The following is a 56599-nucleotide window of genomic DNA, read 5'->3' as shown; positions in this document are numbered from 1 at the left end:
CGCGGGGCAAGGCTCCCAGCCCGGCATAGAACCAGGGCTGCTGTGCCAGCCAGCCCAGCAGGGCGAAGAAGACCAGCGCCAGCACGAAGCTCATGACGATGCGGCGGGCGATGTGTCCGTGCGCGAAATGCCCCAGCTCGTGGGCCAGCACAGCCTCGATTTCATCTGCGTTCAGGCGCGCAATCAGGGTGTCGAAGAACACAATGCGGCGCGCCTTGCCGAACCCCGTGAAATAGGCGTTGCCGTGCCCCGAACGGCGCGAGCCGTCCATGACGAACAAGCCGCCGAGCGCGAAGCCACAGCGCAGCGCCAGCTGGCGGATGCGAACCGCCAGTGTTGCGTCGGCCAGCGGCGTGAACTTGTTGAACAGCGGCGCGATGAACATGGGATAGATAAAGAGCAGCAGCAGGTTGAAGGCTACCCACAGGCCCCAGGCCCATAGCCACCAGGCGGCGCCGGCCTGTCCCATCAGCCACAGCACGGCCGCGGCCAGGGGCAGGCCCAGCACCAATCCCAGTGCGATGCCCTTGACCGTGTCGGCCACGAATAGGGCCGGTGTCATGCGGTTAAAACCGAAGCGTGCTTCCAGGCGGAACTGCCGCCACAAGGCGAAAGGCAGCCCCAGCACGCCCATCACGGCTGCCACGGCCACCAGCAGCAACAATTGACGCGGCAAGGAGTGATCGGTGATGTGGCCCACGACCCGGTCCAGCCATTGCAGGCCGCCCAACAGCGTCATGGCCAGCAGGATCGCGGCGTCGTACACCTGCTCGACCCAGCCCAGCCGTAAGCGCGCCCGCGTGTAGTCGGCCGCGCGCTGATGGCTCGCCAGATTGATGCGATCGGCGAATTCGTCCGGCACCCGGTCGCGGTGGTCGGCCACGTGGCGCATCTGCCTGGCGGACAGCCACATGCGCACGGCCAGGTCGGCCAGCAGCAGAACGACGAAAATCAGGGAGAAGAGGGCGGCAGGGGACACGGCGGGGTATGAGAAAATCGGCTTTTGATAAGGCAAATTATAGGGCGATGAGCAAATGACCAACGATGCAAACAAGCAAGCAGGTGTAGCGCAGCCGGGTGTGGCGCGACACGAGAGCCGTCTGGTCTGGCTCGACATGGAAATGACTGGGCTCGAACCGGAAACCGACCGCATCATCGAGGTGGCCGTGGTGGTCACCGAACCCGATCTGACCGTGGTGGCCGAAGGTCCGGTGTTGGTGATTCATCAGCCCGACAGCGCGCTTGATGCCATGGATAGCTGGAACAAGAATACGCACGGCAAGAGCGGCCTGATCGACAAGGTCAAGGCATCGACGCTCAACGAAGCCGATGCCGAGCAGCGGCTCATTGCTTTCCTGTCGCAGCATGTGCCGGCCGGCAAGTCGCCGCTGTGCGGCAACAGTATCAGCCAGGACCGGCGCTTCATGTTCCGCTACATGCCGACTTTCGAGCGTTTCTTTCACTACCGCAACCTGGACGTGAGCACGCTCAAGGAGCTGGCGCGCCGCTGGGCGCCCAAGGTGTACAAGGGCTTCGAGAAAAAGAGCCGTCACGAAGCCCTGGCCGACATCTACGAGTCGATCGACGAACTCAAGTACTACCGCGAGCACTTGCTCAAGCTGTAAGGCGCGGGCCGCATGGCGCGGCGGTTTTTCTATCCGCGCTGGGCGGCCAGTTCCTTGGCCACCGCGTGGAAGTCGGGCCGCTCCAGCAGCCACGATACGGCAAAGCCCGCCACCAGGCCCCAGAAGGCCGCGCCGATGTTGGCAATGCTCAGGTTGGCCACCGTCACCAGAAAAGCCACCATCGCGCCCAGCGTAAAACGGGTGCGAAAAGCCGTGACGAAGGAAGCCTGAAGCACCCGCAGCATGGCCAGACCGCCCAGGGCCATGATGAAGGCGCCCGGCGTATGCAGCAGCAGTCGGGTGAACAGCGGCGAGAACAGGCCGAACACGATGGCCAGCAGCGCGCAGAAAATGGCGCCGGCGTAGTGGCTCTCGCGCCTGCCCGACGAGGTGATGATGGCGTTGGTCGGACCCGTCAGGCAGGTGCAGGCGCAGCCCACGGCGGCGGTGATCAGGCTGCCGATGCCGCAGGCTACGGCCACCGCGTTGGTCGGGGTGTCGTGGCCCGCCGCTTTCAAGGCGGCAATGCCTTGGCCGTTCTGCACAACCAGCACGGCAATGGTCAGGGGAATCACCAGCTCGACCATGGCCCGCCAAGACCAGACCGGCGGCTCGAAGACGGGCCGGGCCAGCACGGCCCCCGCGCCTCCCAGGTTCAGGTCGTGGCCCTGGCCCGACAGATAAATGGCCAGCACACCGACAATAAGCGCGCCCAAGATCGGCGGCATGCGTCTACCCAGGGCGGGGACAGCGCCTAGTACCAGCCAGGTCACGACCATGGGAACTGCGATGGCCACGTTGCTGTGCATCGCGCGCACCAGGTTCAGTCCGAAGTTCAGGAACACGCCGGCGACCATGCCCATGACCACGGGCATGGGGATGGCATTCATTACCCGCCGCACCCAGCCGGACAGACCCAGCAGCAGCATCAGCAACCCGGTGACATAACAGGCGCCCATCACCTGGGCAAAGCTCAGGTGGCCCAGGGCAGGGCCGATCAGCACCGTGCCCGGTATGGTCCAGAAGCACACCAGCGGCTTGCGGTAGAACCAGCACAGAAACAGGCTGAGCAGGCCGTTGAGGGTGAATGCGCCGAACAGCCAGGACGCCATCTGCGCCTCGGTCAGGCCTGCATGGGTGCCGACCGCGAGCACGATGGCAACCGGCCCGGTCGCGCTGAAAATCATGCCTATCAGGCCGTTGGCGGCGGCGGTGGGAGTGAGATCGGCGAGGATCTGGCGCCAGCCGGGCGGTGCGGATAGGGGGCGTTCGAGCATGGTCCGGTATCGTGTTTTGTCAGGCTTGCGTGTCTCGTCCGCCGAAGCGTTTGAAGGCGGCGTTGCCCAATGCCTGATAGTGGGCGTTGTCCTGGCCGGCGATGCGATCGAGATGGGCTTCCGAACCATCGAAAAGCTGCCAGTACAGGCGGGCGCAGAGCGCGCGGGCCTGATGGCCGGGCCACGCTGCGGGCAGCAGGGCGGCGGGCAACCTGGGGTCGTGCAGCACGGTGCGGCGCCAGTGGTGCAGCAATAGCACGCGGGCGGCAAAGGCCTGCGCGGGTTCGGGACTGTCGTCCTGCAGCAGTCGGGCCAGCGGCTCGAAGTTACGGATATAGAGCCGGTATTGTCCGGCTACTTCTTCCAGATTCCAGCACTGCGCGGCGAGACTGGCTATGGGCAGGCCGCCTGCGCCAGCCAAATCCTGCGCCGCCAGTACCAGCGCCTTGTCGGGAATGCCGAGCTTTTGCAGGATGTCGTGCGCCGTGCCCGCTTCGATCTGGGGGTGGGCGAACAGGCCCGGCGCCATCATGCCGAAGCCCTCCCAGAGCAGTTCGCGGCGCAGTTCGGCGCGCTCGGCCATGGCGTTGTTGCCGATGCGAGGCAGAGCCACCAGCGTCCATGTGCCGTCCCAGGCAGATTTGGCGCCCTCGTAGATGCGCGGCGAAGCGTGCGCCGTGTCGCGCTGACCATGTTCGGCCAGTCGGTACAGGCTGCGTCGGCCATGGCGTTCTGCGCGTAGCCAGCCCCGGGCTACCAGGCGGAATACGCTGGTGCGCAGCTGCCGCTCGTTGATGCCCAGCGGCTCCAGCAATTCGATTAGGCTGCCCAGCCAGATGGCCCCACCGTGCGGGGCCAGCGCGTCACCCAGCAGGCTCACGCACAGCGACTGCGCGCGCGGCGGATCGTCCTCGAGCAGGCGTTGCAAAAAGCGGTCCAGCGGGGTGGGGGCAGCAGCCATGGCGCCGGCTCCGGCAGAGGATCGGGGACAGTTCCGACATGATACATAATTCAAATGTGATACGGTTTTTTGATTGACAATGAAAAATCTGTATTTAATAATCTTGTTTATCGACAGGTCGCGCCTGCGGGCGTAAGTTCAAGTCCGTCAGGGCAAGCGAAGCGGCCTTCCCGTGGGTGTGCAAGGAGACAAATCATGTACGCGCAATTGGTCGAAACCGGCGTGGCCCGCGTTCGCGGCGTCGACGAACTCTCCGGCGACGAGCAGACTTTTCAGCGGCGCCTTGAAGAAGGCGTGCGCATCGAGTCCAAGGACTGGATGCCCGAGGCCTACCGCAAGACCTTGGTACGCCAGATTTCACAGCACGCCCATTCCGAAATCGTCGGCATGCTGCCCGAGGGCAACTGGATCACCCGCGCGCCCAGTCTGAAGCGCAAGGCCATCCTCATGGCCAAAGTGCAGGACGAGGGCGGCCACGGCCTCTATCTCTACAGCGCCGCCGAAACCCTGGGCGTCTCGCGCGACGAACTCATATCCGACCTGCATTCGGGCAAGGCCAAGTACTCCAGCATCTTCAACTACCCCACGCTTACCTGGGCCGATGTGGGCATGATCGGCTGGCTGGTCGACGGCTCGGCCATCATCAACCAGATCCCGCTGTGCCGTTGCTCCTACGGCCCCTATGCGCGCGCCATGGTGCGCGTCTGCAAGGAAGAGTCCTTCCACCAGCGACAGGGCTACGACCTGCTGGTGCAGATGTGCCTGCATGGCACCGCCGAACAAAAAGCCATGTGCCAGGACGCCTTCAATCGCTGGTGGTGGCCCGCCCTGATGATGTTCGGCCCGCCCGACGCCGACTCGCCCAACAGCGTGCAGTCCATGCAATGGAAGATCAAGCTCTTTTCCAATGATGAACTGCGCCAGAAGATGATCGACCAGACCGTGCCGCAGGCTGAATACCTGGGCCTGACCATCCCTGATCCCGATCTGAAATGGAATGCCGATCGCGGCCACTACGATTTCGGCGAAATCGACTGGTCCGAGTTCTATGCCGTCCTCAAGGGGCACGGCCCCTGCAACCGCGAGCGCCTGGCCGCTCGCGCCAAGGCGCATGAAGAAGGCGCCTGGGTGCGCGAGGCCCTGGTGGCCCATGCGGAAAAGAAATCGCGCCGCAAGGCCGCCTGACCCCAAGGACAAGACATCATGAGCAAAGAATGGCCCCTGTGGGAAGTCTTCATCCGCAGCCAGCACGGCCTGGCCCACAAGCATGTGGGCAGCCTGCATGCGCCCGACGCGGAAATGGCCATCAACAACGCGCGCGACGTCTACACCCGCCGCAATGAAGGCCTGAGCATTTGGGTTGTGCGCGCATTCGACATCGTCGCCAGCAGTCCGTCGGACAAGGAGCCGCTCTTTGAGCCGGCCAACGACAAAGTCTATCGGCATCCGACCTTCTTTCCCATGCCCGATGAAATCCATATGTGAGGCGGGAGCGGCAGACCATGGACAAGACACTATTCCAATATCTGCTGCGCCTGGGCGATGGCGATCTCATCCTCGCCCAGCGCCTGGGCGCGCTCATCGGCCACGGTCCCATCCTCGAAGAGGACATGGCCCTGACCAACACCGCGCTCGATCTTCTGGGGCAGGCGCGCATGTGGTTGACCCTGGCCGGAGAAGTCGAAGCTGCCGGGCGCGACGAAGACGCGCTGGCCTACCATCGCGACGCGCCCCAGTTCCTCAACCCGCTGCTGGTTGAACGACCCAACGGCGACTACGCCCAGACCATGGTGCGCCAGTTCTTCTACGATGTCTGGCACTACTACCTGCTGCAAGGCTTGGCCCACTCCGGGGACGAGCGCGTGGCCGCTATCGCCGCCAAGGGCATCAAGGAAGTCGCCTATCACGTGCGCCGCTCCAGCGACCTGGTGGTGCGCCTGGGCGACGGCACAGACGAAAGCCATGCGCGCATGCAGGCGGCGGTGGACGAACTGTGGCGCTATACCGGCGAGCTCTTCACCGACGACGAGATCGACCGCGATGTCGCCGTTCGAGGTCTGGGCTGCGAACTGGCCGGCCTGCATGGGCCTTGGCTGGCGCATGTGCGCGAGGTCCTGCAGGAGGCCACGCTTGTCGTGCCCGATGAGGGGCAGGCCTATCACGCGCTGCTGCGCGGCGGGCGCCAGGGCCGCCACACCGAAGACCTGGGCTTTGTGCTGGCCCAGATGCAGCACCTGCAGCGCGCCTATCCCGGAGCCGTATGGTGAGCGCCGCCTCCGTTGTCCCATGCGAGCAGGTCATGCAATGGCTGCAGGCGGTGCCCGACCCCGAGATCCCCGTGCTGTCGGTGCTGGATCTGGGCGTGGTGCGCGAGGTGCAGTGGGAAGGCCAGACCTGCGTGGTCACCATCACCCCTACTTATTCGGGCTGCCCGGCCATGCGCGAAATCGCGCAGGACATCGAACGCGTCCTGCGCGAGCACGGCGTGTTCAGCACGCGCGTGCAGACGCGCCTGGCGCCCGCCTGGACCACCGACTGGATGAGCGAGCGCGGCCGCCGCGCGCTGACCGACTACGGCATCGCACCGCCGGCCGAGCGGGCCGTCGACGTCTCCGGCATCCTGCGCCGCGCCGATATGCCGGCCGTGGCCTGCCCCCTGTGCGGTTCGCGCGATACGCGCCTGGTAAGCGGCTTCGGCTCGACATCCTGCAAGGCCCTGTACCGCTGCGGCGCCTGCCGCGAGCCTTTCGACTATTTCAAGACCCATTGATTCAGGGGCGGCGCGATGAGCAGTTCCTTCCATAAACTGAAAGTCGCCGGCGTCGAGCGCAACACGCGAGACGCGGTGGTGGTTACCTTTGATTTGCCCGAGGCCCTGGCGTCCGAGTTCGCCTTTCGCCCAGGCCAATACCTGACGCTGCGCACCCAGATCGAGGGCCAAGAGGTGCGGCGTTCGTATTCGATCTGCTCGGCGCCCGACGAGGGCCGGCTGCGGGTGGCCATCAAAAAGATCGACGAGGGTGTGTTCTCGACCTGGGCCAACCACGCGCTGCAGCCCGGGCAGAGTCTGGACGTGATGCCGCCGGCGGGCAACTTCACCATCGACTTCGACCCCGACCGATCACGCCATTACGCCGCCTTCGTGGTGGGCAGCGGCATCACGCCGGTGTTGTCGCTGGTGAAGACGGCGCTGTCCGCCGAGCCAAACAGCCGCTTCACGCTGTTCTTCGGCAACCGGGCCTCGTCCTCGGTACTGTTTCGCGAAGAGATCGAGGACATCAAGAACCGCTATATGACGCGTTTCTCGCTGGTCTACATCATGAGCCGCGAGGCGCAGGACATCGAACTGTTCAACGGCCGTCTCGACGGGGACAAGGTGGCCCAGCTGACGCGCACCTGGATGCCGGTCGATTCCATCGACTATGCCTTCATCTGCGGCCCGCAGGACATGATCGAAAGCGTGAACCAGCGCCTGCAGGCGCTGGGCATGCCCGGCGACCGCATCAAGTTCGAGCTTTTCGGCGCGCCCAAGGGGCCGCGCTCGCTGCGCACCGGCCGCGATGCCGCCGCCGCGCCGGGCAAGGGCCAATGCGAAGTCACCGTCGTCAAGGACGGCCACAGCCGCAGCTTCTTCATCGACAAGAACCGCGACAGCGTGCTCGACTCGGCGCTGGCGCAGGGCGTAGATTTGCCATACTCGTGCAAGGGCGGCGTGTGTTCCACCTGCCGCTGCAAGGTCGTACAGGGCGAGGTGGATATGGACGCCAACTTCGCACTCGAAGACTATGAAGTGGCTCGCGGCTTCGTGCTCAGTTGCCAGAGTTTTCCGGTCAGCGACAAGCTGGTGCTGGATTTCGACCAGGAAACCTGAGCGATGCACGCGCCCGGACTTGCGTCCGGGCTTTTATTTATTTCAGACAGATAATTCGATTCATCGAACCCACCGCGGAGAGACCAAGTGCCCATCGATTTCTTTGAACGCCACCAGGCCGTGCTGGAACAGGCCCAGCGCGTTGCCGCCGAGCGCGGCTACTGGAGTCCGCATCCCGAATCGCCCAGCCCGCGCAATTACGGCGAAGGCGCCGCCGAGGCGGGCGCGTCGGCGTTCGAGGCGCTGCGCGGCAAGCCTTTCCCCTTGGACCTGCCGCTGGCCCAGGGTAGCGTGGGCGGCGAGGTTTCTCCTTTCGGCTTTGCGCTGGGCATTACCTATCCGCGCGTCAAGCCCGATGCGCTGATCGGCGCTGCCACCAAGGCCTTGGTGCAATGGCGCCGCGCCGGTCCGCGCGCCTGGGTGGGGGTGTGCCTGGAAATTCTGCATCGGATCAACAAGCGCTCGTTCGAGATCGCCAATGCCGTGCAGCACACCACGGGTCAGGCCTTCGTCATGGCCTTCCAGGCCGGCGGCCCGCACGCGCAGGACCGCGGCTTGGAGGCGGTCGCCTATGCCTGGCAGGAGATGGCGCGCATCCCCGCCCGCGCGCTGTGGGAAAAGCCGCAGGGCAAGAACGACCCCATCCGCATGGAAAAGCAGTTCACTGTCACGCCGCGCGGCGTGGCGTTGGTGATCGGGTGCTGCACCTTCCCCACCTGGAACGGTTATCCGGGGCTTTTCGCCAGCCTGGCTACGGGCAATACTGTCATCGTCAAGCCGCATCCGGCTGCCATCCTGCCCCTGGCACTCACGGTCAAGATCGCGCGCGAGGTGCTGGTCGAGGCTGGCTTGGATCCCGACGTGGTGCAGTTGGCCGCGCACGAGGCGGGCGACGACACCGCGCAGGACCTGGCCTTGCGTCCCGAGGTCAAGATCATCGACTTCACGGGCAGCACGCAGAACGGCAATTGGCTCGAGACCCATGCGCGCCAGGCCCTGGTCTATACCGAGAAGGCCGGCGTCAACCAGGTCGTCATCGATTCGGCCGAGGACTTCAAGGCCGTGGCGCGCAACCTGGCCTTTTCGCTGGTTCTGTATTCGGGCCAAATGTGCACTGCGCCGCAGAACATCTACGTGCCGCGCGGCGGCATCCGTACGGCCCAAGGCTCGATGAGCTTTGACGAAGTGGCTGCCGCGCTGGGCGCGGCCCTGGAAAAACTGACGGCCGATCCGGCCAAGGCCGTGGAATTTCTCGGCGCCATCCAGAATGAGGCCACCGTGGCCCGCATCGAAAAGGCGTCTGCCCTGGGCCTGACGGTGGTGGCCGAAAGCCGCGTGCTGGAACACCCGCAATACCCTCAGGCCCGCGTGCGCACGCCGCTGCTGCTGCGCGCCGAAGCGGGCCACGCGGCGCTAACGCAGGAATGGTTCGGTCCGGTGGCTTTTATAGTGGCCACCGATTCCACCGCGCACAGCATCGAGCTGACCCGGCGCAGTGTGCAGGAGCATGGCGCGCTGAGCCTGTCGGTCTACACCACCGACCCGAAGGTCGCCGAGCAGGCCCGCGAAGCGGCCGAGGAATCCGGCGTGGCGCTCTCGCTCAACCTGACCGGTGCCGTCTTCGTCAACCAGACCGCGGCCTTCAGCGATTTCCACGGCACCGGCGCCAACCCGGCGGCCAACGCAGCCCTGTCGGATTCGGCTTTCGTGTCCAATCGCTTCCGCGTTGTGCAGACGCGCTGGCATGTGTGAGGCGGGCATGGCGTATCAAAACATTCTTTTCGACCTGAATGAGGGCATCGCGCGCCTGACCTTCAACCGGCCCGACAAGCTCAACAGTTTCACGGCGGCCATGCACGGCGAAGTGGCTGATGCGATTGGCCGCGTCGAAACCGAAGGCGCCCGCGTGCTGCTCATCACCGGTGCGGGCCGCGGTTTCTGTGCCGGGCAGGACCTGAGCGAGCGCAAGCCTTCGGACCAGCCCATAGACCTGGGCGAGACGGTCGACACCTACTACAACCCGCTGGTCAGGCGCCTGCATGCGTTGCCCATGCCGGTTATCGTGGGCGTGAACGGCGTGGCCGCGGGCGCCGGGGCCAACCTGGCTTTCGCCGGCGATATCGTCATCGCCAAGGAGTCGGCCAGTTTCATCGAGTCTTTCTCCCGGCTGGGCCTCATTCCCGATACCGGCGGCACCTACGCGCTGCCGCGTCTGGTGGGCCGCGCGCGCGCGTTGGGCCTGGCCCTGCTGGGCGACAAGTTGCCGGCGCGCCAGGCCGAGGCCTGGGGGCTGATCTGGCAATGCGTGCCCGACGAGCAGTTCGACGCCGAGCTCGATAGGCTGGCGCTGCACTTTGCGCAGGCGCCCACCAAGGGCCTGGCTGCCACCAAACGGGCTCTGGCGGCCAGCCTGGGCAACGATCTGGCGACCCAGCTCGACCTGGAGCGCGATCTGATGCGCGAAATGGGCAGGAGCCGCGACTACGCCGAGGGCGTGGCCGCCTTCCTGGAAAAGCGCGCACCGCAATTCAGGGGGGAGTGATGGACAGCACTGTCGTGAATGTTCCGACCGATCCCCAGGCCCTGGCCCAGGCCGTGGCCGAGGGCATGTACGCCAAGGACCCGGCCACGCAGGGGCTGGGCATGCGCGTGGTCGAAGTCGCGCCGGGCTATGCCAAGCTGACGATGACGGTGCGCGGCGACATGCTCAACGGCCATCGTACTTGCCATGGCGGTTTCATCTTCTCCTTGGCAGACAGCGCTTTCGCCTTCTCGTGCAATTCGCGCAACGTCGCCACCGTGGCCTCGGGCTGCACCATCGACTACCTGGCGCCCGGTTTCGAGGGCGACATGCTCACGGCCCTGGCCCAGGAGCGTTCGCTGGCCGGCCGCACGGGCATCTACGACATCACCATCACCAACCAGGAAGGCAAAACCATCGCCATCTTCCGCGGCCGCTCCTACCGCATCAAGGGGCAGGTCATCGGCGACTCGCACCAGGCCTAGCGCCCCAGTGAAACATGCGTGGAAATAAAAGCAGGAGACAATCATGAATACCCTCAGCAAGCCCGGCCTGGATCCCATCGAACACGCCAGCCGTGATGAGATTGAGGCGCTGCAGCTGCAGCGCCTGAAATGGACGCTGGCCCATGCCTACAACAATGTGCCGCACTACAGGCAGGCCTTCGATAATGCCGGCGTGCATCCGGACGACCTCAAACAGCTGTCAGACATCGCCAGGTTTCCCTTCACCACCAAGAAGGAGCTGCGCGAGAACTATCCCTTCGGCATGTTCGCCGTCCCGCGCGAGCAGGTGTCGCGGGTGCACGCCTCCAGCGGCACTACCGGCAAGCCGACCGTGGTGGGCTACACCAAACAGGACCTGGACAACTGGGCTGGCCTGGTTGCGCGTTCGATCCGCGCTGCCGGCGGCAAACCGGGCGACGTGGTGCACGTGGCCTACGGCTACGGCCTTTTCACCGGAGGCCTGGGCGCACACTACGGCGCCGAGAGGCTGGGCTGCACCGTGATCCCGATGTCCGGCGGGCAGACCGAGAAGCAGGTGCAGTTGATCCAGGATTTCAAGCCCGACATCATCATGGTCACGCCCTCGTACTTCTGCAACATCCTCGAAGAGCAGCGCAGGCAGGGCGTTGACCCGCACGCCAGTTCGCTGCGCATCGGCATCTTCGGCGCCGAACCCTGGACGGGCCAGATGCGCAAGGACATCGAATCCGAGGCCGGCATCGATGCGGTCGACATCTACGGTTTGTCCGAAGTGATGGGGCCCGGCGTTGCCAGCGAATGCGTCGAGACCAAGGACGGTCCGGTGGTGTGGGAAGACCACTTCTATGCCGAGATCATCGATCCGCAGACCGGCCTGCCCGTGGCCGATGGCGAGGAGGGCGAGCTGGTCTTCACCTCGCTTACCAAGGAGGCCATGCCGGTCATCCGCTACCGCACGCGCGACCTCACGCGCCTGCTGCCTCCCACCGCGCGCAGCATGCGCCGCATCGGCAAGATCACCGGCCGCAGCGACGACATGCTGATCATCCGCGGGGTCAATGTGTTTCCCACCCAGGTCGAGGAGCAAGTGCTCAAGATCGCCCAACTGGCGCCGCACTACCAACTGGTGCTCACGCGCGAGGGCAATCTGGACGCGCTGGAGATCCTGGCCGAAGTGCGCGCCGAGTTCGAGCACCTCTGCGAAGCCGAACGCGATGCCCTGGGCAAGCAGCTACAGCACGCGGTCAAGTCCTACATCGGCGTGACCGCGCGCGTGCGCGTCGCCGAAGGCGGTTTCGTCGAACGCACGCTGACCGGAAAGGCCCGCCGCGTGGTCGACAAGCGGCCGCGCTGATTTTTCCAGCCCGAGTTCTCGGGATTGGCTACCATGGCAGGCATGGCCGATCCCGGATTTCCCCAATTTTCCGCCTGGCGCCTTGGCCTGGCACTGATGCGGCGCGACGCGCGCGCAGGTGAATTGCGGCTGCTCATCCTGGCCCTGGTGGTGGCCGTGGCCTCGATTACCAGCGTGGGCTTTCTGTCCAGCCGAGTGTCACAGGCGCTGGTGCGCGATTCGGCCCAGATGCTGGGCGCCGACCTGGTGTTGCAGGCCGATGCGCCCATTCCCACGGATTTTTCCGTCCAGGCGCGCAGACTAGGCCTGAACCTGTCCGCGGTCGAACAGTTTCCATCCATGGCCAGTTCGGCCTCCCGCGCCCAGCTGGTCTCGCTCAAGGCCGTCGAGCCGGGTTACCCCTTGCGTGGCGTACTGCGCGTGGCCGGCCAACCCTATGGCCCGGACGCGGCCACCCGCGATGTGCCCGCGCCCGGTACGGTCTGGGTCGATGCGCAGCTCCCCGCGCTGCTTGGCATCAAGATGGGCGATAGCATTGCCCTGGGCGATGCGCATTTGCGTGTGGCCAAGGTGCTGTCCTACGAACCCGACCGCGGCATGCAGTTCATCGATCTGGCGCCGCGCGTGCTCATGAATCTGTCTGACCTGCCGGCTACCGATCTGGTGGTGACCGGCAGCCGGGTCGATTATTTCCTTCTGGCAGCGGGCCCGCCTGATGCCGTGGCAGGATATCGCGCCTGGCTCGAGTCCAGGCTGGGGCGCGGACAAAAGCTTGCCAGCCTGGGATCGGGCCGCCCCGAAGTGCGCCGCACGCTGGACCGCGCCCAGCGCTTTCTCGCCCTGGTGGCCTTGCTGGCCGTGATGATTGCCGCGGTGGCTGTGGCGCTGGCCGCCGGCCGGTTCATGCAGCGCCACCGAGACGGCATTGCCGTCATGCGCTGCCTGGGCGCGCAGCAGGCGCAGGTCACGCGTTTGTTGCGGGTCGAATTCGGCGCGGTGGGCCTTTTTTCCTGTGCGGCGGGATGCGCGTTGGGCTATGGCGTGCATCAGGTACTGGTCTGGCTGCTTTCCGGGCTCATCAATACGCATTTGCCCGCGCCGTCCTTTCTGCCTGCCTTGCAGGGCATGCTGACCGGCATGCTGCTGCTCCTGGGTTTTGCCATGCCGTCGCTGTCGCGACTGCGCCGGGTGCCTCCGGCCCGCGTATTGCGCCGCGATCTCGATGCCGCGCCGCTCCGCGATCTGGCGGGGTACGCCCTCGGGGCGCTGGGCATGGCCCTGATGATCTGGTGGTTCGCGGGCGATGCCAGGCTGGCCGTCATCGTGGCAGGTGGCTTTCTCGGGGCCTTTCTGGCGTTCGCATTGGCTGCCTGGCTGTGCGTGCTGGCCCTGGGCAGGCTGCGCAATGTCTTGCAAGGCGCGCCGGCTCTGCGTTTCGCCCTGGCTGGCGTGGTGCGCCGCCGTCTGGCCACCATCACGCAGGTGTGCGCCTTGGCGGTGGGCCTGATGGCGCTGCTGCTGCTCACATTGACCCGCACCGACCTGATCGCAGGCTGGCAGCGCTCCTTGCCGCTGGAGGCGCCCAACCGCTTTCTCATTAACGTGCAGGACGACCAGCGCGACGCCGTGTCCCGGCAGCTCGCAGACGCCGGGCTGGTACAAGCGAAGCTCCTGCCCATGGTGCGCGGCCGCCTGATCGCGGTGAACGGCAAGCCCGTCGGGCCGGACGATTACGACGATCCGCGCGCTAAGCGCCTGGTCGATCGCGAGTTCAACCTGTCCTACGATGCCAGCCTGCCCAAGGGCAACCGCATTGCGCAGGGCAGATGGCTGCGGCCGCACGGGCAAGGCGAGGTGTCGCTGGAAACGGGTCTGGCCCAGCGGCTGCGCCTGCACCTAGGCGACAGGCTGGTGTTCGAAGTGGGCGGACAGGACGTCGATGCCAGGGTGACCAGCTTGCGCACGGTTGACTGGGATTCGATGCGGGTCAATTTTTTCGCCATCCTTTCGCCGGCCACGCTCTCGGGGCTGCCGCGCAGCTGGATCACCTCGTTTTACCTGCCCCCGGGCCGAGGCGCGGTGCTGCGCGTGCTGGTTGCCCGATTCCCCAACCTGACGGTCTTCGATGTGGCCGCCATCTTGCAGCAACTGCAGGTCGTGCTGGCCGAAGTGAGCCGCGCGGTGCAACTGCTCTTTGCCTTCACGCTGCTGGCGGGCATGCTGGTCCTGGCCGCCGCACTGGCATCTACGCGCGATGAGCGCGTGCGCGAAGCGGCGGTGCTGCGCGCCCTGGGCGCCACCCGCGTGCAATTGGCCCGCACTCAGCGCATTGAATTGTTGGCGGTCGGGGCGCTGGCGGGCCTGCTGGCTGCGTTCGGAGCCGTCGCCCTGGCCTGGTTGCTGGCCGAGCAGGTGTTTCGCTTTACCATGGCTCCCAGCCTCTGGCCCTGGCTGGCAGGACCGGCGGCCGGCATGCTGGTGGCCTGGACCGGCGGTGCCCTGGCCCTGCGCGGCGTCTTGCGCGCGCCGCCCTTGGTAAGCTTGCGAGAAACCTGAACCCTGTTTCGATGAGCTTTCCATGACAGCGATCACCCGAGTCGAGCCGATTTTCGAGCCCCTGGATTCCAGCAAGACTTTCTTCGAACTGCTGGGCGGCGAGCCTGCCGTGCGCACCTTGGTCGATCATTTCTACGACCTCATGGACATGGAGTCCGACTTCGCCGTCCTGCGCGGCGTGCACGGCCCCAGCCTGGACCAGGCGCGCGACAGGCTCTTCTGGTTCCTGTGCGGCTATTTCGGCGGTCCCGATCACTACATTGAGCGCTTCGGCCATCCGCGCCTGCGGGCGCGCCATCTGCCGTTTTCCATCGGCGAAAGCGAACGCGACCAATGGGTGGCCTGTATGGGGCGCGCGATGCAGGACCAAGGCGTTCCCCAGCCGCTGCAGGACCGGATCCTGCATTCATTCTTCGGCGTGGCCGATTGGATGCGGAATCGGGCGGGCTGATCCGAGAGGGCCTCGCCGGATACCCCGCAGACGGCGCAATAACCCAATAAACGCCAGCAAAGAACCCAACAAACAACAACCAGAATTTCCCCAATTTTCCCTGGAGGAAAAGGCTTTATCATTCCGCTTTTTGGCAAACCCTGGACGCAAGATCCAGACTAAGGGAAAACGATGAAGCTCGCAAAACACGCAGCGACAATACTCGCGGCAACCCTGGCGCTGGCTGCCTTTAGCGCGACAGCGGCGGAAGAAAAAATTCTCAACGTCTACAACTGGTCCGACTACACCGCGCCCGATACGATTCCGGGTTTCGAGCGGCTGACCGGGATCAAGGTCCGGTATGACGTCTACGACAGCAACGACGTCCTGCAGGCCAAGCTCCTGACGGGGCATACCGGCTACGACGTGGTGGTGCCGTCCACCAACTACGTCGCGCGCCAGATCCAGGCCGGCCTGTTCCAGAAGCTGGACAAGGCCCACATGCCCAACCTGAACTACGAGGATCCCGCCATCATGGCCTTGGTGGCCTCGGTCGATCCCGGCAACCAGTACGCCGTGCCCTGGGGCATGGGGACGGACGGCTTAGGCTACAACGTTACCGCGGTCAGGAAGCGCCTGGGTGACAAGGCCGATCTGGCCAGCTGGGACATGCTTTTCAACCCCGCAAACGCCGCCAAACTCAAGGACTGCGGTATCTCCGTGCTCGATGAGGCTGCCCAGGTGTTCCCGGCCGTGCTGCACTATCTGGGCAAGGATCCCAACAGCACCAATCCCGACGACTACAAGGCGGCGATGCAGGTGCTCATGAAAATCCGCCCCTATATCCGCGAATTCAATTCCTCGGGCTATATCGACGAAATGGCCTCCGGCGACCTGTGCATGGTCTACGGCTATTCGGGCGACGTGATGATCGCCCGCCACCGCGCCCGCCAGGCCAAAAAGCCCTACGACATCAACTACTTCATTCCCAAGGGCGGAGCGCCGGCCTGGTTCGACGTGATGGCCGTCCCCAAGGATGCGCCGCATCCCCAGAATGCGATGGCCTTCATCAACTATATCGAGACCCCTCAAGTGCATGCGGCCATCACCAACACCATGTTCTATCCCAACGCCAACAAAGAGGCGCGCAAATACGTGATCAAGGAGGTTGCCGACAATCCGGAGATATATCCCACACCGGAAGTGGCCAAGACGCTCTTTGTCATCAAGGCGCTGCCTTTGAGCATCCTGCGCCTGCAGACTCGCCTGTGGTCCGAGCTCAAGTCCGGGCGATAGGCGCATGAGTGCCTCCATCCCGGGTCCCGACGAATTCGTCAAGATCGAGCAGGTCGTCAAGATCTTCGGCGACACGGTCGCCGTCAGTTCGGTCGATCTCTCGGTCGCCCGCAACGAGATATTCGCGCTCCTGGGCAGCTCGGGCAGCGGCAAGTCGACGCTCCTGCGCATGCTTGCCGGTTTCGAGCAGCCCACCTCCGGTCGCATCCTGCTTGATGGCCAGGACATCACCCGTGTGCCGCCCTACCAGCGGCCGGTCAACATGATGTTCCAGTCCTATGCGCTCTTTCCGCACATGACGGTCGAGGCCAACGTGGCCTTTGGCTTGAAGCAGGAGGGGGTGCCCAAGGCCGAAATCCACGACCGTGTTTTCGAGGCGCTGACCTTGGTTCAGATGGCTGGCTATACACGCCGCAAGCCGCACCAGCTTTCGGGCGGTCAGCAGCAGCGCGTGGCCCTGGCGCGCAGCCTGGTCAAGCGGCCCAAGCTGCTGCTGCTCGACGAACCCATGTCGGCGCTGGACAAACAGATCCGCCAGAAGACGCAGATCGAACTGGTCAAGATCGTCGAGCAGGTTGGGGTGACCTGCATTCTGGTCACCCACGACCAGGAGGAAGCCATGACGATGGCGCGCCGCCTGGCCGTCATGACCGAAGGCCAGATCGTGCAGTGCGGCACGCCGCAAGATGTCTACAATTTTCCCAATTCGCGGTTCGTGGCCGGGTTCATCGGCACGACCAATCTGTTTGAGGGCTCGATCGTCATCGACGAGCCCGATCATGTCGCCATCGAGTCCACGGATCTGTCGCGGCGCCTTTATGTCAGCCATGGCGTGAGCGAGCCGCTGGGCATGGAGGTGGCCGTATCGATAAGGCCCGAGCGCGTGGTGGTTGCACGCGGGCATCCCCCGGGCGACTACAACTGGTCGCGCGGCATCGTCAGCCACATGGCATGGATGGGGGGCTACGCGCTCTATCAGGTACGCCTGGATTCGGGCAAGATGGTCCAGGCCAGCGTGCCCAGCCTGACGCTCGTCCGCATGGATGCGCCCGGAATCGGCGACGAGGCCTATGTCAGCTGGGATGCCGATAGCGCCACGGTGCTGGCAGCATGAAGACCGCGCTCTCGCGCTTGAAGCCGTCGGGACGCACGCTGGCCATCCTGCCGCCCTATGCGTGGATGGTGGCTTTCCTGCTGGTGCCATTCCTGCTGGTACTCAAGATCAGTTTCGCTGATCTGAGGTTCGGCATTCCGCCCTACACGCCGCTCATACATCTTGAAGACGGCATCGCCAAGCTCGATCTGCATTGGCGCGGCTATGCCATGCTGTTCTCCGACAGCCTATACGCCGCCACCTATCTCAATTCGATCAAGATGGCTGCGGTCACCACGATCTGGTGCATCCTGATAGGCTATCCGGTGGCGTATTACGTGGCGAGGTCATCCCCCAGGACGCGCAAGCTGCTGCTGCTGGGCGTGATCCTGCCATTCTGGACGTCCCAGCTGCTGCGCGTCTATGCCTGGGTGGGCATCCTGCGCAACGACGGACTGCTCAATCAGCTGTTGATGACACTGGGCCTGACCCATTCGCCCATCGAAATCTATCGTACCGATCTTGCCGTTTACATCGGCATGATCTACGCCTATCTTCCGTTCTTCATACTGCCACTCTATGCCAACCTGGTGAAGATGGACCTGCGCTTGCTGGAAGCGGCCTATGACCTGGGCGCTCGGCCCTGGAACGCTTTCTGGCGCATCACGTTGCCCCTGTCCATGCCCGGGGTGATCTCGGGGGCCATGCTGGTGTTCATACCTTGCGTGGGCGAGTACGTCATTCCCGAAATGCTGGGGGGCGCCAACACGCTGATGATGGGCCGCGTGATGTGGAACGAATTCTTCAACAACGCCGACTGGCCCATGGCTTCTGCGGTGACCATCGTGATGGTCTTGCTGCTGCTGGTGCCTTTGGCCCTGTTCCAGCACTATGAGGTCCGCAACCAGCAGCGGGAGGCGGGACGATGAATGGTCCCAACAAGACCTTGCGCCTGCTGGCCCTGACGCTGGGCTACGGATTCCTTTATCTGCCCATCGTCTGCCTGGTGGTGTTTTCGTTCAACGCATCGGCGGTGCTGACCTCCTGGAGCGGGTTCTCGCTGCGCTGGTATATCTCCCTGCTGCACGACGACACGCTGCTGTCGGCGGCGCTGCTGTCCTTCAAGATCGCGCTGCTTGCAGCCACGGCAGCCACGGTCGTCGGCACCTGGGCCGGCTATGTGCTCGCGCGCATGGGGCGTTTTCGCGGTTTTGCACTTTATGTAGGCATGCTGAGCGCACCGTTGGTCATTCCCGAGGTCGTGCTGGGCATCTCGCTGTTGCTGATGTTCGTCGAGATGCGCAGCGCGCTGGGCTGGCCCGCCGAAAACGGCAGCTTCACCATTTGGGTCGGGCATGTCATCCTCTGCATGTCCTACGTGGCGGTTATCATTCAGGCGCGCGTGCGCGATCTGGATCGCTCGATCGAAGAGGCGGCGCTTGACCTTGGCGCGCCGCCGCTCAAGGTCTTCTTCGCGATCACTTTGCCGCTCATCGCGCCTTCGCTGGCATCGGGCTGGCTGCTGTCGTTCACGCTGTCGCTCGATGACGTGGTGACCTCCTCATTTCTGTCCGGGCCGGGGGCGTCCACGCTGCCCATGGAGGTGTTCTCGCGCGTGCGATTAGGCCTGAAGCCCGAAATCAACGCCCTGGCCACGATTTTCATCCTGACCGTGGGTGTTTTCGTGGTCGTGGCCAACCGCCTGCAATGGCGCAAGGAGAGTTCGGCATCATGAACAAAACCACGCTTTACGGTCTGGCCAAATGTGGCACCTGTATCAAGGCCCGCGAATGGCTGGACGCGCACGGCGTCGCCCACACGTTCGTCGACTACCGCGACGAGCCGGTGTCCGCGGCCACGCTCAAGGCCTGGGCCGGCAGGGTCGGCGGCTGGGAAAAGCTGGTCAACCGCACCTCGATGACATGGCGTGCCTTGCCGCAAGAGCGGCGGGCCGCTTCCACCGATGCGCAATGGATCAAGCTCATCGCCGATTATCCGGCGCTGGTGCGCCGGCCAGTTACGGTAACTGGGAACGGTGAGGTCACTGTGGGATTTTCAGAGAAACGCTATGGCGAGCGTTTTGCCTGATGGCGTTTGCTGAATTGAGTAATGAAACGTCGATCGGGTCGTGCCGCAGCCCCCAGGCCCCGGCGCGATCCGATCGACTTGCAGTATCTTGCAGTACGTTGGCGCCGCATCGTGCGGCCAGAACCTGCGAAGGCAACGCAACTCGTCAGTTCTGAATAACGTCTACGGCCTGACGGTTGCGATGAGGCCAGTGCGGCGAGATGGACGCGCCTTCCAGAGCAGGGCGTAGATGACCGTGGACGACACTGCGGTGAAGATAGGCCCCCAAGTGGATCCGACCCCGGCAAGCGACGGGTCTATCGTGCTGAGCTGCAGCATAGCGATGCCAACTACCGTGCCAACCACCCAGGAAATAAGGCCGTTGCTGTTGAATGCACGGTAATGCTTGTCGCCAATAGCGGCATGTTCCTGGTTTCGTCCGTCGTCAAGCAGCACATGGGTCAGGGCAATGGCGACCCAGGCCGTCACCAGGACGCCCTGCCAGGCGAGCGCAAGCAGGATGTACTGCACGATGGGCAGAAGCATGATCAGGAAGATGATGATGGAAGATATCAGCACCCACACGACATTTGGCATATGAAGCCGCAGCATGCGCTCGCCGAATGCCCGTAGATTGGAGGCGCCCAGATAATAGTTCGCGGTATTGATGCGGGTTTGGGATGCGATGATGACAATCAGACCAAGCAGGCCCATCAGCGAAACAATGCCGCCAGCCAGGCCCGTTTCTGAAACCTGGATGCCGGGAATGGTGAAGGTGAGAAAAATGCCGACGAATGCGGCAAAGCCGTAGGCCAGAACATAGAAAACGGAGCCGAAGGTGTAGCGCTGATGAAATTTGATGTCCTGCCGTTTGCCCAGGGCGGAGAAATCCATCGTGAACATCATCATGACCCACACGCCCATGTACCCTGCAAACGTGGCCAGCCAACCGGGGCCGCCTTTGACGAACGGAAGCTCGACTGACGGGGCATGCGTTAACCACGCGTTGCTAAAACCGTATTTGGAGCCAGCCCAGATAACAGCCGCGATAAGCCCAAAGAAGTAAAGCGGCATTAGCCAGCCGTTGAGTTTGTCGAGGAAGCGACGCACGCCGCCGATGATAAGAGGGGTCGAGTAGATGACGACAATCAGACTCCATAGCCACTTTGGCCCGCCAAATGCCGCCATGAATGCGTAAGCGACGATGGAACCTTCGAAAACGGCGTAGTAGATGGCGGTGAGCGCGAAGATGATGGTCGCAATGGATGAGCCGGTAGTACCCAGGATCGTGCGCGAAAACTGTGCGACGGTGGTCCGGTTGTTGATGGCGTACTTCGACAGCGCGGCATTAATCGCACCATAGCAGAAGATAGTCAGCACGATGCCGATAATCGCATTCACGGAGCCATAAGCCGAGGCCATGGCAGCACCGATGTAGACGAAGAAGAATGCGCTTGCCGTGCCGTACCAGGCCATGGCAAGGGAGCCTCGGCTCATCTGGTCTTCATCGTTGCCCTGCCTGGCGAGCGCGTCCGTCGCTTCGACATCCTTGTTGCTACCGGTAAGGTTTATATCCATGGTCTTTGTTCCCCAGTTGGTTATGGATCAGGATTTATGACCTGAGCGCCTGGCGCATGCGCTCGAGGTTTTGCTTACGCCGCGCCTTCGATCGCCCGGCTTGATGTCCACGTTGACGAGACGCGCATTGTGGAGTGGGTTTTTCTATATGGCTTCCTACTCATGGGAATAAGCGCCTTAAACAATTCGTCGATACGGGTTATATGGCGGGGGGCGGGAGACAATGCCTTGCCGCGTGGATATACGCTTGTGTGCGCACTTCGATTTGCCAGTTTGCGTACATCGGGGAAAGTCCGAAGCGTCAGCCAGACAAGGCTTGTCGGATTCTGGCCAGATGTTGTTTGTGCAGCCTCCTGGCTTGCAGGGCTTGATGCATGTCCACGCGCAGGAAATGCGCCTTGTTATTGGGTTGCATTTGCGCAATCAGGTTCATGTCGGCGCTGATGACGGTTCCGATCACTCCGTAGCCACCACCCGATACGGCATCCCGATGCACGATGATGGGTTCCAGGCCGCTGGGCACTTGTATGGAGCCATAGGGGTAGCCGGAGTCGACGATGTTGGAAGGATCGCTGCCGGCACCGAATGGCGGCGTGCGGTCTATATACTTGAGCGGCTGGCCTGCCTTGTAGCGGTAGGCGATGCGGTCGGCCTCCGGCGCGACGGTCCAGGTATCGCTGAAAAACGTTTCGGCCGATTCAGGTTTCAATCGATGGAAGTACAGGCCGGGCATCATGCGCAGTGTCACTTCCCTGTCGAATCTGGGTAGTAGTCCGGGGTCGATGCTGCGGCCTGCCTTGGCGGCAGGCGAGGGCGCCCCGATGGGTACTACATCGCCGGCTTGCAGCTTGCGGCCTTCGAACCCGCCGAACGCGCCCAACGCATAGGTGGAACGGCTGCCCAGGATGAGGGGAACGTCGATCCCGCCGGCCACGGCGACATAGCTGCGCACGCCCGTCCTCATGAAACCGAAGCTGAGCTTGTCGCCGCTGCGCACGGCGATGGATGTGTTCATCGGGACGGCCTCGCCGTTGATCTTGGGTTCCGCCGGCGCGCCGGTGATGGCGATAAGTGCGTCCTGGTGCAATTGCATCTCGGGAGCCAGCAAGGTGCATTCGATGACAGCTGCTTTTTCATCGTTTCCGACCAATAGGTTGGCGACCAGATAGCTTTCCTGGTCCATGGCCCCTGACATGGGAATGCCCAAGTGGTAGTAGCCGGGACGGCCCGAGTCCTGGATGGAGGTGGCCAGGCCGGGTTTGAGGATTTCAATTGCCATAGAGCAACTCCAGCAACTGCGTGTTGTAGGCTTGGGGGTTGGGCAAAAAGTCTTTCAGCGAGAACGTCACCTGGCGCACTTTCGGCCCTTCATAGGTGCCGGCATCGACTTCGCCGCTTATGCGGTCGTACTCGGCGCGATCGATGCTCTTCCATTTGACGATGTCACCCGGCTTCAGGAAGACCCTGTTCTCCTTGAAGTAGGGCAGGGCTTGCTTCGGGTCGTAGATCGGCGTCGGGGTGATACCGAACATCTGGTAGCCGCCGGCGCCGCGCACCGCATAGAGGCAGCTGAAGCAGCCTCCGTAGCCTATCGTGTGCTTGGGCGTGTCGGTGCGCGGACGGACATACTTGGGGGCTTCGATCTGCCTGTCCCGTTCGACCATCTGGTACAGCCAGGGCAGGCCGGCGACGAAACCGATCATCGATACGAACCAGGGCGAACCGGCATGAGCTTGGATGAAGGTTTCGACTGATTCGTAGCCGTTGATACGCGCGGCGTATTGCAGGTCGGTGCTGGAGGGATCCTGGTGGCGGTCGCGAAAACGTAGCTGGGTCTCATTGGTCCAGGGGTCGTTGTAGTACACCGGGATTTCAATGATGCGGGTATCCAGTTCCATGGAATCGCCGCCCAGGTTCGCCTCGATGTTTTTCAAGGTTTCCAGCATGGCGTCGGGAGCGATGACATCCGGGTCGTACTTGACCAGAATGGCGGAATTGGCCGGGCAAATTTCCGCCACGCCCGGCATCTGGCGGCGCTGCAGCTCGGCGCACATCGAAATTCCCTTGAAGAAGGCTTCCAAGGACATCTCTTCGCTCAACTCGACGAAGATGTGCTCGTCGCCGCCGAAAGAATAGCGAGCCTTGGCCGGCAGAGTGATGCGGGTGCTCATGGGGCAGCCTCCACGGCAGGATTGATAATGGGGTTGTCGATCAGCCAGGTTTCCAGAAAACTGGTGTGGAAGTTCGCCGCAATCACATCCGGGTCGGTAGCCAATTTCCGGTGCAGTGCAAGGGTGGTGAAAACGCCTTCCACGACCAGTTCGTCCAGCGCGCGGCGCAGGCGGCTGAGCGCATCCTTGCGTGTATCGTCGTGAACAATCAGCTTGCCGAGCAGCGAGTCGTAGTACGCCGGGACGGCATAGTCGGGCATGAGCAGGGTATCGAAGCGAACACCAGGGCCGCCCGGCAACATCAATTTGCCAATCTTGCCGGGGCTGGGCATGAAACCCTTGGCGGCATTCTCGGCGTTGATGCGCACTTCGATGGCCGCTCCACGCAGGACGATGTCCTCCTGCTTGAAGGGCAGGGGCTCGCCACGGGCGACACGGAGCATGGTCTTGACCAGGTCGATGCCCGTGATCATCTCGGTCACGGGGTGCTCGACTTGGATGCGAGTATTCATCTCGATGAAAAAATAATCGCCGGTCTCATCGTCATACAGGTATTCCAAGGTCCCGGCGCCCCGGTAGTGGACGGTTTGCGCCAGTTTTAATGCCGACTGACATAGCGACTGACGGGTTGCGTCGTCGAGTACGGGGGAAGGCGCTTCCTCCCAGACTTTCTGGCGCCGGCGTTGCAACGAGCACTCGCGCTCGAAGCAGTGCACCACATTGTCGCCGTCCCCTAGAATTTGCACTTCGATGTGGCGTGCCCGGCGGATATAGCGCTCCAGGTAGAGCGATCCATTGCCGAAGGCCGATTTGGCTTCCGCCGAGGCGGTAATGAATTGCTGGACGAGTTCTTCCTGGTTGTGGGCTACGCGAATGCCTCGTCCGCCGCCGCCCGCCGTGGCCTTGATCATGATGGGATAGCCGATGCCTTCAGCCACCTGAACGGCTTGCTCGGGGCTTGACAGCACGCCGTCGCTGCCAGGGACGGTCGGCACGCCAGCGGCCTGCGCCGCGGCGCGGGCGCTCGCCTTGTCGCCCATGGTGCGGATCGCCTCGGGGGTGGGGCCGACGAACACCAGGCCGGCGTCTTCGATGCGTTGGGCGAAGTCGGCATTTTCGGACAGGAAACCGTAGCCGGGGTGCACGGCTTGCGCGCCGGTCTTGTGCATGGCATCCATCAATGCGTCGACATTGAGGTAGCTCTTGGTCGCGTGGGCCGGTCCGATGTGAACGGATTCGTCCGCGAGTTTCACCGCCAGGCTGGAGACGTCGGCATCGCTGTAGACGGCGATAGTATGGATGCCAAGCTCCTTGGCGGCGCGGATGATGCGCACTGCGATTTCGCCACGGTTGGCGATCAGCAGTCTGTTGAAGTGTGGCATGGGTGCGTATCAGCCTTCGATAATGGCAATTACTTGACCCGGATCGACAGGTGCGGTGTCTTCCACGGTGAACTTGATGAGCGTGCCTGCAACCTCGGTGGTAATTTCGCTGAACTGCTTCATGACTTCGACCAGGCCGATCACATCGCCTACGGCGACCGTGTCGCCTTCTTGCTTGAAAGGTCCGGCATCGGGCGAGGGGCGACGGTAGAACATGCCGGGAAGAGGGCTATAGACTTCTTGTCGGGCCATGTGTTGCTCCTTAAATCAATTCCGTGACATGGGTGATTCGGATGCCGTTGGCTTCCAGTTTTTTGCGCGTCGTCTGGATCAATGCCAGAGCGCCTGGCGTGTCGCTGTGGATGCAGATGGAATCAAAATCCACGGCTATCTCTTCGCCGTCGATGGTCTGGACCACGCCATCCATGCAGGCGCGAAGTACCTTGTCGGCGACGGCGTCCGGATCCAGAGCGTTCATGTGGCGCACCAGTACGATGGCGCCTGTCTTATCGTAGTCACGGTCGCCGTAGAACTCGCGCACCACTGGCTGGCCGATTTCTTGGCAGACTCTATAGGTGCTCGATCCAGGCATACAGAAAACGATCAGCGAAGGCTCGATGGTGTGGATTGCTTGGACAAATGCGCGCGACAGCGCTTCGTCGCGGTAGGCATGCATGTAGAGCGCCCCGTGCGGTTTGACATGCTGCAGCGGTGCGCCGACCAGGCGCGTGAATTCACGCAATGCGCCCAGCTGGTAGACGATGTCGTTGCACAGTTCCTCCGCCGAGGCCGTGATGTGGCGGCGGCCGAATCCGACTAGGTCGTGAAACCCCGGATGCGCACCGATACCGACCTTGTGCTGTTTGGCGAGCATGACCATCTTGTGCATGATGTTCGGATCGCCGGCATGAAATCCGGTCGCGATATTGGCCGAGGTGATCAGTGGCATAAGTTGCTCGTCGACCCCATCGCCGATGATCCAGTGACCGAAGCCTTCGCCCATGTCGGAATTGAGGTCGATACGAGTTTTCATGCGCCTTCCTTGCCAAGTAGTAGCCGATACGAGATGTCGACAAGACTAAGGATCTGGCGGATCAGTGAAAAGAATTATTTTTATATTCTCGGTATCTGTTTTTTGTATGTGATATTTATCAAATATGGGGTTTTCCCCTGTTCAATTGATAAAAAACGCGTTCGCTCATATCCTGCTTTCTGAAAATAAATGGATAGGAGGGGATATGCGACTGACGCTGCGCCAAGTCAGGTACTTCGTCGTGGTGGCCGAGACAGGCCGTATTTCGCATGCAGCCTTGCAACTTAATATCTCCCAGTCCGCTGTTACGACGGCAATCCGAGATCTCGAGGAAATGGTGGGACAGCCGTTGCTGATCCGCCTGCCGTATGGTGTCGAACTCACGCCTGCCGGCAGGCGTTTTCTCAGCCATGCCTACACGGTCCAGTCCGCTGCGCTCGAGGCTGAACATATGGTCGATGCCCAGGCCGATGTCTCGGGCACGCTGACCATTGCCGCGACCTATACGGTGCTGGGCTACTTCCTGCCGCACCACCTGCATCGATTCGGCCAATTGCATCCCGGAATCGAGGTCAAGGTGCACGAGGTAGCGCGCGAAGGGATCGAAGAGGGTTTGATCACGCGGCGCTACGACATGGGCGTGCTGCTTACTTCCAACGTCAAGATGCAGGACCTATCGTTGGAGACCTTTTTCGGTTCGCAGCGCCGCCTATGGGTGCCCGCGCGTCATCCGCTGCTGGAAAAGGCCCAGGTGACTATGGCTGATGTGGCGCAGCAGCCCTACATCATGCTGACGGTGGATGAAGCGGCGGCTACTACGCTGCGGTACTGGAGTCGTACGCCTTTCCAGCCGATCATTCGCTTGCGTACCAGTTCAGTGGAGGCGGTTCGTAGCTCTGTGGCCAATGGCTTGGGCGTGACGATCCTGTCGGACATGGTCTATCGCCCTTGGTCCCTGGAAGGGAAGCGCCTGGAAACCATCAATCTGAGGGACTCCGTTCCTGCCATGGACGTGGGACTGGCGTGGGCGCGTGATGTGGAAATGACGCCTGTCATGAGGGCATTCCGAGAGTATTTCAAACAGCTTTTCCAGGAGTCGACAGTTACGCGACCTGGACTGCAAGCGGGTGTTTGATTGCCGAAGTCGCTGTGTGGGGGAAAATGCTTGATTTTGATAAAAAATTCCCAATTCCTTGAGGCCTTTTTTTGGATCAAGAACTCAAACCGCATAAACCCCCTCCTATGACGGCGCTCCCCGATTCCTTCTTCAATCGCGACGCCTGCCAGCTGGCGCGCGAACTGATCGGCAAGGTCATACGCCGCAAGCTGGGCCGCTTGTGGCTGTCGGCCCGCATCATCGAGACCGAGGCCTATTACCTGGACGAGAAGGGCAGCCATGCGGCGCTGGGCTATACCCGCAAGCGTCGCGCCCTGTTCATGGACGGTGGCACGATCTACATGTATCACTCGCAGGGGGGCGATTCGCTCAATTTCAGCGCGGCGGGGCCCGGCAATGCGGTGCTGATCAAGTCTGCCCTCCCGTGGCTGGATGAGGTGTCCGGCCCCAGGTCGCTGGCGCGCATGCAGGAACTAAATCCCGATGCGCAGGGCAATCCGCGCGATCCCCGAAAACTGTGCGCCGGCCAGGCGCTGCTGTGCCGTTCGCTGAACCTGAAAGTCGCCGACTGGGATGCGCAGGGCTTCGATCCGGCCCGCCTTTATGTCCAGAATGTGGGTGCGAGTCCCGGGCGGCTGCTCAATGCCCCCAGGCTGGGCATCCCGGCCGGTCGCGACGAACACCTGTTCTACCGCTATGTCGATCCCGAATATGCCACCTGCAGCACGCGCAATCCCATGCGCCGCGGGCAGCAGCAGGGGCGCGACTACGTTCTGGTCGATATTCAGGGTACGATTTTGTGATGGATGAAATATTGCATTGGGTCGCCGCCTTGGCTGCGGTGCTGGCCTTCATCGCGAGTCTGTATCTTGCGCTGCGCGGCCGTCACGGCGCCGGCGGGCAGCGCGCCCTGCTCGACGCCCTCGAACGTTCCGAGCGCGGCATGCGCGAAGAGCTGGCCAGCAGTCAGCGCGACACGCGCAATGAGCTGGCGCAAAGCCAGCGCGGCCTGCGCGCCGAACTGACCGAGGCCATGCGCGTTCTGGGAACCGGCCTGACGCAAAGCCACGAAGACCTGCGCACGGCGCTCACCCGTGATGCCCGCGAGGCGCGTGCCGAACACAACGATGCCCTGGGCCGTTTCGCCACTCAGCTCGGCGAGCGACTGCAGGGACTGGTCGAGCTCAACGATCGCCGCATGGGCGAGGTGCGCCAGACCGTGGATGAACGCCTGAAGGCGCTGCAGGCCGATAACGGCCAGCGTCTGGAAGCCATGCAGCGCACTGTCGACGAGAAGCTGCACGCCACGCTGGAGCAGCGGCTGGGCGAATCCTTCCGCCTGGTCTCCGAGCGCCTGGAAGCCGTGCATAAGGGCCTGGGCGAGATGCAGAGCCTGGCTGCCGGAGTAGGGGACCTCAAACGTGTGCTGACCAACGTCAAGTCGCGCGGCACCTGGGGCGAGGTCCAGTTGGCGCGTCTGATCGAAGACACCATGACGCCCGAGCAGTACGGTCGCAATGTCAAGCCTGTGCCGGGCAGCGATGCCATCGTCGAGTTTGCCATTCGGCTGCCGGGCCGGGGTGAAGAGGGCGAGCCGGTCTGGCTGCCCATCGACGCCAAGTTCCCCAAGGAGGAATATGAGCGCCTGCTTGATGCGCAGGAAGCGGGCGATACCGATGCGGCCCGCGCCGCGTCGGCCGGGCTCGCACGCGCGGTCGAAGTCCAGGCCCGGAGCATCACAAAATACGTGGCCCCGCCGCACACCACCGACTTCGCCATTATGTTTCTGCCCACCGAAGGACTATATGCCGAGGTACTGCGCGTACCGGGTCTGTCCGACAAGCTGCAGTCCCTGCGCGTGAGCATAGCCGGCCCGTCGAATCTGGCCGCCATGCTCAACAGCCTGCAAATGGGTTTTCGCACCCTGGCCATCGAACAGCGTTCTTCTGAAGTCTGGCAGGTGCTACGCGCCGTCAAGACCGAGTTCGGCAAGTTCGGCGAATCGCTGGCCAGCGTCAAGAAGAGCCTGGATCAGGCCAGCAACAAAATAGGCCAGACGGAGGTCCGCACCCGGGCCATGCTGCGCAACCTGCGCGAGGTCGAGGCTCTGCCTGACGGGGATGCGGTGAATCTGCTGGACGGCGACGACCCGGCAGACGATGAAACTGCCTGAAATAAACACCACCGCGTTGGTGGAACCAAATCGAAGTGGTCAGGCTTCTAAGCTCTAGCGACGCATAACAGTGCGGGGGTAAGAGCGCGGCACAGATCGCGTGGACGCGTCCATTTGTTATTGACCCCGGAGCGCCGGCAAGCATGGTCGACCCATGAGCCTGCAATCCATTTCAACGACGACGGATATGCGCAAGAAACTGCTAACCCTTCTGGCCACGGCCGCGATGACTTTGGGCGCTGCTGCGGCACATGCCCAAAAAAACCATGACATCAAAGGTCTGTATCTCACGACCGATTACCCGGCCATCACCGCCCAGGCCGGCGCCACCTCCCGTATCTCCATGCAACTGCGCGACTACGGCTTGCCGCCGGCGCGCTTGTCGCTGAGCGTGCAAGGCGTGCCGCACGGCTGGACGGCTACGCTGCTGGGCGGTGGACAGCCGGTGGCCGCGGCCATGCCTACGCCCGACGACAGCGTCACGCTGCAATTGAAATTGAAGGTGCCCGCCGACGCTGGCACGCAGGAGCATACGCTGACGGTGCTGGCGCAGGGCAATGGCCAGCAGATCAGCCTGCCGCTGGCCGTCACGCCGGCCAAGGAGCTGCCGGCCAAGCTTACGCTGCAGCCCTCGCTGCCTTCGCTTACCGGTACCGCGCAATCCTCGTTCGATTACGAGTTCACCGTCAAGAACGACAGCGGTAAAAATCAGATCGTGAGCCTGGCCGCGAAACTACCCGACGGCTTCGAACCCACCTTCACCCAGGCGTATGGCGATCAGCAGGTCAATTCGGTGCCCATCAAGGCGGGCAAGAGCAAGGACATCAAGCTGAGCGTGCGTGCGCCTTCGGACGTCAAGCCGGGCAACTATCCCATCGGCGTGACCGCGGCGGCCGACGGCCTGAGCGCCGGCACGGCGCTGCAGATGCAGATCACGGGCCAGCCCGACCTGCACATCGCAGGCCGCGAGGGCATCCTGAGCGCGAGCGCCCAGTCCGGCCAGAGCTCGACCATTCCGATCCTCGTGAGCAATACGGGCGGCGCGGCGGCCCGTGACGTGCAACTGAGCGGCAGCGCACCCGAGGGTTGGAGCGTGACCTTCGATCCCAAGTCCATCGCCGATATCGAGCCGGGGCATCAAGCCCAGGTGCAGGCGCACATAACGCCCTCGCCCCATTCGCTGTCCGGCGATTACATGGCCACGCTGAGCGCACAGTCTGGCGCGCAATCGGCATCGAGCGATTTCCGTATTTCGGTCACCACATCCAGCACCTGGGGCGTCATCGGCATTGCCATCATTGCCATCGCCATCCTGATCCTGGTCGGTGTTGTTGCGAGGTTTGGACGGCGATGAACGAGCCCGTTATAGAGGCCCGGAATCTGACCAAGCGCTACGGTTCGGCGACCGCTGTCCACGGCATCGGTTTCGACGTCGGCGCAGGCGAGATATTCGGGCTGCTCGGCCCCAATGGGGCGGGCAAGACGACGACCATCCTCATGCTGCTGGGGCTGACCAACATAAGTTCGGGCAGCGTGCGTGTACTGGGCCTGGACCCGCAGCGCGATCCCTTGGCGGTCAAGCGCAACCTGGGCTACCTGCCCGACGCGGTGGGTTTCTACGACGACATGAGCGCTCGCGCCAACCTGGCCTACATCGCGCGGCTGCTGGGACTGGGCGCAGCCGAGCGTCAGCGGCGCATCGATAATGCGTTGGCGCGCATGCGCCTGACCGATGTGGCCGACAGACGCGTCGGCACCTTCTCGCGCGGCATGCGCCAGCGACTGGGGTTGGCCGAGATTCTGGTCAAGCAGGCGCGCGTGGCCATCCTGGACGAACCCACGTCGGGACTGGACCCGCAATCCACCGAGGAATTCCTCGAACTGATCCGTTCGCTTAAAAAGGACGGGGTGACGGTGCTGCTGTCTTCGCATCTGCTCGATCACATGCAGCGCATCTGCGACCGGGTAGCTTTGTTCCGCAAGGGGCGCATTGAATTGATGGGCAATGTGCCGGAGCTGGCCAGACAGGTGCTCGGCGGGGGCTTTGCCGTCGAAGTGCAGGCCAGCGGTGAGGACCTTGAGCGTCACTTGTCTGTCGTGCCGGGCGTGCAGTCGGTGACCATGCTGGCGCCAGACCGTTACCGACTGCTGGCGCAGGGCGACGTGCGGGCCCAGGCTGCGCGAGCCGTGGTACAGGCCGGCGGCAATCTCGTCCAGCTTTCGGTGGAGCAACCGAGTCTGGACGCCATCTACAACCATTTCTTTCGCAACCAGGAAGCGGCGGCGCAGGAGGAGACAGCTCATGCAGCAGCGTAAAGGTTCCCCCTGGGCGGGGCTGGGCGTGGTGGCAACCAAGGAGATGGCGGATCACTTTTCCAGCGCACGCATGCGTACGCTGGAATGGCTGATCGTGCTGACCGCTGCCGCCTCGCTGTATGGCGTGTTCCGACGCGTGCGTACGAACACGTCCCAGGATCCCTTCATATTTCTTCATCTGTTCACGACTTCGCAGGGGGCCATGCCCTCGTTCGCCGCATTGCTGGGATTCCTGATTCCGCTTCTGGCCATAGGCCTGGGCTTTGACGCAATCAACGGCGAATATAGCCGGCGCACCATGAGCCGCATTTTGGCGCAACCCATTTACCGGGATGCCCTGCTGATGGGCAAGTTTCTGGCTGGCCTGGGTACGCTGGCAGTCAGCCTGCTGTGCCTGTGGCTGCTGGTCATGGGGGCCGGGCTGCTGCTGCTGGGTGTGCCTCCCAGCGGCCAGGAGATTCTTCGTTCGCTCGTCTTTCTCTTTATCGCGCTGATGTACGCGGGGGTGTGGCTCGCAGTCGCCATGCTGTTCTCGGTGCTGTTTCGCTCGGCGGCGACGTCGGCCTTGGTGGCATTGGGCCTGTGGCTGTTCCTGGCGCTGTTGTGGCCCATGCTGGCCGGCGCGCTTGCGCAGGCCATCGCGCCGCCGGATGGGCTGGGCCAGTCCAGCCTGGCGACTCTGGAATGGGCCCAGGCGCTGCAGCGCCTTTCTCCCGGCGAGCTTTTCAATGAAGCGATGATCGTCGTGCTCAGTCCGTCCACGCGCACGCTGGGGCCCGTGTTCCTGAGCCAGCTCGAAGGCGCGATCATGGGGGCGCCCCTGGCGCTAGGGCAAAGCCTGCAGATCGTCTGGGCGCAGGCGGTCGGCCTTATCGCGGGCGTCATCGTGTTGTTCACGGTGGCCTATGCCGTTTTTCAGCGGCAGGAGGTTCGGGCTTAGTCGCAAGGGCCGGGGCGGGAACCCGCTAAAATCCCGGTTTTAAACGCCGGTGCAGCACCCAGCCCCCATGCTCAGCCAACAGCAACTCAAACAGCAAGCCGCCGATGCGGCCTTGGAATTCGTCGACGCCGTCGCGGCTCCCGATGTGGTCATCGGCGTGGGGACCGGTTCCACCGCCGATCTTTTCATCGACGGCCTGGCACGCTTCAAGGGCCGCATCGGCGCCACCGTCGCCAGCTCTGAGCGCAGCGCGCAGCGGCTTGCCGGCCACGGGCTGAAAGTCCTGAACCTGAACGAGGTGGGCACCATGCCGATCTATGTCGACGGCGCCGACGAGATCGATGCCAGGCTGCACATGATCAAGGGCGGCGGAGGCGCGCTTACGCGCGAGAAGATCGTCGCCTCCGTGGCCGAACGCTTTATCTGCATCGCCGACGAATCCAAGCTGGTCGAGCGCATGGGCAAGTTTCCGCTGCCGGTCGAGGTCATCCCCATGGCCCGCGAGGCGGTCGCGCGCCGTCTTGCGCAGTTGGGCGGCCAACCGCACCTGCGCGAAGGGTTCGTCACCGACAACGGCAACGTCATTCTCGATGTGAGCGGTCTGCAGATCACCGACGCCTGCGCGCTGGAGGCCCGGATCAACAATTTTGCAGGCGTGGTCACCTGCGGCCTGTTCGCCATAGCGGGCGCTGATGTCGCCCTGCTGGCGACGCAGAGCGGCATACGCCGCCTGGACCGCCCCGCAGCGTAGTCGCCAGGCATGGCCTTGCTTCATAATTTCGTCACATTAACGTCATAAGCTGCCGAGTCTGCCGCCACAAGCCGGCTCGCCCACCCTCGAAGGAACACGCATGCCGGATCACACCAATAAGCAGTTCGACAACGACCTGGAATTCGTCCGCTCGCAATTCCTGATCATGGGGGGCGTGGTCGAAGCCATGGTCAACGAGGCGGTCGAGGCCCTGGCCACGTCCGACCTGGCCCTGGTCGACAGGGTGCGCGAGCGCGAAAAAGAGGTCAACCGCAGCGAAGTCGAAATCGACGAGCGCATCAGCCTGCTCCTGGCCCGCCACCAGCCCACCGCTATCGATCTGCGCACGCTCCTGGCAGTGTCCAAGATGCTTACCGACATGGAGCGCTCCGGCGACGAGGCCGAGAAGATCGCCATCGCTGTGCGCCGCATGCAGGAAAGCGGCCAGCCCAATCCGCCGCTGGTCGAGTTGCGACATATGACCGACAAGGTCGCCAGCATGCTGCGCCAGATGCTCGACGCCTTTGCCCGGCTGGACCCGATACAGGCTGCCGTTGTCGTGCGTAGCGACAAGGAAGTGGATCGCGAATGGAAGGCGGCGCTGCGCAATCTCATCACCTACATGATGGAAGATCCGCGCACCATCTCGCACGCCATCGACCTGATCTTCATCTGCCGCGCGCTCGAACGCATCGGCGACCATGCCAAGAACATGGCCGAGCGCGTCATTTACATGGTGCGCGGCACCGATGTACGCCATACGGGTGTCAAGAATGCCGAGCGCCAGGCTCGTGGCGAAGAAGACGAAGGCGAATTCGAAGCCTGATTCCTTCCCTTTGCCCGCAAGGCGGAGCCTGAACGGATCGATAGCAAGCCGGCGTCGTGGACACCGGCTTTTTTATGTGCCGTTCGCAGCCTGCAAAGATCAAATACAAAGTTGCTATTGCCGGCACGTTTGAGCGCGAGCCTTCGGCCTAAAATTCAGCAACACGACAGACTGCGCGAATAATCCATGAATCAGGTTCCATCCACAGGCCGGATGTATAACAAACTCCATTTTTCCGGGCTGGAGTTTCTGAGGTTTTCGCTCGGTATTTTTGTCATGATCTACCATACTGCGCATCGTTATCCGCAGTTCGATCGCACACCCTGGCTGAAAGATATCGTCAGCATGGGGTTCTACGCCACCAGCACTTTCTTTGTCTTGTCCGGTTTCCTGCTGGCGCACGTGTATTTCAACGGCAATCAGATGCGCGAGCCGGCCAATAGCTTCTGGCTCAAGCGCTTCAGCAATCTTTATCCAATACATATTGTCGCGCTCGTGTCGTCGGTACTGATATTGCTGCTGATGCATCGGCTTGCGATTCCGCCGGACGGCCCCGGCGCCACGCCGCGCTTTGTCGTTTACGATACCAACGACATAACCGGGCAGACGCACCCGGAGCTTTACAGGCATTACATGAACAATCGCGAGCTGGCGCTAAACGTCGTGCTTCAGATTTTCATGCTGCAGGCCTGGAATCCCCTGTATCTCACCTTCAATGCCCCGCTTTGGTCGCTGTCCACGCTGTTTTTCTTCTATCTGATCTTTCCTTTCGCGGCACTGAGGCTGCTGCAGGTGAAAAAAACCAAGCTGGCTATCGCGGCTCTCTGCTTTGTCTATCTTCTGCCGCCGCTGTATGTAATTTCCAATCAGCTTTGGGGGGTCCCCTGGACGGGGCTTTTGCAGCGTTTCCCTCCGTTTCGCCTGCCTGAATTCCTGTGCGGAATTCTTTGCTATAGCCTTTTCCGCTTTCACCAGCAGCGTGGATACCGTCCCGGAGCCGTACGCTGCGCGATGCTGTCTTTGTTTATTTTGTGCTGTGTTGCCGCGGCTACTTTGCTCTACACACAGAGTCCTGATCGTATCTGGTGGCCGCTTTTGCACAACGGCCTTTTGTTGCCATCCCAATTGGTGTTGCTGTACCTCTGCGCATTGCTGCCGGCTCCCCGTTCCGCTTGGCTACAGCGCAATCTGCCGCGCCTGGGAGCTTCGTCATTGTCGATTTTTGCCCTGCACGTGCCGCTTTTTTCTCTGTGGATCACGCTCGAGCCTTTGCTGCGCAGCATGGCTGCGGATCGGCATGGGAACTGGCAGGAATGGGTGGCGAGGGCGGGCCATATCACGCCCAGCTTGATCGGGTACGCCGCTTTCATTATTTTTGCCGTTTGGGTGTGCGTGCATTTTCAAGAGCAGTTTGTCTCGAAGTTGAGAAAAACCATCTTGAAGTATGTCCTGCGCCCCGCGGCTTGAGCGCGGCATACACAGCAAGCGATGACCGTTGTAAAAGGGTTGCCGGCCTCGCTGGACCCTCAGGCGCAATCCGCGCCTGTTTCGCGCAGACAGCCCCGGCCCGGCCCATATCAGCCTGATCCCGGCGCACCTATAAAAAAACCCTGCAATGGCAAGGCCACGCAGGGTTTTTTATTGCTGCCGGCTTGCTGCCGGCGGCGGGTTGTGAGCGCATCAGGCGTCGACGGCGTCGGCCACATCCTTGTAATCGGCGATCTGGTCGAAGTTCAGGTATTGGTAGATCTTCGAACCGTCCTGGTTGATCACGCCCATGTCCGCCAGGTATTGCTCCTTGGTCGGAATCTTGCCCAGGCGCGAGCAGATCGCGGCCAGTTCGGCCGAACCCAGGTATACGTTGGTGTTCTTGCCCAGGCGGTTGGGGAAGTTGCGGGTCGAGGTCGACATCACTGTCGCGCCTTCGCGCACCTGCGCCTGGTTGCCCATGCACAGCGAGCATCCCGGCATTTCGGTGCGGGCGCCGGCGGTACCGAACACGCCGTAGTGGCCTTCCTCGGTCAACTGGGCGGCATCCATCTTGGTGGGCGGGGCCACCCACAGCTTGACCGGGATGTCGCGCTTGCCTTCGAGCAGCTTGGACGCCGCGCGGAAGTGGCCGATGTTGGTCATGCAGCTGCCGATGAACACTTCGTCGATCTTGGCGCCCGCCACGTCCGACAGCGTCTTCACGTCGTCGGGGTCGTTGGGGCAGGCGACGATGGGTTCCGTGATCTCGTTCATGTCGATGTCGATCACGGCGGTGTATTCGGCGCCGGCGTCCGGTTCGAGCAGCTTGGGATCGGCCAGCCACGCTTGCATGGCCTTGATGCGGCGGCGGATCGAGCGCTCGTCTTCATAACCGTTGGCGATGAGCCATTTGAGCATCACGATGTTGCTGTTGATGTACTCGATGATGGGTTCTTTGTTCAGGCGTACCGTGCAGCCGGCTGCCGAGCGCTCAGCCGAGGCGTCGGTCAACTCGAAGGCCTGTTCCACCTTCAGGTCGGGCAGTCCTTCGATTTCCAGGATGCGGCCGGAGAAGATGTTCTCTTTGCCCTGTTTGGCCACCGTCAAGAGGCCCTGCTTGATGGCGTAAAGCGGAATGGCGTTGACCAGGTCGCGCAGAGTTACGCCGGGCTGCATTTTGCCCGAAAAGCGCACCAGCACCGATTCCGGCATGTCCAGCGGCATCACGCCCGTGGCGGCAGCGAAGGCCACCAGGCCCGAGCCCGCGGGGAAGGAGATGCCGATGGGAAAGCGCGTGTGCGAGTCAGCGCCGGTGCCCACGGTGTCGGGCAGCAACATGCGATTGAGCCACGAGTGGATCACGCCGTCGCCCGGACGCAGCGAGATGCCGCCGCGATTGCTCATGAATTCGGGCAGGGTGTGCTGCGTCTTGACGTCCACGGGCTTGGGATAGGCTGCGGTATGACAGAACGACTGCATTACCAGATCGGCCGAGAAGCCCAGGCAGGCCAGGTCTTTTAGCTCGTCGCGGGTCATGGGGCCGGTGGTGTCCTGGCTGCCGACCGAGGCCATGCGCGGTTCGCAGTAGCTGCCGGGCAGCACACCCTTGCCTTCGGGCAGGCCGCAGGCGCGGCCGACCATCTTCTGTGCCAGGGTGTAGCCCTTGACCTGGACGTTCGGGTTGTGCGGTAGGCGGAACAGGGTCGAGGCCGGCAGGCCCAGGGCTTCGCGGGCCTTGGCGGTCAGGCTGCGGCCGATGATCAGCGGGATGCGGCCGCCAGCGCGTACTTCGTCGAACAGCACGTCGGACTTGACCTGGAATTCGGCGATGACTTCGCCGTTCTTTAGCGCACGGCCTTCGTAAGGCCGCAGCTCGATCACGTCGCCGGTTTCCATCTTGGAGACGTCCAGCTCAATGGGCAGTGCGCCGGCATCTTCCATGGTGTTGTAGAAGATCGGGGCGATCTTGCTGCCCAGGCACACGCCGCCGAAGCGCTTGTTCGGCACGAAGGGAATGTCTTCGCCGGTGAACCACAGTACCGAGTTGGTGGCCGATTTGCGCGAAGAACCGGTGCCGACCACGTCGCCCACGTAAGCGACAAGATGGCCTTTTTTCTTCAAGTCTTCGATGAACTGGACCGGGCCGCGCTTGCCGTCTTCTTCAGGCTGGAAGGCTGTGCCTTCGCGCTTGTTCTTGAGCATGGCCAGCGCATGCAGGGGAATGTCGGGGCGGGTCGTCGCGTCAGGCGCGGGCGAGAGGTCGTCGGTATTGGTTTCGCCGGGTACCTTGAATACGGTGATGGTCAGGCTCTTGGCCAGTTCAGGGCGGCTGGTGAACCATTCGGCATCGGCCCAGCTTTGAATCACGGCGCGGGCGTTGGCGTTGCCCTTGTCGGCCTTTTCCTTTACGTCGTGAAAAGCGTCGAACATCAGCAGCGTCGTCTTCAGGCCCTTGGCGGCAATGGTCCCCACGTCATTGTCATCGAGCAGCTCGATCAGCGGCGAGACGTTGTAGCCGCCCAGCATGGTGCCCAGCAGCTCGGTGGCCTTGGCGCGCGAGATCAGCGCATTCTTTTCCTTGCCCAGGGCTACAGCGGCCAGATAGGAGGCCTTGACCTTGGCGGCCTCGTCCACGCCGGCCGGCACGCGGTGCGTCAGCAGCTCAAGCAGATTGTCGGCCTCGTCAGCGGGCGGGTTCTTCAACAGTTCGATCAGGTCTGCAGTCTGTTGGGCCGACAGGGGCAGAGGAGGGATGCCCAGCGCAGCGCGTTCGGCGACATGTTGGCGGTACTTTTCGAGCATGGTGAGCCTGCGTAAAAAAGTGGGTTGGAGAGATGATGATCGGCCGCCATTGTAGAGGGAAGCCGCCGTAATGACAATAGTCTTATATCTTATATAAGACATAAAAAATGCGATAATTTTTCGATGAGCTTTCTTGCCGCTTCCGACGCATGGCGCCTGACCGTTGCGCCCATGATCGACGTCACCGACCGTCACTGCCGTTATTTCCATCGGCTGCTGGCGCCGCGCGCTCGGCTCTATACCGAAATGATCACTACCGGCGCGCTGTTGCACGGCGATGTCGCGCGTCATCTGGACTTCGATCAGGCCGAGCATCCCGTGGCCCTGCAACTGGGCGGCAGCGAACCCGACGCACTGGCCAGGTCGGCCAGACTGGGCCGGCAATGGGGCTACGATGAGATCAACCTCAACTGCGGCTGTCCGTCCGAACGGGTGCAAAAGGGCGCCTTCGGCGCCTGCCTGATGGCCGAACCCGAACTGGTCGCCGATTGCGTCAAGGCCATGCAGGACGCCGTCGACATTCCTGTCACGGTCAAGCATCGCCTGGGGCTGGACTACGATGAGTCCTACGGTTTCGTGCGCGATTTCGTTGGCAAGATCTACGACGCAGGCTGCCGCGTGTTCGTGGTGCATGCTCGCAACGCCGTGCTCAAGGGCCTTTCGCCCAAGGAGAACCGCGACATTCCGCCGTTGCGCTATGACCTGGCCATGCAGCTCAAGCGGGATTTTCCCGACTGCGTGGTCGTGCTCAACGGCGGCCTGGCCGACGCGCTGCAAGCGCAGGAGGACGGTGCGGGCTTTGATGGCGTGATGCTGGGCCGCGCCGCCTGGCATACCCCGCGCGTGCTGTCCGAGATGTCCTTGCGGCTCTGGCCTTCGGTGCGCCTGCCATCGGATGCGCAGGTGGTCGATGCCATGACCGCCTATGCCACTCGCCAGGTGGCTGCGGGCGTGCCTTTGCGCATCATGGTCCGTCCCATGCTGGGCCTGGTCAACGGACTGGCGGGCGCGCGCCGCTGGCGGCGCATGTTGTCGGATCCGGCGCGCCTGGCTGCCAATGATCCTGGCCTGATCTATGAAGCCTGGCGCAGCCTTCAGGGCCGGCGCGACGAGCCTGAGCCGGCCAGAGTCCAGAGTTGGTCAACATGAGGTCCAGGGGCAAATGCTTCACAAAACCGCAAAGTTCCTGCTTGCCTTGATTGCGCGCATGCTCACGCCCGGCGGGGTGATCGCATGCGCGATAGCCCTCTGGGCAGGCGTGGTCGCCCTTTGCGGCTTGATCGTCTATCAGTCTTATGTCGACGCCATTTATCTGGCCAGACAAAGTTCGCGCAATTTGCTGCAGGCGATTGACAGGGACCTGGAACGCTCCTTCAATTCCTACAATTTGTCGTTGCAGGCGGTGATCAATGGCGCTCACAACGCCAGAATAATGTCCCTGCCCGCGGACTTGCGCAATGCGGTTCTCTTTGACAACTCAGCCACTGCACAGTACTTCGGCACCCTCGTTCTGCTGAACGCGCAAGGACGGGTCGTTGCCGATTCGTCGGCCGCCGACGCTTCGCCGAATGACGATCTATCCGATCGCAAGTCCTACCTGGTGCACAAACAAGACCCGCGGCTCGATTTCTGGATGAGTCCGCCGCATCTTTCCCGGCGTCGCCCTGGTGCCTATGAAATCACCGTCAGCCGCCGAGTCGGCGCGCCCGATGGCAGTTTCGCCGGTGTCGTGATCGGCACGATAAATGCCGATTACTTCCGAGCGCTGCTCCAGGGCATCGACCTGAAGCGATCCGGGATAGCTGCGATCCTCATGACCGATGGCAGTCTGCTGGCGACAGTGCCTTACGATCTAGCCCAGGTCGGGCGCAATTTCCGCTCCAGTCCGGTCTTCCAGAAGTTGCTGCGCGAGCAATCCGGATCGTTGTGGGGAACGAGCACCGTCGATGGCGTAAAGCGTCTGCACGTTTTCAGGCGGCTCCAGAACCTCCCGATGATCGTCGATATCGCTCCCGCGAAGACCGAAATACTCGCGGACTGGAAAAAACGTTCCCTGCTTGTGTCTCTGCTGGGGCTGATTTTTGGCCTGTTGGTCATGCCCACGGCTTTTCTGTTCGCGCGCGAACTGCGGCAGCGTCGGCTGTCCGAGCTCGAACTGCGCCGCCAGGCGCATCTGGATTCTTTGACGGGACTGGACAACAGGGGCACCTTCGACCGGTCGTTGCAGAAGGCCTGCGCACTCTCGAAGCGCACGGGTTCGCCAGTATCTCTGTTGTTTTTCGATCTCGATAAATTCAAGTCGTACAACGACACCTATGGGCATCAGGCAGGTGACGACGTATTGAGGCGCGTGACCGACGCCGCGCGCAAAACGCTGCAGCGATCGACAGACCATTTCGCACGGTACGGAGGCGAAGAGTTCGTCGCGATCCTCGAGGGGACTGACTTGGAGCAGGCGGTCGCGATCGCCGAGCAGGTCCGCGCAAGCATCGAGAATCTTGCGATCGAGCATTCCGGCGGCCCGACCGAATTCGTCACGGTCAGCATCGGTGTCGCTGGCGCCAGCGGTAGCGGCGTAACCCCGCAGACGCTCATCGGCATGGCCGACGAGGCGCTCTACGATGCCAAGGCGGCGGGCAGAAATTGCGTCAGGCGTTTCTCGTGCGCGAATCGGGCGGCGATCACTTGATACTATGAAGCAATACTGACTTGCGCTGGAGGATTTGAATTCATGCCATGGTTACGCCAATTGCCACGCTGGGCCTGGTTTGGCACAGGGGGGCTGGCCTTCATCGCCGGCTTGGTCAATGCGGTCGGTTATCTCGGTTTCCGCCACGAGTCCATCAGCAATATGACCGGCAATACCAGTCTGCTGGGCATTGCGCTGGGCGCTGCACAGGGCGGCGAGATACTGCACTGGGCGCTGGCCATCGGGGCATTCGTGCTCGGCACCATGCTCAGCGGCATGATCGTCCAGCAAAGCACTTTGAAGCTCGGTAGGCGCTATGGCGTCGCCCTGGTGCTTGAGTCGCTGCTGCTTTTCTCTGCCGTGCCGTTTCTGGATGCGTCCGACTCGCTGGGACTCTACCTGGCGTCGGCCGCGATGGGCCTGCAGAACGGCATGGTCAGCGCCTACAGCGGGGCGCTGATTCGAACCACGCATGTGACCGGGATCTTTACCGACCTGGGCATTTACCTCGGGCACTTACTGCGGGGCCTGCCGGTGGACATGCTGCGCCTGCGCGTGTGCATTGTGGTGGCGACGACCTTCATGCTGGGTAGCGCCTTTGGCGCGCTGTTGTTCGGGCGCATGCAGGAGCACGCAATATTGATCCCGGCCGCGCTCACCGGAGCGTGCGGCCTGGTTTACAGTGCATACCGCCAGTACTCGCTGGCCTTGACGGAATGAGGCCGGGCAATTGCGATGCCGGCTTCAGGCCCGCGCCTGTTCCTCGCTGTCGGTTGGCCAGTCGCGTATATAGGCTTTGAGCATATTGTTCTCGAATTCCTGCGCCGCCACGACAGCATGGGCCACGTCGTAGAAAGAGATCACGCCCATCAGGACGGGACCGTCCATCACGGGAATATAGCGGGCATGGTTTTCCAGCATCAGGCGGCGCAGTTCATCGGCGTCGGTATTGGGCGATACGCTCACCGGCGCGTCGTCCATGATGGCGCGCACAGTGGTGTCGCCGACCTCGCGCTGGCTGTGGAGCAGACGGATGATTTCGCGGAAGGTAAGCATACCGACCAGCGTTCCGCTTTCCATGATGACCATCGAGCCGATGTCGCGCTCGCTCATGGTGCGGATGGCCTCCGATACCGGCATGTCGGGCGTGCCGGTGTACAGGGTGTTGCCTTTGACGCGCAGGATTTCTGTGACTTTAAGCATGGTCGTTTCCTCCCCCAGGTTTTCTGTGAACCCGGCTATGCGACTATTGTGCGCCCGCCTGGCGGGTTCTTCCAAATCGGGATGGCACCCGAGGCGGCGCGGGGGGCGATAATGGCACCATGACTATCTCATGTTTGGCCGACTTGGCCACGGATAATACCTTCGCGGCTTTGCCGGCCGATTTCTACACGCGGCTCTCGCCGCGTCCGCTGCAAGCGCCGCGGCTGCTGCATGCCAATGCCGCCGCTGCCGAACTGATCGGCCTGCCTCCCTCTGTCTTGGCTACGCCGCAGTTTCTCGCGGTGTGTTCCGGCGCCGCGCCGTTGCCTGGCGGGGATACGCTGTCGGCCGTCTACAGCGGCCATCAATTCGGGGTCTGGGCTGGGCAACTGGGCGATGGCAGGGCGCACCTGCTGGGCGAGGTGCAAGGTCCGGCGGGCAATTGGGAACTGCAGCTCAAGGGCGCGGGCCGCACCCCCTACTCGCGCATGGGCGACGGACGGGCCGTGCTGCGCTCCTCGGTGCGCGAATATCTGGCCGGCGAGGCCATGCACGGCCTGGGTATTCCGACCACGCGTGCGCTGGCGCTAGTCGTATCCGACGAACCTGTCGCGCGCGAAACCATGGAAACCGCCGCCGTGGTTACGCGTATGGCGCCCAGCTTCGTGCGGTTCGGATCCTTCGAACACTGGGGCCTCAACGATCGTCCCGAACTGCTGCGCATCCTTGCCGACTACGTCATAGGCAAGTTCTATCCTGAATGCCGCGAGGCGCCGGGCGAGCACGGCCCCTTGCTGGCCTTGCTGGAGGCCGTCACGCGCCGCACGGCGCGGCTCATGGCCGACTGGCAGACGGTGGGCTTCTGCCATGGCGTCATGAACACCGACAATATGTCCATCCTGGGGCTGACGCTGGACTACGGTCCATACGGCTTCATGGATGCTTTTCAGACCGACCACATTTGCAACCACACCGATGCGCAAGGACGCTACGCGTGGAACCGCCAGCCCTCGGCGGGGTTGTGGAATCTCTACCGCCTGGCCGGTGCCTTGCACGCGCTGATACCGGACACCGACGCGCTGCGCGGCGTGCTTGACGGATACGAACCCGAGTTTGCCGATGCATTCGGCAAGCGCATGGCAACCAAGCTGGGCATGGCGCAATGGCAGGAAGGCGACGAATCCTTGGTCGACGACTTGCTGCGCCTCATGCACGCCAACCGCGCCGATTTCACCCTGAGCTTTCGCCGGCTGTCCGACGCGGTGCGCGGCGCGCAGCAAGGCTTTCTCGATCTTTTCATCGACAGGCCTGCCGCTCAGGCCTGGCTGCAGCGCCTGCTGGCGCGGCACGCAAGCGAAGACAGGGCAACTGCCGAGCGCGCGGCGGCCATGGACCGCACCAACCCGCGCTACGTCCTGCGCAACCACCTGGCCGAACTGGCCATCCGTTCGGCCCAAGAGGGCGATGCGTCGGAAATCGACACATTGCTCATGCTGCTGGCCGATCCCTGCACCGACCGGCCGGGCTTCGAGCGCTATGCTAATCTGCCGCCCGACTGGGCAGCAGGCATCGAAGTGAGCTGCTCTTCTTGAGGTCTTTTTCATGTCCGGCAATACTCTAGGCACTCTTTTCTGCGTCACCAACTTCGGCGAATCGCACGGCTCGGCCATAGGCTGTGTGGTCGACGGTTGCCCGCCGGGCATGCCGCTTGAGGCGGCCGACATGCAAGCCGAACTGGACCGCCGCCGTCCCGGTACCTCGCGCCACGTAACCCAGCGCCAGGAAGCCGATCAGGTCGAGATCCTGTCGGGCGTATTCGAGGGCGTGACCACCGGCACGCCCATCGGCCTGCTCATTCGCAACACCGACCAGCGCAGCAAGGACTACAACAATCTCCTGGACACTTTCCGTCCCGGTCACGCCGATTACAGCTATTGGAAGAAATACGGCGTGCGGGACCCGCGTGGTGGCGGCCGCTCCTCGGCCCGCCTGACTGCGCCCACGGTTGCCGCTGGCGCGATTGCCAAGAAATGGCTGGCGCGCGAATACGGCGTCGCAGTGCGCGGTTACATGAGTCAGCTAGGCCCTATCGAGATCCCGTTCGAGTCCTGGGACGCGGTGGGCGCCAATGCCTTCTACGCACCCAATGCCGGCATCGTGCCCCAGCTCGAAGCCTATATGGACCTGTTGCGCCGCGACGGCGATTCGGTCGGCGCGCGCATTGAAGTCCTGGCCGAGTCCGTGCCCGCCGGCTGGGGCGAACCCCTTTACGACAAACTCGACGCCGACATCGCCCATGCAATGATGGGCTTGAACGCGGTCAAGGGCGTGGCCATCGGTGACGGCTTTGCCAGCATCGCCCATCGCGGCTCCGAACACGGCGACGAAATCACGCCCGAGGGCTTCACCAGCAACCACGACGGCGGCGTGCTGGGGGGGATTTCCAATGGACAGCCCATCTGTGTCTCACTGGCCATCAAGCCCACCTCCAGCATTCGCGTCGAGCGCCGCTCCGTGAACCGGGCCGGCGAACCCGTCATGGTCCAGACCCTGGGCCGCCATGACCCCTGCGTGGGCATCCGCGCCACCCCGATTGCAGAGGCCTTGCTTGCCCTGGTCCTGATCGACCATGCGCTGCGTCACCGCGGGCAATGCGGCATAAAGTAGCACTATCAATACTAGGATAATAAGTTCCGTTGTACTAGCTTGAGACGCTGGGCATAATTAGCCTGGAGACACCCTTCAGCAACCCAAGCCCAGCCGCGATCGAACCAGACAGCGCGCCCAGGTCCCCGTAGCAATCCGAAGCACAGCCCGGTGGGCGAGCATCGCAATTGCGCAGGACGGCCTCGGCGGCTCAAGAACTCAAATCCGGCGGTGGCCTTACAGAACTCAATTGAGTGCAGCCATGGCCCAGACCCTCTACGACAAACTCTGGCAGTCCCACGTCGTTCATCAAGAATCCGACGGCACCTGCCTGCTCTACATCGACCGCCACCTGCTGCACGAGGTCACCAGCCCTCAGGCTTTCGAGGGTCTGACCATTGCCGGCCGCAAGGCCTGGCGCACCGGCGCCAATCTGGCCGTGGCCGATCACAACGTACCCACGGTCAACCGCGCCCGCGGTATCGACGATCCCATCTCTAAACTGCAGGTCGACACGCTCGACGACAATTGCGGCAAGTTCGGCATCACCGAATTCAAGATGAACGACCTGCGCCAGGGCATTGTGCACGTCATCGGGCCCGAGCAGGGCGCTACGTTGCCGGGCATGACTGTAGTCTGTGGCGACTCGCATACCAGCACCCACGGCGCGTTGGCTACGCTGGCCTTCGGCATCGGCACGTCGGAGGTCGAGCACGTGCTGGCCACGCAGACGCTGCTTATGAAAAAGAACAAAAGCATGCTCATCAAGGTCGACGGCGAACTGCCTTTCGGCTGCACCGCCAAGGACGTGGTGCTGCACATCATCGGCATCATCGGCACTGCGGGCGGCACGGGCTACGCCATCGAATTCGCCGGCAGCACTATCAGCGCGCTGTCCGTCGAAGGCCGCATGACTGTCTGCAATATGGCCATCGAAGCGGGCGCGCGCTCGGGCATGGTGGCCGTCGACGACAAGACCGTCGAATACTTCAAAGGCCGTCCCTTCGCGCCTGCCGGCGTGCTGTGGGAACAGGCCGTGGCCTACTGGCGCACGCTGCACAGCGATCCCGGCGCCAGCTTCGACCGCGTGGTCGAGATCGATGCACGACAGATCAAGCCGCAGGTCACCTGGGGTACGTCGCCCGAAATGGTGCTGCCCGTCGACGGCCGCGTCCCCGATCCCGATCGCGAAAAAGACGACGTGCGCCGCAGCGGTATGGAGCGCGCCCTGCAATACATGGGTCTCGTACCCAATACGCCGCTCACCGATATTCGTGTCGACCGCGTATTCATTGGCTCCTGCACCAACTCGCGTATCGAAGACCTGCGCGCGGCCGCTTCTGTGGCGCGCGGACGGCGCGTGGCCGCAAACGTCAAGGAAGCGCTGGTCGTGCCGGGCTCGGGCCTGGTCAAGCAGCAGGCCGAACGCGAAGGCCTGGACAAGATCTTCATCGCCGCGGGCTTCCAGTGGCGCGAACCGGGCTGCTCCATGTGCCTGGCCATGAACGCCGACCGCCTCGAACCGGGCGAGCGTTGCGCTTCGACCTCGAACCGTAACTTCGAGGGCCGGCAGGGGCAGGGCGGACGCACCCACCTTGTGAGTCCGGCCATGGCCGCCGCTGCCGCGGTGGCCGGCCATTTCGTCGACGTGCGCGCGCTGCGTTAAATCCCCCCCGTCAGGATCAAGAATCATGCAAGCATTTACCGCTCATCAAGGCCTGGTGGCGCCGCTCGACCGCGAGAACGTCGACACCGACCTCATCATTCCCAAGCAATTCCTCAAGTCGATCAAGCGCTCCGGCTTCGGCCCCAACCTGTTCGACGAGCTGCGCTATCTCGACCATGGCGAGCCGGGCATGGACAACAGCAAGCGTGCGCTCAACCCCGACTTCGTGCTCAACCAGCCGCGCTACCAGGGTGCATCCATCTTGTTGGCGCGCAAGAACTTCGGCTGCGGCTCCAGCCGCGAGCACGCGCCCTGGGCACTTACGCAATACGGTTTTCGTGCCATCATCGCGCCGTCCTACGCCGACATCTTCTTTAACAACAGTTTCAAGAACGGTCTCTTGCCCATCATCCTGTCGGAGTTCGAGGTTGCCAAGCTGTTCGACGAGGTCAAGGCTTTCCCCGGCTACACGCTCACCGTCGATCTGCCCGAGCAGGTCGTGCGCACGCCCGGCGGCCAGGCCATGCCCTTCGATATCGAGCCCTTCCGCAAGCACTGCCTGGTCAATGGCCTGGACGACATCGGCCTGACCCTGCAGCATGCCGACAAGATCCGGGCCTTCGAAGCCGAACGTCTGGCAAGACACCCCTGGTTGGAAGGCCAGCCGGTGATCGGCCGCTGAATGCGCTGGAGCGGATCCGGCGCCAAATCTGATTCGTGTGTTATTGATTCGGCTATGTGCCCTTGACCCGAGCCGAGGCCCCCGGAGCAATCCGAAGCACAGCCCACCGGGCGAGCATCGGAATTGCTCCGGGCAGCCTCGGCGGCTTAAGAACTCAACAACAGTCCTCCCCAAGTAACCATGACCACCCATCAAATCGCAGTTCTGCCCGGCGACGGCATCGGCCCCGAAATTACCGAACAGGCCGTCCGCGTCCTCAAGGCGCTGAACCTGCCGCTGGAGCTGAAGCAAGCCCCGGTAGGCGGCGCCGCCTTCGACCAGTTCGAACACCCGCTGCCTCCCGCCACGCTCGAGTTGGCCAAGCAGTCCCGCGCCGTCCTTTTCGGCGCCGTCGGCGACTGGAAATACGATGCTTTGCCGCGCGAATTTCGGCCCGAGCAGGCCATCCTCGGCCTGCGCAAGAACCTCGGCCTCTTCGCCAACCTGCGCCCCGCCATCCTCTATCCCGAACTGGCCAACGCCTCCTCGCTCAAGCCCGAAATCGTCTCGGGCCTGGACATCCTCATCATCCGAGAACTCACCGGCGACATCTACTTCGGCACCCCGCGCGGCACGCGCCAGGCTCCTGACGGCGCCTTCAAGGGCGAGAAAGAGGGCTACGACACCATGCGCTACACCGAGCCCGAAGTGCGCCGCATCGCTCGCGTCGGCTTCGAGACCGCCCGCAAGCGCGGCAAGAAGCTGTGCAGCGTCGATAAGGCCAATGTGCTGGAAACCTCGCAATTCTGGCGCGACATCGTCATCGAAGTCGCGCGCGACTATCCCGACGTCGAACTCTCGCACATGTATGTCGACAACGCCGCCATGCAACTGGTGCGCGCGCCCAAGAGTTTCGATGTGATCGTCACCGGCAATATGTTCGGCGATATCCTGTCTGATGAAGCCGCCATGCTCACCGGCTCCATCGGCATGCTGCCCTCGGCTTCGCTGAACGAGTCTTCCCAGGGGCTGTACGAGCCCAGCCACGGATCGGCGCCGGACATCGCTGGCCAGGGTGTGGCCAACCCCCTGGCCACCATCCTGTCGGCCGCCATGCTGCTGCGCTACTCGCTGGGCGAATCCGCCCAGGCCGACCGCATCGAGGTAGCCGTGCGCGAGGTGCTGGCACAAGGGCTGCGCACCGCCGACATTTTCGAGGCGGGCACCACCAAGGTGACCACATCCCAGATGGGCGACGCCGTTCTCAAGGCGCTGGCCTGAGTCCGATCGGCAACACCGGGGCGGTTTTTTCTCCGCTTGCGGTGTGCGGTGCCGCAATCGGCTCGGCTTTCTGATAAAGTCGGGTAAACCCTGTTGCAATCGAACCGTCACGAGGTGCAAACCTTCTTGATAGTTGGTGCTGCCGAAAGCGCGGCACCGGGACATTTTTCCAATTTTTTCTAAGAGCTCTTCCAAATGAAGCAAGCAGTAGGCATCGTTGGCTGGCGCGGCATGGTCGGTTCCGTGCTCATGCAGCGCATGCGCGAAGAAAGCGACTTCGCTCACTTCGAACCCGTGTTCTTCTCCACCAGCAACGCGGGCGGCAAAGCCCCGGTCTGGGCCGAAGGCGCCGGTCCCCTGCAAGACGCCTATGACATTGAATCGCTTAGAAAACTATCTATCATCGTCACCGCCCAGGGCGGCGACTACACCACCGAGGTCTACGGCAAACTGCGCAACGCCGGCTGGAACGGCCTGTGGATTGACGCCGCCAGCACGCTGCGCATGGCCGACGATGCCATCATCGTCCTCGACCCCGTCAACCGCCCGGTGATCGATGCGGCGCTCAGGCGCGGCGTACGCAATTTCATTGGCGGCAACTGCACCGTCAGCTGCATGCTCATGGGTCTGGCGGGCCTGTTTAACAACGATCTGGTCGAGTGGATGACCTCCATGACTTACCAGGCCGCATCCGGCGGCGGCGCCCAGCATATGCGTGAACTGCTCACGCAGTTCGGTCTGTTAAACGGCGCTGTCAAGCCGCTACTGGACGATCCGGCCTCCGCCATCCTGGACATCGACCGCGGCGTACTCGCCAAGCAGCAGGACGGCAGCCTGCCGCAGGAACACTTCGGCGTGCCTCTGGCTGGCAACCTCATTCCCTGGATCGACAAGGATCTGGGCAACGGCATATCGCGCGAGGAGTGGAAGGGCGAGGCCGAGACCAACAAAATCCTCGGCCGCGGCGCCGCCTTTGGCACGCCCGTCACGCCGATCGACGGCCTGTGCGTGCGCATCGGGGCCATGCGCTGCCACAGCCAGGCGCTCACCATCAAGCTCAAGCGCGACGTACCCCTCGACGAGGTCGAAGGCCTCATCGCCGAGGGCACTAACTGGGCCAAGGTCGTTCCCAACACCAAGGAAGATACGGTCAAATCGCTGACGCCGGTCGCCGTTACCGGTACGCTCGACATCCCGGTAGGCCGCCTTCGCAAGCTTTCCATGGGGTCCCAATATCTGGGCGCCTTTACCGTCGGCGACCAACTACTGTGGGGGGCCGCCGAGCCGCTGCGCCGCATGCTGCGCATCGCGCTGGCCGAGGCGTGATTGCCATTTCCGGCCCGGCTTATTTACCAAGGGGTACGTAACGTACCCCTTTTTTATTTGTGCCACATCAATGATGCGTCTAAACTTTCTCGTTATTTTCCGGTATTTGGAAGCTCGCTCATGATCGGGTCTCAACGCGCTATGCATCCTTCATCTGTTCGCCCGTTCCGCGAGGCCGTGCTGGCCTGGGCGTTGGCTGCGGCCATCGGCATGACCGCCGTCGGCACCGCGCAGGCCGTCAGCCTGGGCCATGCCCGGGTTGTGTCCGCGCCGGGGACGCCGTTGCAGGTGGTGGTGCCGCTTGTCGGCCTCACGCCCGACGAAGCGGCCAATCTGCATGTTTCGCTGGCCGATGCTGCGGCCTGGCAGCAGGCCGGCCTGCAACCCCCCACGCCGCTGGCCGACATGCATGCCGCGCTTGAAGCCGGCACCAAGGGCAGCCGTCTGGTGCGTATCACTTCCAGCCAGCCCCCCGGCAGCGACGCCATCGACGTGCTGCTCGACATGCAGTCGAACGCCGGGCAGCGCCAGTTGCAGGTCACGGTGCTGGTGCCGGCCAACGACATCGCTTCGGGTATCCGGCAGGCCACGGCAGGCGGCGCACAAAACGCGCATGCCGCCGGCAACGCCTCGGTCGTGCGGGTCATCAAGGTCTTGCCCGGGCAGACGCTCTGGGGCATCGCATCCAGCCATGCCGTGGCCAACGCCACCATCTACCAGGAACTCGTGGCATTGTGGCGCGCCAATCCGCGGGCGTTCATCCAGAACAACATGAACCTGGTGCGTAGCGGCAGCACGCTCAGCTTGCCCGATGCCGCGACGGTGCAGGCCATCGATCCTGCCCAGGCCCGCCGTATTTTTGACGAACAGCTCGCCGCTTTTCAGCGCTATCGCGGCCGCCTGGGCGCCGGCGCGCACGGTGCGGCGCCGGCGGTGAACAATCAGCCCAATGCCGAGGGCAAGGTCGAGTCCAGTCAGGCCGGCAACAAGGCGATCGCGCCTTCCACGCAAGACCAGCTGCGCCTGTCCACGCCCTCTCAGGCGGATGCAAAGGCCGATTCCGAGATATCGAATCAGCACGCTATGGAGGACGCTAGCAAGCGTATCGGCGAGCTTCAGTCGAACGTTCAGGCCCTGGCCAAGGCGGCAGGCGCCGCGCAGGCAGGCGCGGCGGGTAATGGCCAGAGCAGCCAGAGCAGCCAGAGCAGCCAGAGCAGCCAGAGCAGCCAGGGCAGCCAGGGCAGTGCGGCGCCTGCGTCCAGTGTGACCGCCGCTTCGTCGAGCCCCCCAAGCAACCCGACCAGTCCGAGCAATTCAAGCGCTTCGGATACCGGGGCCTCCAGCGGCACCGGCACTGCAGGCGCTGCGGCCAACAGCCCCGTCACCGGCCCCAGTTCTCCGACTGCCAATGCGCTGGACGTAGCCAAGGACACTGCCAGGCAGGTTGTCAACAAGAGCGGCATGACCGACTGGCTGTCGGACAATATGCTCATCGTCGTCACGGCCGTGCTGGTCGTCATCATCCTGATCGTGGCCCTGCTGATGCGCCGCGCCGGTCAGCATCATGACGATGACGACGACGATTCCTACGGATACGCCGAGCCGTCCATGGGCGATACGGCCAACGAGCAGGGCGTCGATCGCAGGATCAGCGACATCAATCTCGACCTCGACCAATCGGGCAACAACGATCGTCCACACGACGGCCGGACCTGATCCATGCCGCGCATTGCGCTGGGCCTGGCTTATGACGGCTCGGCTTGGCAGGGCTGGCAGACCCAGCCTCATGGGCAGACGGTTCAAGACAGGTTCGAAGCGGCGTTGGGCGAGTTCTCTGGCGTCGGCATGCCGCTGGCTACAGTTTGCGCGGGCCGCACGGATACTGGCGTGCATGCCGCCATGCAGGTCGTGCATCTGGATACCGAGATGGATCGCCGCGACGAGTCCTGGGTGCGCGGCGTCAATGCTTTTTTGCCCGACAGCATTGTCGTGCAGTGGGCGCAGGTAGTGTCCGCCGATTTCCATGCCCGCTTCTCGGCCCTTTCTCGCACCTATGTCTATTTGCTATGGCGCGGCCGGGTAAGGCCCGCTTTGTGGGCCGGCCGCGCGGGCTGGTGCTTCCAGCCGCTCGATCTGGATGCCATGCGGCAAGCGGCCCAGGCCCTGCTGGGCGAGCATGATTTCTCCAGCTTCCGCTCGGCGCAATGTCAGGCGCGGCAGCCCGTGCGCACGTTACATAGGCTGGACATCGAAGAACGTGGTCCTTTCGTCGTCTTCACCTTGCGGGCCAATGCCTTTCTGCATCATATGGTGCGAAATCTCGTCGGCGCCCTCCTGCAAGTAGGGCAGGGACGCGAACAGGCCGCCTGGATGGGACAGCTGCTTCAGGCCCGCGACCGTCGGCTCGGCGCGCCTACTTTCATGGCTGACGGCCTCTATCTTTGCGCGATCGAGTACGCTGGGAACCATGCGCTGCCGGCGCTCGACGGCGGCGCGACTTTGCTGTGGCCTTTTACTTCGCCTCGATGACCCCCATGCGTACCCGCATCAAGATCTGCGGCCTGACCCGCGAAGCCGATATCGTCGCCGCCGTCGAAGCGGGGGCCGATGCCGTCGGTTTTGTCTTTCATCCGGCCAGCAAGCGCTGTCTTTCCCTGGAGCGCGCGGTGCAGTTGCGCCGCGAGGTGCCGGCTTTCGTGGACGTGGTCGCCTTGTTCGTCAATGCGGAACCGCAGGTCGTCCATGCCGTAGTCGACAGGGTCCAGCCCGATCTGCTGCAATTCCATGGAGATGAGTCGCCCGCAACCTGTCGGCAATCCGGCCGCCGCTATTTGCGCGCCTTTCGCGTCGGAGCTCCTGGAATTGATACGCCCGAGGGCCTGGCCGAGTATTGCAAGGCCTATGACGATGCTGCCGGCTGGCTGTACGACAGCTATAGCACGGGCTATGGCGGCAGCGGCCTGACCTTCGATCATCGCCTGCTGTCCGAAGTGCAGGCCGGGGCGGCGTCTCGCCCGCTCATACTTTCCGGCGGCCTCAAGCCCGAGAGCGTGGCTCAGGCCGTGTGCGCTGTGCGTCCCTGGGCCGTGGACGTCAGCAGCGGTGTCGAAATCGAACCGGGCATCAAATCCGTGCGGCGCATGCAGGCCTTCGTGGCCGCCGTACGCGAGGCCCAGGCCTGAGGCAGCTCATACCAACTGCTGTACGTGCTGCACCTGCGGCGCCTGCGCCACGCTGTCGCCGATCAGGGAGCGCCACTGTTTGAAAGCTTCCGATTCGCGGAAATCGACCATATGGTGTTCGATCGTTTCCCAATCGACCACCAGGGTGTACTCCAGCGGTCGTTCGATGCAGCGGAACAATTGCATGCCGTGGCAGCCCTTGGCCCCCAGAAATAGCGGCTTGGCCTTGGTGACCGCCGCCTCGAAGGTCGGGCCGGCGCCTTCCTTGACGACGATGAAGGCGATTTCGTTGATCATGCAATGACTCCTGGGCTGGGTTGAAACATGCCCGGGCGGGCGATCCGGATCGGGCAGACGTTGAATCCGAGAAGTATCGCGCATCTGTACCGCCGCCGTCGATACGAGGCGGCCCGGTCGCCTCGTACGGCTTTTCGATAAACTGGCGTCCCCCCGCCATCATTGTTCACCAAGCTCGCGCCCGGGCGTCTGTCGCATTCCTGAATCATGCCGTTTTCTCATTTGCTGCTGGCCCTGAGCGTCGTTTTCGTATGGGGCACGAATTTCGTCGTCATCAAATGGGGGCTGGGCGATTTCCCGCCCTTCATGTTCGCCGCGCTGCGCTTTATCTTCTCGGCCTTGCCTTGGGTGTTTTTCGTGCGACGTCCGGCCGTGTCATGGAAACGCCTGGCGGCGGCCGGGATTTTCACGGGGGTGGGCCAGTTCGATCTTCTGTTCTGGGCCATGCAGCATGACATCTCTCCCGGCTTGGCATCGTTGGCAGTGCAGGCCCAAGTTTTTTTCACCATTCTGCTGGCCATTATTCTCAACGGCGAGCGCATGAAGGCGCTACAGGTCGGCGCCATGCTGCTGGCTGTGCTGGGCATGTGCGTTGTGGGCTGGCACGGTCTGCGCGATCCCAGCAGCACCATCACACTGTTCGGTCTGGCCACCGTATTGATGGGGGCCTTTTTCTGGGCGTGCGCCAACACGCTGGTAAGAGGCGCCGGCAGGGTCGACATGCTTGCATTCACCATCTGGAGCAGCCTGTATGCCGTGCCGCCCCTCATCTTGGTGAGCCTGTGTGTCGAGGGACCCGCCCGGGTATCGCAAGCCCTGGTCCATGCCAACTGGCATGGCTGGGTCACGGTTCTGTGGCAAGCCCTAGGCAATACGCTGTTCGGCTTCGGTGCCTGGAACTGGCTGCTGGCACGCCATCCCGCGGCTACCGTGACACCTTCCGCCTTGCTGGTGCCCGTCGTGGGCATGCTGTCCTCGGCCTGGCTGCTGTCCGAGGACCTAGCCAGCTGGAAACTGGCCGCAGCCTTGCTGGTCATGGCTGGCCTGACGCTCAATATTTACGCCGGCCGCCTGCAGCTCAAGGCCAGGGCGCTCTGACCCTTGCTTAGTCCGTTAAGGCTGTGGCGGCCCGGCAAGCGGCATGCCCGCATTGCCCTGCAGCACGACGGTCGAGGATGCCGATATCTGCAGCCCCTCCTGGGCCAGCCGGCTCAATACCTCATAAATTACGCGGCTGCGCACGGTGTAGGCCAAGCGGGGCGACTCCACATAGGCGATTGCATTGAACATCAACCGATCGTTCTCGATGCCGTCCAAATAAACCGTCGCCGCGGGCGTCTCCAGCACCTCTTCCTGTTCGACAAATACCGCCGTGACCAGATCGCGAATCTTGTCGGCGTCGGTATTGAGCGGCATGGGCAGCTTGATCTGCACCCGGCCCATGGAGCGCGAGTGCGTTACGTTGCGCAGGGTTTTGGTGATGAATTCCGAGTTCGGCACAATCACCGTGGATTTGTCCTGCATCAGGATTTCCGTGGCCCGCACGTTGATGCGCTGGATGTCGCCTTCCACGGTGCCCAGCGACACCCAGTCGCCCACCTTCACCGGCCGTTCGGCCAGCAGGATCAAGCCCGAGACGAAATTTTGCACCACCGCCTGCAGGCCGAAGCCTATGCCCACCGACAATGCGCTGGCGATCCATGCAACGCGGTCCAGCCCGAGGCCCAGCGCCGAAAGCGTCAGACCGGCCACGAAGAGCACACCGGCGTAGCCGAAAAGTGTCGCGGTCGAGGTGCGCATACCTGCGTCCATCGTGGTGGAGGGCAGGTAGGTCTCCTTTAGCCAACGCTTGAGCACCCTCACGCACAATATGCCCAGCACCAAGACCACCAGGCCTTGTCCCAGGGAGCTGGGCTGAATCAGAACCTGACCGATCTGCAGGCCTTTGCCGAGCTGTTCTGCGCTGTGCATGATCTCGGCAGGGCCACCGCCGAATGGGTTGATCAGCAGCACAATGGCGACCAGCACCACGACCACCCGAGTCGCGCCGGACAGCAATACGGCGGTTTGATGGCGCAGGCGAAATTGCGGCGTGAGGTGATCGGGCTTGCTGCCTGCAAGCAGCGTTAGGAACCCATCGTCGACCAGCAGCGACAGCAGATAGGCCGATGCCACCACGATCAGCAGCCACAAGCCCTGTGTAATGATGAAGGTCCCAAGAGTGGCATAGCCGATCAGCACGCCTATGATGCCAACGATCAGGGCCATCCAGCTCAGGGTGCTTAGCGTTGCAATCCAGAAAGGCCGGTGCAGCGCCTGGCCAGTCTCGGGATCGCGTTGCGATTTGCGGCGCAGCCTCTCTCCCAGCATCAGGCTCCATGCCAGTGTGATGCCTTGAGCAAGGGCCGCCAGGCTGGTCATGGCGATGGTCGTGTTGACGCTGATGTCCAGGATCGAGGGCAAGTCCAGTGCCAGCCATACGATCACGGCCAGCACTGCCAGCGTCCCGGGCAGCCAGCGCAAACCTCTGGCCACTTCGTCGGGCAGCGGCAGCAGGCGCCAGGACGGTCTCTTGGGCGAGAGCAGCACATTTCCCAGGCCGCCGATATAGCCGGCCAGTCCGACGATGCCCACCAGGGAATTCATCAAGCCGTCGGTGTTGTCCGAAAGCGTGTTGGTCCAATTCAGTCCCAGGATCAGCAATTTGGCGATCAATCCCGGCGTCACGATCGCCACGATCACGACCGCCACCGCAAACACCGAGCGGCGCAAGCGTCCCGAGGGCACGCGGGTCGCGGTCACGTGCAGCAGCATGCGCCGGATGAAAAAGTTCGCGGCCAGCACGGCAATGATGCCTGCGACGATCAGGAGCCAAACCGAGCCCGGTGTCTGGCGAGCACTGGAAGCCAGTTCCCCGCCTAGTTCTTCGAATCGCTGCAGATCGTTGGGAAAATCGCGCCGCAGTTCGGCGTGGTAGCGCGACGAAAAAAAAGTGCGATGGCGCTCGCCCATCTGAGCCTGGAACTGCATGCGCCGTTCGGTCGATACGCGATCGGCCAGTTGGCTCGCTTCGACCGACAGCAGCTTGGCCAGTTTCAGTTGTGAATCGAGCGTGCTGTTGCTCTTGACTAGCTGCTTGCGCTGATCGGCAACATCAGGCGGCTCCCTGGCCCCTGTCGGTACCGGACCTAATTGATTCAGCCGGGCTGTAATGTCGGCCAGACGCGGCGTCAGTACTGCTGCCAGACTATCGGCCTTGCTTTGCAGCCGCAGAACCTCATTGCCCCAGTGGTCCAGCGACTCGTCCGTAGGATGATTGTCCAGCCCCTTGAGTATGCCGTCCAGCCGGGTTCGCATCTGTGTCAGTTGCGTCTCGATTCCCGCGGGGCTATCGTTGCTTGGCTGCGCCCACGCGCAGGGGCCGGCAATGGCGGACAGGGCTAACAAGCAGGCGAGCAGCCCGGCGCGCAAGCGGCGCCCCGGGCGATGAAAAAACGGAATCATGAAAATATCCGTGATTGAGCGAGCCGGCAGCATAGCAAGTGCTAGTCCC

At 62.9% G+C, this 56599-nt stretch carries 52 protein-coding genes (1 of these 52 only partly in view); 39 read left to right on the top strand and 13 right to left on the bottom strand.

Annotated features, from left to right (window positions below; genetic code table 11):
- A protein-coding gene (locus H143_RS0116955; RefSeq protein ID WP_051094508.1) for a M48 family metallopeptidase crosses the window boundary here: on the bottom strand, positions 1-913 show its 5' portion. It extends 281 nt beyond the left edge of the window; the window shows 913 of its 1194 coding nt (coding positions 1-913); its start codon is at positions 911-913; the stop codon falls past the left edge of the window.
- Positions 914-1079: 166 nt separating this feature from the next.
- On the opposite strand from H143_RS0116955, the gene orn reads away from it, so the two are divergent.
- Positions 1080-1625, top strand: a complete 546-nt coding sequence (orn, locus tag H143_RS0116950) for an oligoribonuclease (protein WP_026350177.1) — start codon at positions 1080-1082, stop codon at positions 1623-1625.
- A gap of 29 nt (positions 1626-1654) precedes the next feature.
- Here orn and H143_RS0116945 read toward each other — a convergent pair whose 3' ends face one another.
- Together H143_RS0116945 and paaX are read right to left on the bottom strand one after the other, a co-directional pair.
- Positions 1655-2902 (bottom strand): benzoate/H(+) symporter BenE family transporter, encoded by a 1248-nt coding sequence (locus H143_RS0116945; protein ID WP_019939453.1) that lies wholly within the window; start codon positions 2900-2902, stop codon positions 1655-1657.
- A 19-nt stretch (positions 2903-2921) separates the two neighbouring features.
- Positions 2922-3863 (bottom strand): phenylacetic acid degradation operon negative regulatory protein PaaX, encoded by a 942-nt coding sequence (gene paaX / locus H143_RS0116940; protein ID WP_019939452.1) that lies wholly within the window; start codon positions 3861-3863, stop codon positions 2922-2924.
- Between the two features lie 195 nt (positions 3864-4058).
- Between paaX and paaA the strand changes: the two genes are divergently transcribed.
- From paaA to H143_RS0116860, 16 genes are all read left to right on the top strand, one after another.
- Positions 4059-5048: a 1,2-phenylacetyl-CoA epoxidase subunit PaaA gene (paaA, locus tag H143_RS0116935; protein WP_019939451.1), complete on the top strand. Its 990-nt coding sequence runs from the start codon at positions 4059-4061 to the stop codon at positions 5046-5048.
- Positions 5049-5066: 18 nt separating this feature from the next.
- A complete protein-coding gene (paaB, locus tag H143_RS0116930) occupies positions 5067-5348 on the top strand; it encodes a 1,2-phenylacetyl-CoA epoxidase subunit PaaB (RefSeq protein WP_019939450.1) in 282 nt (93 codons plus the stop codon).
- Positions 5349-5365: 17 nt separating this feature from the next.
- Positions 5366-6130: a 1,2-phenylacetyl-CoA epoxidase subunit PaaC gene (gene paaC / locus H143_RS0116925; RefSeq protein WP_019939449.1), complete on the top strand. Its 765-nt coding sequence runs from the start codon at positions 5366-5368 to the stop codon at positions 6128-6130.
- On the top strand, positions 6124-6633 hold the full coding sequence (gene paaD, locus H143_RS0116920; RefSeq protein WP_369751155.1) for a 1,2-phenylacetyl-CoA epoxidase subunit PaaD: 510 nt from the start codon (positions 6124-6126) through the stop codon (positions 6631-6633). Before paaC ends, paaD begins: the two co-directional genes overlap by 7 nt.
- A gap of 15 nt (positions 6634-6648) precedes the next feature.
- Complete coding sequence (paaE, locus tag H143_RS0116915; protein ID WP_019939447.1) at positions 6649-7734, top strand: 1,2-phenylacetyl-CoA epoxidase subunit PaaE; 1086 nt, start codon at positions 6649-6651, stop codon at positions 7732-7734.
- Positions 7735-7821: 87 nt separating this feature from the next.
- A complete protein-coding gene (gene paaN, locus H143_RS0116910; RefSeq protein WP_019939446.1) occupies positions 7822-9486 on the top strand; it encodes a phenylacetic acid degradation protein PaaN in 1665 nt (554 codons plus the stop codon).
- 7 nt (positions 9487-9493) lie between these two features.
- Positions 9494-10276, top strand: a complete 783-nt coding sequence (paaG, locus tag H143_RS0116905) for a 2-(1,2-epoxy-1,2-dihydrophenyl)acetyl-CoA isomerase PaaG (protein WP_019939445.1) — start codon at positions 9494-9496, stop codon at positions 10274-10276.
- Positions 10276-10740 (top strand): hydroxyphenylacetyl-CoA thioesterase PaaI, encoded by a 465-nt coding sequence (gene paaI / locus H143_RS0116900; RefSeq protein WP_019939444.1) that lies wholly within the window; start codon positions 10276-10278, stop codon positions 10738-10740. The genes paaG and paaI overlap by 1 nt, the downstream gene beginning before the upstream one ends.
- A 40-nt stretch (positions 10741-10780) precedes the next feature.
- Positions 10781-12094, top strand: a complete 1314-nt coding sequence (gene paaK, locus H143_RS0116895) for a phenylacetate--CoA ligase PaaK (RefSeq protein ID WP_026350175.1) — start codon at positions 10781-10783, stop codon at positions 12092-12094.
- Between the two features lie 33 nt (positions 12095-12127).
- Positions 12128-14650, top strand: a complete 2523-nt coding sequence (locus H143_RS0116890) for an ABC transporter permease (protein WP_019939442.1) — start codon at positions 12128-12130, stop codon at positions 14648-14650.
- A 22-nt stretch (positions 14651-14672) separates the two neighbouring features.
- On the top strand, positions 14673-15101 hold the full coding sequence (locus H143_RS0116885; RefSeq protein ID WP_019939441.1) for a group II truncated hemoglobin: 429 nt from the start codon (positions 14673-14675) through the stop codon (positions 15099-15101).
- A gap of 171 nt (positions 15102-15272) precedes the next feature.
- Complete coding sequence (locus tag H143_RS0116880) at positions 15273-16376, top strand: polyamine ABC transporter substrate-binding protein (RefSeq protein WP_019939440.1); 1104 nt, start codon at positions 15273-15275, stop codon at positions 16374-16376.
- Between the two features lie 4 nt (positions 16377-16380).
- The gene (locus tag H143_RS0116875) at positions 16381-17490 is read left to right on the top strand and encodes an ABC transporter ATP-binding protein (protein ID WP_019939439.1); all 1110 of its coding nucleotides are present in this window, start codon (positions 16381-16383) and stop codon (positions 17488-17490) included.
- Positions 17487-18398: an ABC transporter permease gene (locus H143_RS0116870; RefSeq protein ID WP_019939438.1), complete on the top strand. Its 912-nt coding sequence runs from the start codon at positions 17487-17489 to the stop codon at positions 18396-18398. Before H143_RS0116875 ends, H143_RS0116870 begins: the two co-directional genes overlap by 4 nt.
- Positions 18395-19204, top strand: a complete 810-nt coding sequence (locus H143_RS0116865) for an ABC transporter permease subunit (protein ID WP_019939437.1) — start codon at positions 18395-18397, stop codon at positions 19202-19204. The genes H143_RS0116870 and H143_RS0116865 overlap by 4 nt, the downstream gene beginning before the upstream one ends.
- Positions 19201-19557, top strand: coding sequence for a Spx/MgsR family RNA polymerase-binding regulatory protein (locus tag H143_RS0116860; RefSeq protein ID WP_019939436.1), 357 nt, complete (start codon positions 19201-19203; stop codon positions 19555-19557). Before H143_RS0116865 ends, H143_RS0116860 begins: the two co-directional genes overlap by 4 nt.
- A gap of 162 nt (positions 19558-19719) precedes the next feature.
- Here H143_RS0116860 and H143_RS0116855 read toward each other — a convergent pair whose 3' ends face one another.
- The 6 genes from H143_RS0116855 to H143_RS0116830 all read right to left on the bottom strand — a co-directional run bounded on the left by H143_RS0116855 (position 19720) and on the right by H143_RS0116830 (position 25700).
- Positions 19720-21114 carry a cytosine permease gene (locus tag H143_RS0116855; protein WP_019939435.1) on the bottom strand — a complete coding sequence of 465 codons (1395 nt, stop codon included), beginning with the start codon at positions 21112-21114 and terminating at the stop codon, positions 19720-19722.
- Positions 21115-21415: 301 nt separating this feature from the next.
- Complete coding sequence (locus H143_RS0116850) at positions 21416-22393, bottom strand: biotin-dependent carboxyltransferase family protein (protein ID WP_019939434.1); 978 nt, start codon at positions 22391-22393, stop codon at positions 21416-21418.
- Positions 22383-23285 carry an allophanate hydrolase subunit 1 gene (locus H143_RS0116845; protein WP_019939433.1) on the bottom strand — a complete coding sequence of 301 codons (903 nt, stop codon included), beginning with the start codon at positions 23283-23285 and terminating at the stop codon, positions 22383-22385. The genes H143_RS0116850 and H143_RS0116845 overlap by 11 nt, the downstream gene beginning before the upstream one ends.
- Complete coding sequence (locus H143_RS0116840) at positions 23282-24667, bottom strand: acetyl-CoA carboxylase biotin carboxylase subunit (protein WP_019939432.1); 1386 nt, start codon at positions 24665-24667, stop codon at positions 23282-23284. The genes H143_RS0116845 and H143_RS0116840 overlap by 4 nt, the downstream gene beginning before the upstream one ends.
- A 9-nt stretch (positions 24668-24676) precedes the next feature.
- Complete coding sequence (locus tag H143_RS0116835; RefSeq protein ID WP_019939431.1) at positions 24677-24919, bottom strand: acetyl-CoA carboxylase; 243 nt, start codon at positions 24917-24919, stop codon at positions 24677-24679.
- Between the two features lie 10 nt (positions 24920-24929).
- Positions 24930-25700: a 5-oxoprolinase subunit PxpA gene (locus H143_RS0116830; protein WP_019939430.1), complete on the bottom strand. Its 771-nt coding sequence runs from the start codon at positions 25698-25700 to the stop codon at positions 24930-24932.
- 205 nt (positions 25701-25905) lie between these two features.
- On the opposite strand from H143_RS0116830, the gene H143_RS0116825 reads away from it, so the two are divergent.
- The 9 genes from H143_RS0116825 (at position 25906) to H143_RS0116785 (ending at position 35290) form a co-directional block, all read left to right on the top strand.
- Positions 25906-26835 (top strand): LysR family transcriptional regulator, encoded by a 930-nt coding sequence (locus tag H143_RS0116825; RefSeq protein WP_019939429.1) that lies wholly within the window; start codon positions 25906-25908, stop codon positions 26833-26835.
- Positions 26836-26942: 107 nt separating this feature from the next.
- Positions 26943-27620: a DNA-3-methyladenine glycosylase gene (locus H143_RS0116820; protein ID WP_019939428.1), complete on the top strand. Its 678-nt coding sequence runs from the start codon at positions 26943-26945 to the stop codon at positions 27618-27620.
- Positions 27620-28990: a DNA recombination protein RmuC gene (rmuC, locus tag H143_RS0116815; protein WP_019939427.1), complete on the top strand. Its 1371-nt coding sequence runs from the start codon at positions 27620-27622 to the stop codon at positions 28988-28990. Before H143_RS0116820 ends, rmuC begins: the two co-directional genes overlap by 1 nt.
- A 154-nt stretch (positions 28991-29144) precedes the next feature.
- Positions 29145-30344: an NEW3 domain-containing protein gene (locus H143_RS0116810; RefSeq protein WP_019939426.1), complete on the top strand. Its 1200-nt coding sequence runs from the start codon at positions 29145-29147 to the stop codon at positions 30342-30344.
- Positions 30341-31306 (top strand): ABC transporter ATP-binding protein, encoded by a 966-nt coding sequence (locus H143_RS0116805; protein ID WP_019939425.1) that lies wholly within the window; start codon positions 30341-30343, stop codon positions 31304-31306. The genes H143_RS0116810 and H143_RS0116805 overlap by 4 nt, the downstream gene beginning before the upstream one ends.
- Positions 31293-32246, top strand: a complete 954-nt coding sequence (locus tag H143_RS0116800) for an ABC transporter permease (protein WP_019939424.1) — start codon at positions 31293-31295, stop codon at positions 32244-32246. Before H143_RS0116805 ends, H143_RS0116800 begins: the two co-directional genes overlap by 14 nt.
- A gap of 67 nt (positions 32247-32313) precedes the next feature.
- Positions 32314-32997 (top strand): ribose-5-phosphate isomerase RpiA, encoded by a 684-nt coding sequence (rpiA, locus tag H143_RS0116795; protein WP_019939423.1) that lies wholly within the window; start codon positions 32314-32316, stop codon positions 32995-32997.
- Positions 32998-33097: 100 nt separating this feature from the next.
- The gene (phoU, locus tag H143_RS0116790) at positions 33098-33823 is read left to right on the top strand and encodes a phosphate signaling complex protein PhoU (protein ID WP_019939422.1); all 726 of its coding nucleotides are present in this window, start codon (positions 33098-33100) and stop codon (positions 33821-33823) included.
- A 186-nt stretch (positions 33824-34009) separates the two neighbouring features.
- Positions 34010-35290, top strand: coding sequence for an acyltransferase (locus tag H143_RS0116785; RefSeq protein WP_196801325.1), 1281 nt, complete (start codon positions 34010-34012; stop codon positions 35288-35290).
- A gap of 213 nt (positions 35291-35503) precedes the next feature.
- Here H143_RS0116785 and acnB read toward each other — a convergent pair whose 3' ends face one another.
- Positions 35504-38095: a bifunctional aconitate hydratase 2/2-methylisocitrate dehydratase gene (gene acnB / locus H143_RS0116780; protein WP_019939420.1), complete on the bottom strand. Its 2592-nt coding sequence runs from the start codon at positions 38093-38095 to the stop codon at positions 35504-35506.
- Between the two features lie 123 nt (positions 38096-38218).
- On the opposite strand from acnB, the gene dusA reads away from it, so the two are divergent.
- Genes dusA through H143_RS0116765 form a run of 3 tightly spaced genes read left to right on the top strand, consistent with a single transcriptional unit; the run spans position 38219 to position 41504 of the window.
- The gene (gene dusA / locus H143_RS0116775; protein ID WP_019939419.1) at positions 38219-39244 is read left to right on the top strand and encodes a tRNA dihydrouridine(20/20a) synthase DusA; all 1026 of its coding nucleotides are present in this window, start codon (positions 38219-38221) and stop codon (positions 39242-39244) included.
- 58 nt (positions 39245-39302) lie between these two features.
- A complete protein-coding gene (locus H143_RS0116770) occupies positions 39303-40784 on the top strand; it encodes a GGDEF domain-containing protein (protein WP_196801324.1) in 1482 nt (493 codons plus the stop codon).
- 42 nt (positions 40785-40826) lie between these two features.
- Positions 40827-41504 (top strand): YoaK family protein, encoded by a 678-nt coding sequence (locus tag H143_RS0116765; protein WP_033365562.1) that lies wholly within the window; start codon positions 40827-40829, stop codon positions 41502-41504.
- Positions 41505-41528: 24 nt separating this feature from the next.
- Here the strand turns inward: H143_RS0116765 and H143_RS0116760 are convergent, their stop codons facing one another.
- Positions 41529-41987 (bottom strand): CBS domain-containing protein, encoded by a 459-nt coding sequence (locus tag H143_RS0116760; RefSeq protein ID WP_019939416.1) that lies wholly within the window; start codon positions 41985-41987, stop codon positions 41529-41531.
- 119 nt (positions 41988-42106) lie between these two features.
- Here H143_RS0116760 and H143_RS0116755 point away from each other — a divergent pair, with 119 nt between their 5' ends.
- From H143_RS0116755 to H143_RS0116715, 9 genes are all read left to right on the top strand, one after another.
- The gene (locus H143_RS0116755; protein ID WP_026350171.1) at positions 42107-43579 is read left to right on the top strand and encodes a YdiU family protein; all 1473 of its coding nucleotides are present in this window, start codon (positions 42107-42109) and stop codon (positions 43577-43579) included.
- 10 nt (positions 43580-43589) lie between these two features.
- Positions 43590-44654 (top strand): chorismate synthase, encoded by a 1065-nt coding sequence (gene aroC / locus H143_RS0116750; protein WP_019939414.1) that lies wholly within the window; start codon positions 43590-43592, stop codon positions 44652-44654.
- Positions 44655-44895: 241 nt separating this feature from the next.
- Positions 44896-46299: a 3-isopropylmalate dehydratase large subunit gene (gene leuC, locus H143_RS0116745; RefSeq protein ID WP_019939413.1), complete on the top strand. Its 1404-nt coding sequence runs from the start codon at positions 44896-44898 to the stop codon at positions 46297-46299.
- Between the two features lie 25 nt (positions 46300-46324).
- Positions 46325-46981 (top strand): 3-isopropylmalate dehydratase small subunit, encoded by a 657-nt coding sequence (gene leuD, locus H143_RS0116740; RefSeq protein ID WP_019939412.1) that lies wholly within the window; start codon positions 46325-46327, stop codon positions 46979-46981.
- A gap of 180 nt (positions 46982-47161) precedes the next feature.
- Positions 47162-48241 carry a 3-isopropylmalate dehydrogenase gene (gene leuB / locus H143_RS0116735; RefSeq protein ID WP_019939411.1) on the top strand — a complete coding sequence of 360 codons (1080 nt, stop codon included), beginning with the start codon at positions 47162-47164 and terminating at the stop codon, positions 48239-48241.
- 195 nt (positions 48242-48436) lie between these two features.
- Complete coding sequence (gene asd / locus H143_RS0116730) at positions 48437-49567, top strand: aspartate-semialdehyde dehydrogenase (RefSeq protein ID WP_019939410.1); 1131 nt, start codon at positions 48437-48439, stop codon at positions 49565-49567.
- 141 nt (positions 49568-49708) lie between these two features.
- Positions 49709-51283 carry a FimV family protein gene (locus H143_RS0116725; protein ID WP_019939409.1) on the top strand — a complete coding sequence of 525 codons (1575 nt, stop codon included), beginning with the start codon at positions 49709-49711 and terminating at the stop codon, positions 51281-51283.
- Positions 51284-51286: 3 nt separating this feature from the next.
- The gene (truA, locus tag H143_RS0116720; RefSeq protein ID WP_019939408.1) at positions 51287-52096 is read left to right on the top strand and encodes a tRNA pseudouridine(38-40) synthase TruA; all 810 of its coding nucleotides are present in this window, start codon (positions 51287-51289) and stop codon (positions 52094-52096) included.
- 5 nt (positions 52097-52101) lie between these two features.
- Complete coding sequence (locus tag H143_RS0116715; RefSeq protein ID WP_026350169.1) at positions 52102-52749, top strand: phosphoribosylanthranilate isomerase; 648 nt, start codon at positions 52102-52104, stop codon at positions 52747-52749.
- A 6-nt stretch (positions 52750-52755) separates the two neighbouring features.
- Here H143_RS0116715 and H143_RS0116710 read toward each other — a convergent pair whose 3' ends face one another.
- Positions 52756-53046 carry an antibiotic biosynthesis monooxygenase gene (locus H143_RS0116710; RefSeq protein ID WP_019939406.1) on the bottom strand — a complete coding sequence of 97 codons (291 nt, stop codon included), beginning with the start codon at positions 53044-53046 and terminating at the stop codon, positions 52756-52758.
- 207 nt (positions 53047-53253) lie between these two features.
- Here H143_RS0116710 and H143_RS0116705 point away from each other — a divergent pair, with 207 nt between their 5' ends.
- Complete coding sequence (locus H143_RS0116705) at positions 53254-54144, top strand: EamA family transporter (RefSeq protein WP_019939405.1); 891 nt, start codon at positions 53254-53256, stop codon at positions 54142-54144.
- A gap of 15 nt (positions 54145-54159) precedes the next feature.
- Here H143_RS0116705 and H143_RS20955 read toward each other — a convergent pair whose 3' ends face one another.
- Positions 54160-56550: a DUF3772 domain-containing protein gene (locus H143_RS20955; protein WP_019939404.1), complete on the bottom strand. Its 2391-nt coding sequence runs from the start codon at positions 56548-56550 to the stop codon at positions 54160-54162.
- Between the last annotated feature and the right edge of the window lie 49 nt (positions 56551-56599).

Source organism: Bordetella sp. FB-8 (genome assembly GCF_000382185.1).
Classification (GTDB): Bacteria; Pseudomonadota; Gammaproteobacteria; order Burkholderiales; family Burkholderiaceae_B; genus Bordetella.
The sequence above is the reverse complement of the archived record's forward strand: the minus strand, read 5'-3'. Positions and strand labels throughout refer to the sequence as shown.

What these genes read in the sequence shown, in the direction of transcription:
- H143_RS0116945 (WP_019939453.1), bottom strand. Translation starts at nt 2,902, where the DNA reads ATGCTCGAACGCCCCCTATCCGCACCGCCCGGCTGGCGCCAGATCCTC.
- paaX (WP_019939452.1), bottom strand. Translation starts at nt 3,863, where the DNA reads ATGGCTGCTGCCCCCACCCCGCTGGACCGCTTTTTGCAACGCCTGCTC.
- paaA (WP_019939451.1), top strand. Translation starts at nt 4,059, where the DNA reads ATGTACGCGCAATTGGTCGAAACCGGCGTGGCCCGCGTTCGCGGCGTC.
- paaB (WP_019939450.1), top strand. Translation starts at nt 5,067, where the DNA reads ATGAGCAAAGAATGGCCCCTGTGGGAAGTCTTCATCCGCAGCCAGCAC.
- paaC (WP_019939449.1), top strand. Translation starts at nt 5,366, where the DNA reads ATGGACAAGACACTATTCCAATATCTGCTGCGCCTGGGCGATGGCGAT.
- paaD (WP_369751155.1), top strand. Translation starts at nt 6,124, where the DNA reads ATGGTGAGCGCCGCCTCCGTTGTCCCATGCGAGCAGGTCATGCAATGG.
- paaE (WP_019939447.1), top strand. Translation starts at nt 6,649, where the DNA reads ATGAGCAGTTCCTTCCATAAACTGAAAGTCGCCGGCGTCGAGCGCAAC.
- paaG (WP_019939445.1), top strand. Translation starts at nt 9,494, where the DNA reads ATGGCGTATCAAAACATTCTTTTCGACCTGAATGAGGGCATCGCGCGC.
- paaI (WP_019939444.1), top strand. Translation starts at nt 10,276, where the DNA reads ATGGACAGCACTGTCGTGAATGTTCCGACCGATCCCCAGGCCCTGGCC.
- H143_RS0116890 (WP_019939442.1), top strand. Translation starts at nt 12,128, where the DNA reads ATGGCAGGCATGGCCGATCCCGGATTTCCCCAATTTTCCGCCTGGCGC.
- H143_RS0116885 (WP_019939441.1), top strand. Translation starts at nt 14,673, where the DNA reads ATGACAGCGATCACCCGAGTCGAGCCGATTTTCGAGCCCCTGGATTCC.
- H143_RS0116880 (WP_019939440.1), top strand. Translation starts at nt 15,273, where the DNA reads ATGAAGCTCGCAAAACACGCAGCGACAATACTCGCGGCAACCCTGGCG.
- H143_RS0116875 (WP_019939439.1), top strand. Translation starts at nt 16,381, where the DNA reads ATGAGTGCCTCCATCCCGGGTCCCGACGAATTCGTCAAGATCGAGCAG.
- H143_RS0116870 (WP_019939438.1), top strand. Translation starts at nt 17,487, where the DNA reads ATGAAGACCGCGCTCTCGCGCTTGAAGCCGTCGGGACGCACGCTGGCC.
- H143_RS0116865 (WP_019939437.1), top strand. Translation starts at nt 18,395, where the DNA reads ATGAATGGTCCCAACAAGACCTTGCGCCTGCTGGCCCTGACGCTGGGC.
- H143_RS0116860 (WP_019939436.1), top strand. Translation starts at nt 19,201, where the DNA reads ATGAACAAAACCACGCTTTACGGTCTGGCCAAATGTGGCACCTGTATC.
- H143_RS0116855 (WP_019939435.1), bottom strand. Translation starts at nt 21,114, where the DNA reads ATGGATATAAACCTTACCGGTAGCAACAAGGATGTCGAAGCGACGGAC.
- H143_RS0116850 (WP_019939434.1), bottom strand. Translation starts at nt 22,393, where the DNA reads ATGGCAATTGAAATCCTCAAACCCGGCCTGGCCACCTCCATCCAGGAC.
- H143_RS0116845 (WP_019939433.1), bottom strand. Translation starts at nt 23,285, where the DNA reads ATGAGCACCCGCATCACTCTGCCGGCCAAGGCTCGCTATTCTTTCGGC.
- H143_RS0116840 (WP_019939432.1), bottom strand. Translation starts at nt 24,667, where the DNA reads ATGCCACACTTCAACAGACTGCTGATCGCCAACCGTGGCGAAATCGCA.
- H143_RS0116835 (WP_019939431.1), bottom strand. Translation starts at nt 24,919, where the DNA reads ATGGCCCGACAAGAAGTCTATAGCCCTCTTCCCGGCATGTTCTACCGT.
- H143_RS0116830 (WP_019939430.1), bottom strand. Translation starts at nt 25,700, where the DNA reads ATGAAAACTCGTATCGACCTCAATTCCGACATGGGCGAAGGCTTCGGT.
- H143_RS0116825 (WP_019939429.1), top strand. Translation starts at nt 25,906, where the DNA reads ATGCGACTGACGCTGCGCCAAGTCAGGTACTTCGTCGTGGTGGCCGAG.
- H143_RS0116820 (WP_019939428.1), top strand. Translation starts at nt 26,943, where the DNA reads ATGACGGCGCTCCCCGATTCCTTCTTCAATCGCGACGCCTGCCAGCTG.
- rmuC (WP_019939427.1), top strand. Translation starts at nt 27,620, where the DNA reads ATGGATGAAATATTGCATTGGGTCGCCGCCTTGGCTGCGGTGCTGGCC.
- H143_RS0116810 (WP_019939426.1), top strand. Translation starts at nt 29,145, where the DNA reads ATGAGCCTGCAATCCATTTCAACGACGACGGATATGCGCAAGAAACTG.
- H143_RS0116805 (WP_019939425.1), top strand. Translation starts at nt 30,341, where the DNA reads ATGAACGAGCCCGTTATAGAGGCCCGGAATCTGACCAAGCGCTACGGT.
- H143_RS0116800 (WP_019939424.1), top strand. Translation starts at nt 31,293, where the DNA reads ATGCAGCAGCGTAAAGGTTCCCCCTGGGCGGGGCTGGGCGTGGTGGCA.
- rpiA (WP_019939423.1), top strand. Translation starts at nt 32,314, where the DNA reads ATGCTCAGCCAACAGCAACTCAAACAGCAAGCCGCCGATGCGGCCTTG.
- phoU (WP_019939422.1), top strand. Translation starts at nt 33,098, where the DNA reads ATGCCGGATCACACCAATAAGCAGTTCGACAACGACCTGGAATTCGTC.
- H143_RS0116785 (WP_196801325.1), top strand. Translation starts at nt 34,010, where the DNA reads ATGAATCAGGTTCCATCCACAGGCCGGATGTATAACAAACTCCATTTT.
- acnB (WP_019939420.1), bottom strand. Translation starts at nt 38,095, where the DNA reads ATGCTCGAAAAGTACCGCCAACATGTCGCCGAACGCGCTGCGCTGGGC.
- dusA (WP_019939419.1), top strand. Translation starts at nt 38,219, where the DNA reads ATGAGCTTTCTTGCCGCTTCCGACGCATGGCGCCTGACCGTTGCGCCC.
- H143_RS0116770 (WP_196801324.1), top strand. Translation starts at nt 39,303, where the DNA reads ATGCTCACGCCCGGCGGGGTGATCGCATGCGCGATAGCCCTCTGGGCA.
- H143_RS0116765 (WP_033365562.1), top strand. Translation starts at nt 40,827, where the DNA reads ATGCCATGGTTACGCCAATTGCCACGCTGGGCCTGGTTTGGCACAGGG.
- H143_RS0116760 (WP_019939416.1), bottom strand. Translation starts at nt 41,987, where the DNA reads ATGCTTAAAGTCACAGAAATCCTGCGCGTCAAAGGCAACACCCTGTAC.
- H143_RS0116755 (WP_026350171.1), top strand. Translation starts at nt 42,107, where the DNA reads ATGACTATCTCATGTTTGGCCGACTTGGCCACGGATAATACCTTCGCG.
- aroC (WP_019939414.1), top strand. Translation starts at nt 43,590, where the DNA reads ATGTCCGGCAATACTCTAGGCACTCTTTTCTGCGTCACCAACTTCGGC.
- leuC (WP_019939413.1), top strand. Translation starts at nt 44,896, where the DNA reads ATGGCCCAGACCCTCTACGACAAACTCTGGCAGTCCCACGTCGTTCAT.
- leuD (WP_019939412.1), top strand. Translation starts at nt 46,325, where the DNA reads ATGCAAGCATTTACCGCTCATCAAGGCCTGGTGGCGCCGCTCGACCGC.
- leuB (WP_019939411.1), top strand. Translation starts at nt 47,162, where the DNA reads ATGACCACCCATCAAATCGCAGTTCTGCCCGGCGACGGCATCGGCCCC.
- asd (WP_019939410.1), top strand. Translation starts at nt 48,437, where the DNA reads ATGAAGCAAGCAGTAGGCATCGTTGGCTGGCGCGGCATGGTCGGTTCC.
- H143_RS0116725 (WP_019939409.1), top strand. Translation starts at nt 49,709, where the DNA reads ATGCATCCTTCATCTGTTCGCCCGTTCCGCGAGGCCGTGCTGGCCTGG.
- truA (WP_019939408.1), top strand. Translation starts at nt 51,287, where the DNA reads ATGCCGCGCATTGCGCTGGGCCTGGCTTATGACGGCTCGGCTTGGCAG.
- H143_RS0116715 (WP_026350169.1), top strand. Translation starts at nt 52,102, where the DNA reads ATGCGTACCCGCATCAAGATCTGCGGCCTGACCCGCGAAGCCGATATC.
- H143_RS0116710 (WP_019939406.1), bottom strand. Translation starts at nt 53,046, where the DNA reads ATGATCAACGAAATCGCCTTCATCGTCGTCAAGGAAGGCGCCGGCCCG.
- H143_RS0116705 (WP_019939405.1), top strand. Translation starts at nt 53,254, where the DNA reads ATGCCGTTTTCTCATTTGCTGCTGGCCCTGAGCGTCGTTTTCGTATGG.
- H143_RS20955 (WP_019939404.1), bottom strand. Translation starts at nt 56,550, where the DNA reads ATGATTCCGTTTTTTCATCGCCCGGGGCGCCGCTTGCGCGCCGGGCTG.